This is a genomic window from Mycobacterium kubicae, assembly GCF_015689175.1.
Classification (GTDB): domain Bacteria; phylum Actinomycetota; class Actinomycetes; order Mycobacteriales; family Mycobacteriaceae; genus Mycobacterium; species Mycobacterium kubicae.
The window spans coordinates 3,898,022-3,955,692 of the sequence record NZ_CP065047.1 but is presented as its reverse complement, the minus strand read 5'-3'; the positions used below and the strand labels follow the sequence as shown (position 1 = coordinate 3,955,692).

The 57,671-nt window shown below is 66.3% G+C and carries 49 protein-coding genes, 4 tRNA genes and 1 pseudogene (2 of these 54 running past the window's edge); 37 read left to right on the top strand and 17 right to left on the bottom strand.

What is annotated here, in order from left to right; genetic code table 11:
• Positions 1-1,062 carry the 3' portion of a L,D-transpeptidase gene (locus tag I2456_RS18550; RefSeq protein ID WP_068032600.1) on the top strand. 138 nt of this gene lie to the left of the window's left edge, so the window shows 1,062 of its 1,200 coding nt (coding positions 139-1,200); the start codon falls outside the window, past its left edge; the stop codon is at positions 1,060-1,062.
• Positions 1,063-1,099: 37 nt separating this feature from the next.
• Here I2456_RS18550 and I2456_RS18545 read toward each other — a convergent pair.
• Positions 1,100-1,193, bottom strand: a pseudogene (locus I2456_RS18545) (mannan-binding protein); the annotation flags it as partial.
• Here I2456_RS18545 and I2456_RS18540 point away from each other — a divergent pair.
• Positions 1,174-1,446: a hypothetical protein gene (locus tag I2456_RS18540; RefSeq protein ID WP_139823232.1), complete on the top strand. Its 273-nt coding sequence runs from the start codon at positions 1,174-1,176 to the stop codon at positions 1,444-1,446. The pseudogene I2456_RS18545 and the gene I2456_RS18540 overlap by 20 nt on opposite strands.
• A gap of 4 nt (positions 1,447-1,450) precedes the next feature.
• On the opposite strand, the gene I2456_RS18535 is transcribed toward I2456_RS18540, so the two are convergent.
• The 3 genes from I2456_RS18535 to orn all read right to left on the bottom strand — a co-directional run bounded on the left by I2456_RS18535 (position 1,451) and on the right by orn (position 2,750).
• Entirely contained in the window at positions 1,451-1,789 is a 339-nt protein-coding gene (locus tag I2456_RS18535; protein ID WP_068032596.1) for a hypothetical protein, read from the bottom strand.
• Positions 1,790-1,977: 188 nt separating this feature from the next.
• Positions 1,978-2,053 (bottom strand) — tRNA-His (locus I2456_RS18530).
• 49 nt (positions 2,054-2,102) lie between these two features.
• Positions 2,103-2,750 (bottom strand): oligoribonuclease, encoded by a 648-nt coding sequence (gene orn, locus I2456_RS18525; RefSeq protein ID WP_085074759.1) that lies wholly within the window; start codon positions 2,748-2,750, stop codon positions 2,103-2,105.
• A 101-nt stretch (positions 2,751-2,851) separates the two neighbouring features.
• Here orn and I2456_RS18520 point away from each other — a divergent pair, with 101 nt between their 5' ends.
• Positions 2,852-4,447 (top strand): helicase HerA-like domain-containing protein, encoded by a 1,596-nt coding sequence (locus I2456_RS18520; protein ID WP_085074758.1) that lies wholly within the window; start codon positions 2,852-2,854, stop codon positions 4,445-4,447.
• Positions 4,448-4,454: 7 nt separating this feature from the next.
• Here I2456_RS18520 and cmrA read toward each other — a convergent pair whose 3' ends face one another.
• A complete protein-coding gene (gene cmrA, locus I2456_RS18515) occupies positions 4,455-5,261 on the bottom strand; it encodes a mycolate reductase (protein WP_085074757.1) in 807 nt (268 codons plus the stop codon).
• Between the two features lie 232 nt (positions 5,262-5,493).
• Between cmrA and I2456_RS18505 the strand changes: the two genes are divergently transcribed.
• Positions 5,494-6,918: an MFS transporter gene (locus I2456_RS18505; protein ID WP_371869955.1), complete on the top strand. Its 1,425-nt coding sequence runs from the start codon at positions 5,494-5,496 to the stop codon at positions 6,916-6,918.
• Here the strand turns inward: I2456_RS18505 and I2456_RS18500 are convergent.
• Positions 6,915-7,694 (bottom strand): MmpS family transport accessory protein, encoded by a 780-nt coding sequence (locus I2456_RS18500; RefSeq protein ID WP_068032911.1) that lies wholly within the window; start codon positions 7,692-7,694, stop codon positions 6,915-6,917. The genes I2456_RS18505 and I2456_RS18500 overlap by 4 nt on opposite strands.
• 154 nt (positions 7,695-7,848) lie before the next feature.
• A complete protein-coding gene (locus I2456_RS18495; RefSeq protein ID WP_068032587.1) occupies positions 7,849-8,475 on the bottom strand; it encodes an SACE_7040 family transcriptional regulator in 627 nt (208 codons plus the stop codon).
• Between the two features lie 151 nt (positions 8,476-8,626).
• Here I2456_RS18495 and I2456_RS18490 point away from each other — a divergent pair, with 151 nt between their 5' ends.
• From I2456_RS18490 to I2456_RS18455, 8 genes are read left to right on the top strand one after another with little or no spacing between them, the layout of a single operon-like run.
• Positions 8,627-9,373: a CoA transferase subunit A gene (locus tag I2456_RS18490; protein ID WP_068158608.1), complete on the top strand. Its 747-nt coding sequence runs from the start codon at positions 8,627-8,629 to the stop codon at positions 9,371-9,373.
• A complete protein-coding gene (locus tag I2456_RS18485) occupies positions 9,370-10,017 on the top strand; it encodes a CoA transferase subunit B (protein WP_068158611.1) in 648 nt (215 codons plus the stop codon). Before I2456_RS18490 ends, I2456_RS18485 begins: the two co-directional genes overlap by 4 nt.
• A complete protein-coding gene (locus tag I2456_RS18480; protein ID WP_085074755.1) occupies positions 10,014-11,591 on the top strand; it encodes a carboxyl transferase domain-containing protein in 1,578 nt (525 codons plus the stop codon). Before I2456_RS18485 ends, I2456_RS18480 begins: the two co-directional genes overlap by 4 nt.
• Before the next feature lie 4 nt (positions 11,592-11,595).
• Positions 11,596-13,602, top strand: a complete 2,007-nt coding sequence (locus tag I2456_RS18475) for an acetyl/propionyl/methylcrotonyl-CoA carboxylase subunit alpha (protein WP_085074754.1) — start codon at positions 11,596-11,598, stop codon at positions 13,600-13,602.
• A 2-nt stretch (positions 13,603-13,604) separates the two neighbouring features.
• Entirely contained in the window at positions 13,605-14,771 is a 1,167-nt protein-coding gene (locus I2456_RS18470) for an acyl-CoA dehydrogenase family protein (protein WP_085074753.1), read from the top strand.
• The gene (locus I2456_RS18465; protein ID WP_371869974.1) at positions 14,753-15,262 is read left to right on the top strand and encodes a MaoC family dehydratase; all 510 of its coding nucleotides are present in this window, start codon (positions 14,753-14,755) and stop codon (positions 15,260-15,262) included. The genes I2456_RS18470 and I2456_RS18465 overlap by 19 nt, the downstream gene beginning before the upstream one ends.
• A complete protein-coding gene (locus I2456_RS18460) occupies positions 15,259-16,098 on the top strand; it encodes an HpcH/HpaI aldolase/citrate lyase family protein (RefSeq protein WP_085074751.1) in 840 nt (279 codons plus the stop codon). Before I2456_RS18465 ends, I2456_RS18460 begins: the two co-directional genes overlap by 4 nt.
• A complete protein-coding gene (locus tag I2456_RS18455) occupies positions 16,095-16,913 on the top strand; it encodes an adenylate/guanylate cyclase domain-containing protein (RefSeq protein WP_085074750.1) in 819 nt (272 codons plus the stop codon). Before I2456_RS18460 ends, I2456_RS18455 begins: the two co-directional genes overlap by 4 nt.
• Positions 16,914-16,928: 15 nt before the next feature.
• Here I2456_RS18455 and I2456_RS18450 read toward each other — a convergent pair whose 3' ends face one another.
• Positions 16,929-17,699 (bottom strand): enoyl-CoA hydratase, encoded by a 771-nt coding sequence (locus tag I2456_RS18450; protein WP_085074749.1) that lies wholly within the window; start codon positions 17,697-17,699, stop codon positions 16,929-16,931.
• A gap of 128 nt (positions 17,700-17,827) precedes the next feature.
• Here I2456_RS18450 and I2456_RS18445 point away from each other — a divergent pair, with 128 nt between their 5' ends.
• Together I2456_RS18445 and I2456_RS18440 are read left to right on the top strand one after the other, a co-directional pair.
• On the top strand, positions 17,828-18,346 hold the full coding sequence (locus tag I2456_RS18445; RefSeq protein ID WP_163703919.1) for a nuclear transport factor 2 family protein: 519 nt from the start codon (positions 17,828-17,830) through the stop codon (positions 18,344-18,346).
• Between the two features lie 82 nt (positions 18,347-18,428).
• Positions 18,429-19,097, top strand: a complete 669-nt coding sequence (locus I2456_RS18440; protein WP_085074747.1) for a helix-turn-helix domain-containing protein — start codon at positions 18,429-18,431, stop codon at positions 19,095-19,097.
• Here I2456_RS18440 and I2456_RS18435 read toward each other — a convergent pair.
• The gene (locus I2456_RS18435; protein ID WP_085074746.1) at positions 19,086-19,889 is read right to left on the bottom strand and encodes an emopamil-binding protein; all 804 of its coding nucleotides are present in this window, start codon (positions 19,887-19,889) and stop codon (positions 19,086-19,088) included. The two genes, I2456_RS18440 and I2456_RS18435, sit on opposite strands and share 12 nt — an antisense overlap.
• A gap of 197 nt (positions 19,890-20,086) precedes the next feature.
• Between I2456_RS18435 and I2456_RS18430 the strand changes: the two genes are divergently transcribed.
• The 4 genes from I2456_RS18430 to I2456_RS18415 all read left to right on the top strand — a co-directional run bounded on the left by I2456_RS18430 (position 20,087) and on the right by I2456_RS18415 (position 27,539).
• On the top strand, positions 20,087-21,079 hold the full coding sequence (locus tag I2456_RS18430) for a TauD/TfdA family dioxygenase (RefSeq protein ID WP_085074745.1): 993 nt from the start codon (positions 20,087-20,089) through the stop codon (positions 21,077-21,079).
• 106 nt (positions 21,080-21,185) lie between these two features.
• Positions 21,186-24,479, top strand: coding sequence for an MMPL family transporter (locus I2456_RS18425; protein WP_085074744.1), 3,294 nt, complete (start codon positions 21,186-21,188; stop codon positions 24,477-24,479).
• Between the two features lie 146 nt (positions 24,480-24,625).
• Positions 24,626-26,389 carry an alpha/beta hydrolase domain-containing protein gene (locus tag I2456_RS18420; RefSeq protein WP_085074743.1) on the top strand — a complete coding sequence of 588 codons (1,764 nt, stop codon included), beginning with the start codon at positions 24,626-24,628 and terminating at the stop codon, positions 26,387-26,389.
• Positions 26,390-26,513: 124 nt separating this feature from the next.
• Positions 26,514-27,539: an AbrB family transcriptional regulator gene (locus I2456_RS18415; RefSeq protein WP_085074742.1), complete on the top strand. Its 1,026-nt coding sequence runs from the start codon at positions 26,514-26,516 to the stop codon at positions 27,537-27,539.
• Between the two features lie 192 nt (positions 27,540-27,731).
• On the opposite strand, the gene I2456_RS18410 is transcribed toward I2456_RS18415, so the two are convergent.
• A complete protein-coding gene (locus I2456_RS18410) occupies positions 27,732-28,211 on the bottom strand; it encodes a CAP domain-containing protein (protein WP_174814233.1) in 480 nt (159 codons plus the stop codon).
• Positions 28,212-28,441: 230 nt separating this feature from the next.
• Positions 28,442-28,515: transfer RNA gene (locus I2456_RS18405), tRNA-Arg, on the bottom strand.
• Between the two features lie 186 nt (positions 28,516-28,701).
• Here I2456_RS18405 and lipQ point away from each other — a divergent pair.
• The 10 genes from lipQ (at position 28,702) to I2456_RS18355 (ending at position 46,249) form a co-directional block, all read left to right on the top strand.
• Entirely contained in the window at positions 28,702-29,964 is a 1,263-nt protein-coding gene (lipQ, locus tag I2456_RS18400) for an esterase LipQ (RefSeq protein WP_068158634.1), read from the top strand.
• 188 nt (positions 29,965-30,152) lie between these two features.
• Positions 30,153-31,625: a WS/DGAT/MGAT family O-acyltransferase gene (locus tag I2456_RS18395; RefSeq protein ID WP_085074741.1), complete on the top strand. Its 1,473-nt coding sequence runs from the start codon at positions 30,153-30,155 to the stop codon at positions 31,623-31,625.
• A complete protein-coding gene (locus I2456_RS18390; RefSeq protein WP_085074740.1) occupies positions 31,622-33,445 on the top strand; it encodes an HAD-IB family hydrolase/lysophospholipid acyltransferase family protein in 1,824 nt (607 codons plus the stop codon). Before I2456_RS18395 ends, I2456_RS18390 begins: the two co-directional genes overlap by 4 nt.
• Complete coding sequence (locus I2456_RS18385) at positions 33,442-35,805, top strand: glycerol-3-phosphate 1-O-acyltransferase (protein WP_085074739.1); 2,364 nt, start codon at positions 33,442-33,444, stop codon at positions 35,803-35,805. The genes I2456_RS18390 and I2456_RS18385 overlap by 4 nt, the downstream gene beginning before the upstream one ends.
• Complete coding sequence (locus I2456_RS18380; protein WP_085074738.1) at positions 35,780-37,804, top strand: bifunctional copper resistance protein CopD/cytochrome c oxidase assembly protein; 2,025 nt, start codon at positions 35,780-35,782, stop codon at positions 37,802-37,804. Before I2456_RS18385 ends, I2456_RS18380 begins: the two co-directional genes overlap by 26 nt.
• Before the next feature lie 153 nt (positions 37,805-37,957).
• Positions 37,958-38,467 (top strand): single-stranded DNA-binding protein, encoded by a 510-nt coding sequence (locus I2456_RS18375; protein WP_068032546.1) that lies wholly within the window; start codon positions 37,958-37,960, stop codon positions 38,465-38,467.
• Between the two features lie 67 nt (positions 38,468-38,534).
• On the top strand, positions 38,535-40,211 hold the full coding sequence (gene ettA, locus I2456_RS18370) for an energy-dependent translational throttle protein EttA (RefSeq protein WP_068032543.1): 1,677 nt from the start codon (positions 38,535-38,537) through the stop codon (positions 40,209-40,211).
• A 127-nt stretch (positions 40,212-40,338) separates the two neighbouring features.
• Entirely contained in the window at positions 40,339-45,165 is a 4,827-nt protein-coding gene (locus I2456_RS18365; protein WP_085074737.1) for an NAD-glutamate dehydrogenase, read from the top strand.
• Positions 45,162-45,578 (top strand): acyl-CoA thioesterase, encoded by a 417-nt coding sequence (locus tag I2456_RS18360; protein WP_068032539.1) that lies wholly within the window; start codon positions 45,162-45,164, stop codon positions 45,576-45,578. Before I2456_RS18365 ends, I2456_RS18360 begins: the two co-directional genes overlap by 4 nt.
• Positions 45,575-46,249, top strand: a complete 675-nt coding sequence (locus I2456_RS18355; protein WP_068158664.1) for a DUF8010 domain-containing protein — start codon at positions 45,575-45,577, stop codon at positions 46,247-46,249. Before I2456_RS18360 ends, I2456_RS18355 begins: the two co-directional genes overlap by 4 nt.
• Positions 46,250-46,306: 57 nt before the next feature.
• Here I2456_RS18355 and I2456_RS18350 read toward each other — a convergent pair whose 3' ends face one another.
• The 3 genes from I2456_RS18350 to I2456_RS18340 all read right to left on the bottom strand — a co-directional run bounded on the left by I2456_RS18350 (position 46,307) and on the right by I2456_RS18340 (position 49,350).
• A complete protein-coding gene (locus I2456_RS18350; RefSeq protein ID WP_085074880.1) occupies positions 46,307-47,320 on the bottom strand; it encodes an FAD/NAD(P)-binding protein in 1,014 nt (337 codons plus the stop codon).
• Positions 47,321-47,392: 72 nt separating this feature from the next.
• Positions 47,393-48,964 carry a glycoside hydrolase family 13 protein gene (locus tag I2456_RS18345; RefSeq protein ID WP_085074736.1) on the bottom strand — a complete coding sequence of 524 codons (1,572 nt, stop codon included), beginning with the start codon at positions 48,962-48,964 and terminating at the stop codon, positions 47,393-47,395.
• Positions 48,964-49,350: a globin gene (locus tag I2456_RS18340; RefSeq protein ID WP_116645650.1), complete on the bottom strand. Its 387-nt coding sequence runs from the start codon at positions 49,348-49,350 to the stop codon at positions 48,964-48,966. The genes I2456_RS18345 and I2456_RS18340 overlap by 1 nt, the downstream gene beginning before the upstream one ends.
• A 139-nt stretch (positions 49,351-49,489) precedes the next feature.
• Here I2456_RS18340 and I2456_RS18335 point away from each other — a divergent pair, with 139 nt between their 5' ends.
• The 3 genes from I2456_RS18335 to I2456_RS18325 all read left to right on the top strand — a co-directional run bounded on the left by I2456_RS18335 (position 49,490) and on the right by I2456_RS18325 (position 50,896).
• Complete coding sequence (locus tag I2456_RS18335) at positions 49,490-50,137, top strand: HNH endonuclease (RefSeq protein WP_085074735.1); 648 nt, start codon at positions 49,490-49,492, stop codon at positions 50,135-50,137.
• A 68-nt stretch (positions 50,138-50,205) separates the two neighbouring features.
• The gene (ctaJ, locus tag I2456_RS18330) at positions 50,206-50,442 is read left to right on the top strand and encodes an aa3-type cytochrome oxidase subunit CtaJ (RefSeq protein ID WP_068032518.1); all 237 of its coding nucleotides are present in this window, start codon (positions 50,206-50,208) and stop codon (positions 50,440-50,442) included.
• Positions 50,429-50,896 (top strand): DUF5130 domain-containing protein, encoded by a 468-nt coding sequence (locus tag I2456_RS18325; protein ID WP_085074734.1) that lies wholly within the window; start codon positions 50,429-50,431, stop codon positions 50,894-50,896. Before ctaJ ends, I2456_RS18325 begins: the two co-directional genes overlap by 14 nt.
• Before the next feature lie 40 nt (positions 50,897-50,936).
• On the opposite strand, the gene pepN is transcribed toward I2456_RS18325, so the two are convergent.
• Positions 50,937-53,519, bottom strand: a complete 2,583-nt coding sequence (pepN, locus tag I2456_RS18320; protein WP_085074879.1) for an aminopeptidase N — start codon at positions 53,517-53,519, stop codon at positions 50,937-50,939.
• A 120-nt stretch (positions 53,520-53,639) separates the two neighbouring features.
• Here pepN and I2456_RS18315 point away from each other — a divergent pair, with 120 nt between their 5' ends.
• The 4 genes from I2456_RS18315 to I2456_RS18300 all read left to right on the top strand — a co-directional run bounded on the left by I2456_RS18315 (position 53,640) and on the right by I2456_RS18300 (position 56,037).
• Positions 53,640-54,251 (top strand): Rv2466c family mycothiol-dependent reductase, encoded by a 612-nt coding sequence (locus I2456_RS18315; protein ID WP_068032513.1) that lies wholly within the window; start codon positions 53,640-53,642, stop codon positions 54,249-54,251.
• A 51-nt stretch (positions 54,252-54,302) separates the two neighbouring features.
• A complete protein-coding gene (locus I2456_RS18310) occupies positions 54,303-54,782 on the top strand; it encodes a ribose-5-phosphate isomerase (protein ID WP_068032531.1) in 480 nt (159 codons plus the stop codon).
• A gap of 21 nt (positions 54,783-54,803) precedes the next feature.
• Positions 54,804-55,604, top strand: coding sequence for an Fpg/Nei family DNA glycosylase (locus tag I2456_RS18305; RefSeq protein ID WP_085074733.1), 801 nt, complete (start codon positions 54,804-54,806; stop codon positions 55,602-55,604).
• Positions 55,605-55,746: 142 nt separating this feature from the next.
• Positions 55,747-56,037, top strand: a complete 291-nt coding sequence (locus tag I2456_RS18300; protein ID WP_241007755.1) for an Mtp family mycobacterial-type pilin — start codon at positions 55,747-55,749, stop codon at positions 56,035-56,037.
• A gap of 51 nt (positions 56,038-56,088) precedes the next feature.
• On the opposite strand, the gene I2456_RS18295 is transcribed toward I2456_RS18300, so the two are convergent.
• Complete coding sequence (locus I2456_RS18295) at positions 56,089-57,276, bottom strand: serine hydrolase domain-containing protein (protein ID WP_085074732.1); 1,188 nt, start codon at positions 57,274-57,276, stop codon at positions 56,089-56,091.
• A 32-nt stretch (positions 57,277-57,308) separates the two neighbouring features.
• A tRNA-Gly gene (locus I2456_RS18290) sits at positions 57,309-57,379 on the bottom strand.
• Positions 57,380-57,511: 132 nt separating this feature from the next.
• Between I2456_RS18290 and I2456_RS18285 the strand changes: the two genes are divergently transcribed.
• Positions 57,512-57,588 (top strand) — tRNA-Pro (locus I2456_RS18285).
• 53 nt (positions 57,589-57,641) lie between these two features.
• Positions 57,642-57,671 carry the 5' end (the start) of a trigger factor gene (tig, locus tag I2456_RS18280; protein ID WP_085074731.1) on the top strand. 1,452 nt of this gene lie beyond the right edge of the window, so 30 of the gene's 1,482 nt are visible here — the first part of the coding sequence; the start codon lies at positions 57,642-57,644; its stop codon lies off the right edge, out of view.

The window sequence follows — 57,671 nt, the reverse complement described above, 5'->3', positions numbered from 1 at the left end:
GACCTGCTGGTTCCCAAGCTGACGGCCTCGGTGGCCGACGGCGCCGTCGGTGTCACTGTGGATGCACCGGTGACGGTGACGGTCGCCGACGGCGTCCTTGCCTCGGTCACCATGGTCAACGACAACGGCCGGTCAATCGGCGGCCAACTCAGCCCCGACGGCCTGCGTTGGCAGACCACCGAACAACTCGGCTACAACCGCCGCTACACCCTGAACGCGAAGGCGCTCGGACTCGGTGGTGCGGCGACTCGCCAGATGACCTTCCAGACCAGCTCGCCCGCGCACTTGACGATGCCTTATGTGGTGCCCGGTGACGGTGAGGTCGTCGGGGTCGGTCAACCGGTGGCGATCCGGTTCGACGAGAACATCGCCAACCGCCTGGCCGCCGAGAAGGCCGTCAAAATCACCACCAACCCGCCCGTCGAAGGCGCGTTCTACTGGCTGAACAACCGCGAAGTCCGTTGGCGCCCCGAGCATTTCTGGAAGCCGGGAACCAACATCGACGTCGCGGTCAACACCTACGGCGTCGACCTGGGCGACGGCATGTTCGGTGAGGACAACGTCAAGACCCACTTCACCATCGGCGACGAGGTGATCGCCACAGCCGACGACACCACCAAGATCCTGACCGTGCGGGTCAACGGTGAAGTCGTCAAGACGATGCCCACATCGATGGGCAAGGACAGCACCCCGACGGCCAACGGCATCTACACGGTGGGCGCGCGGTTCAAGCACATCATCATGGACTCGTCGACGTACGGGGTGCCGGTCAACTCACCCAACGGCTACCGCACCGACGTAGATTGGGCGACGCAGATCTCCTACAGCGGAGTCTTCGTGCACTCCGCGCCCTGGTCGGTGGGCGCGCAGGGGCACACCAACACCAGCCACGGTTGTCTGAACGTGAGCCCAAGCAATGCGCAGTGGTTCTACGACCACATCAAGCGCGGCGACATCGTCGAGATAATGAACACCGTGGGCGGCACGCTGCCCGGCACCGAGGGTCTGGGGGACTGGAACATCCCGTGGGACCAGTGGCGCGCGGGTAACGCCAACGACTGACCCATCAGAATCAGACGCGCAGCAGCGAGCTCAACGCCGGATAGTCGGGCATGTACAGAATAAATTCGTCGGGGCGTGAGCGCCCAGGCCCGGTAGGCGCCGGAATAGACCTTGTCGGACGTCCATCGGTCGGCGGCGCCTCATTTGCTGAGCAAGTCAACGCTGGTCGGTAAAGACGATCAGCTCAAGTTCATCGAGCACGTCGGCGCCCGCGTGGGCGTCGATCCGGCGACCGACATCCGTCCCGCGCTGATGGTCCATACCAGTTTGCCCACAGTAAAATTCGTGCTCGACCGCTGGCTGACCGCGCATTCCGACGAGAGTCGGCCGTTCCATGTGCAGATGGACGAAGCGTCGCGTATCACGCTCGTCGGGTTCGAGTGACGGGTTAGCTAACGCACCCCGGGCAGGGGCCGGGGTCACCCTCGATAAGCATGGCAGCGACTTGCCTGTTGACGCCGCCATTGCTGACCCACGCCGGTGAGTTGTCGTTCATCGTGCCGATCATGAAGTGGTGGCAGACGCCCATGTCCCAGTTGGGAGTGCCGAAAGCCGTCGGCAGCGGCATGCCCGGGCACCATTCGTAGCTACACGCCATGCCGTTGCAGACACCGATCGGATAGGTATAGGCCTGTGCGGCACCTGCGCCGAGTCCCACTGCGGCGGCCGCGACCCCGCCTGATAACAACGCCCCGGCGAGTGCGCGCTTGATCTTAGCGGTGGTCATACGTGTGCTGTCCTTCCCGTGTTGCCTTCTGGCCTGGTTCGGCGTGTTGGGCAACTAGACAGCGATGCGATCGCTACCGATCACAAGATTTTGCATTGAGATTGCCGCACGGGCCGTGGCAGCGGCGCCAAGTACTACCGCGGCGGCAATCTCGACGCGGACGACGACGAGGACGGGGCCTCATCGAGTGGGGTGAGTGACGGGACTCGAACCCGCGACATTCAGGATCACAACCTGACGCTCTACCAACTGAACTACACCCACCACGACCGCCAGCCGGCCCGGCGCGGGCTAACGAGCGGCGACGTCGATACTAACTGTTCGGACGCTCGTCGGCCGAATCGACATCACCCGAGACCCCCGCGCCTTCCTCAAGACCCTCGACCACCGCGGCGATTTCGCTGGTAGAGGGGCCGGGCGGGGCGACGAACGCGGTGCGCCGGTAGTACTGCAACTCGCGGATCGACTCGCGAATGTCAGCCAGCGCCCGGTGCGCGAGTCCCTTAGGTGGCTGGCCGAAGTAGATCCGCGGATACCAGCGCCGGCACAGCTCCTTGATGGAGCTGACGTCGATCATGCGGTAGTGCAGGAACGAGTCGAGTTGCGGCATGTCGCGGGCGATGAACGAACGGTCGGTGGCAATCGAATTGCCCGCCAGCGGCGCGGTCTTGGGTTGCTTGACGTGCTCACTGATGTAGTCGAGCACCATTTTCTCCGCGGTTGCCAGGTCTACCGTCGACGCCTTCACTTCCTCGATCAGCCCCGAGCGCGTATGCATCTCGGTGACGACGTCGATCATGTCGGATAGCGCTGCGTCTTCGGCATGGATCACCACGTCGACGCCGTCGCCCAGGATGTTCAGGTCGGCATCGGTGACCAGGGCAGCGATCTCGATCAGCTTGTCCGAGCCCAGGTTGAGCCCGGTCATCTCGCAGTCGATCCACACCAATTCATCGCGCACAGCGCTCAGCGTAAAGGCCGCGCGAGGATCGAGCGCCTTTCCCCCTGACAAGTAGGGTGAGGGTTGCCCTACTGGACGGCTCACAACCGGGGGAAGGCACGATGAGCACCGAATCGGCGGCGCAGCGAATCTCGGCGGGTTATGCCGTCGAAGGCCAGGCCTTGGAGTTGGGCACCGTCGTCATCGACGGTCAATCCGACACCGCCGCGCCGATCCGCATCCCGCTGGCCACGATCAACCGGCACGGACTGGTCGCCGGTGCCACTGGAACGGGCAAAACCAAGACACTGCAGCTGATCGCCGAACAGCTCAGCGCGGCCGGGGTGCCGGTGTTAATGGCCGACGTCAAAGGTGATCTGTCCGGTTTGGCGCGCCCGGGCCAAGGCGACGAGAAGATTCTGGCCCGTGCCAAGGACACGGGTGATGCCTGGGAGCCGACGGCCTACCCCGTGGAGTTCTTGTCGCTGGGCACCGACGGAGCCGGCGTCCCGGTGCGGGCCACCATTTCCAGCTTCGGGCCAATCCTGCTGTCAAAGGTGCTGGGCCTCAACGCCACTCAAGAGTCGACGCTCGGCTTGATCTTCCACTGGGCCGATCAGAACGGGTATGCGTTACTCGACTTGAAGGACTTGCGCGAGGTCATCAGTCACCTGCTCAGCGCCGAGGGCAAGGCTGAGCTGAAATCGCTTGGGGCAGTGTCACCGACGACCGCCGGCGTCATCCTACGGGCGTTGGTCAATCTCGAAGCCGAGGGCGCCGATACCTTCTTCGGGGAGCCCGAACTCGACCCGCAGGATCTGATGCGTGTCGACGGTGCCGGCCGCGGCGTCATCACGCTGCTTGAATTCGGCAGCCAGTCGTTGCGCCCGGTGATGTTCTCCACCTTCCTGATGTGGGTGCTCGCGGACCTGTTCACCTTCCTGCCCGAGGTGGGTGACGTGGACAAGCCCAAACTGGTTTTCTTCTTCGACGAGGCGCACCTACTGTTCACCGATGCCTCGAAAGCCTTCCTCGAGCAAGTGGAGCAGACGGTCAAGCTGATCCGATCCAAAGGCGTCGGGGTGTTTTTCTGTACCCAGCTGCCCACCGATCTGCCCAAGGAGGTGCTGTCGCAGCTGGGCGCGCGCATCCAGCATGCGCTGCGCGCGTTCACTCCCGACGACCAGAAGGCGCTCACTAGAACGGTCCGTACCTACCCGAAAACCGATGTGTACGACCTGGAGTCGGCCTTGACGTCGCTGGGCATCGGCGAGGCCGTCGTCACCGTGCTGTCGGAAAACGGTGCGCCGACACCGGTTGCCTGGACCCGCATCCGGGTGCCGCGGTCCCTGATGGCAGCCATCGGCACCGAGGCGATCGGTGCCGCCGCCCAAGCCAGCCCGCTACACGCGCGATACGGCCAGACCATCGACCGGCCGTCGGCCTACGAGATGCTGCACGAGAAGTACTCGCCTGCCCCGCAGGCTGAGCCGGACCAACCCGCGCCGGCACCGGAAGCGCCGATGCCGCGCGGCCAGTACGATCCACTGCCCGGTGACGATCTGCAACTGCCGCCCATGCCCGCGCCCGCGGAGCCGCAGGGCCCCCCGGTGTGGGAACAGGTGCTGAAGAACCCGACGGTGAAAAGCGCCATCAACACCGGCGTGCGCGAGATAACCCGCAGCATCTTCGGTACTGGGCGTCGCCGCCGTAGATGACGCGGGTCTAACCGCCGCCGAGTTTCTTGTAGAAGGCGCCGACGATCGGGGCAACGATGGCGCGCGGCGCGTAACCGCTTGCCACCGACATCGCCTTGGAAGTCAACCCCGGAACGACGCGCATCTTGTTGCGCTCCAACGCATCCAGCGATACTTGCGCGGTGTGCTCGGTGGAGATCCATAAGAACTCCGGCACGAGCTTTTCGACCAGCGACGCTTCGTCACCCTCGGGTATCTCGGTGCGCACGGGCCCGGGCGCCAGCAGCGTCACATGCACACCGGAATTCTTCAACTCACCACGCAACGATTCGCTGAAGGTGTTCGCGAAGGCCTTGGTCGCGGCATAGGTCGCGTTGTAGGGGATGGGTGAATTGCCCGCCGCCGAGCCCGATATCAAGATGCCGCCGGCTCCGCGCTTGACCATTCCGGGCAAGACCGCCAACGTAAGGTCGTGCACGCCAAGCGCATTCAGCTGCACCTGAGCCTTCTCGCCCGCCGGGTCGAGTCCGGACACCGGGCCGAACGTCGCGGTGCCGGCGTTGGCGCACAGGATGGAGATGGGCCGGGAGGCCAATTCCTCACACAGTTTGGCGCGGTCTGACGGATCGGCGAGGTCGGCCGGTCGAACGTCCACGGTGACGCGGTACTTGTCGGACAGGCGGCCGGCCAACTCGTTCAGCAGGTTTTCGCGCCGTGCGGTGATGATCAGGCTGTAGCCGCGCGCGGCGAGTTCGGTAGCGAGCGCTTCACCGATGTTCTGCGAAGCTCCGGTGACAACCGCGCGCGCGTCAGGACTGGGAGCGGGGATCGGCATGCGGCAATCGTAGCGATCGCAAGCGCGGCGCAGCCGGGTGCAGCGGGTCGCTACCAAACCGCATCGTAGCGATCGCAAGCGCGGCCGCGGCGATCGCAAGCGCGGCGAAGCCGGGCGCAGCGGGTCGCCGCCGATGCCGAAGCCGGGCGCAGCGGGTCGCTACCAAAGGGCATCGTAGCGATCGCAAGCGCGGCGCAGCCGGGCGCAGCGGGTCGCTACCAAACCGCATAAAGTGCCGGGCATGAGTCAGCCGGAGTCGGATTCAGCTGAACACCACGTCACCGAACCGGTAAATCAGCAGCAGAAGTTCGAGTACGGGGCTGCAAAATTACAGGCTGGGCGCGAGCCGGTCACTCTCAAGCGCTCGCGGGTAGCCGCCTGGGCGCTATGGGACTCCGGCTCGACCGGCCTCAACGCGATCGTGGCGACATTCGTCTTCTCGGTCTACCTGACCAGCAGCGTCGGGGAAGGCCTGCCCGGCGGTACCTCCCCGGCAAGTTGGCTGGGCCGGGCCGGTGCGGTCGCGGGGCTGACGATCGCGATCCTGGCGCCGGCCCTGGGAGTCTGGGTCGAGTCCCCGCACCGGCGACGGGTGGCCTTGAGCACACTGACCGGCCTCGCGGTTGCGCTGACCTGCGGCATGTTCTTCATTCGGGACAGCCCCGGCTATCTATGGGCGGGGCTGGCACTGCTGGCAGCGACGGCCGCCTGCGGCGATTTGTCCAGCGTTCCCTACAACGCGATGCTGCGTCAGCTCTCGACCCCCGACACCGCCGGCCGGATTTCCGGCCTGGGCTGGGCGGCGGGTTACCTGGGCAGCGTCTCGTTGCTGATCCTGGTGTACCTGGGCTTCATATCCGGCACCGGTGAGGTCCGCGGCCTGTTGCACATTCCCGTGCGCGACGGACTCAACGTTCGGGTCGCGATGCTGCTGGCCGCGGCGTGGCTCGCGATACTGGCCCTACCGCTGCTCTTCGTCGCCCATCGGCTGCCGAACACCGGTGAGTCGTCGCACCCGACCAGCATGCTGGGCGGCTACCGCAAGTTACGGGCGGACGTCGCCGCCGAATGGCGCCGCGACCGCAACCTCGTCTACTTCCTGTTGGCTAGCGCCATCTTCCGCGACGGGCTCTCGGCGATATTCTCCTTCGGCGCGGTGCTGGGCGTGAGTGTGTACGGCCTCAGCCAAGGCGACGTGCTGATGTTCGGCGTGGCAGCCAGCACCGTCGCCGCACTGGGCGCAGTGGCCGGCGGGTTCGTCGATCACCGCGTCGGCTCCAAGCCCGTCATCATCGCGTCGCTGGCCGCAATCCTCGCCGCGGCGTTCACCCTGATGACGCTGTCCGGCGCCCTGGCCTTCTGGGTGTGCGGATTGCTGCTGTGCCTGTTCATCGGGCCGTCGCAGTCATCGGCGCGCGCCCTGTTGCTGCGCATGGCGCAGCACGGCAAAGAAGGCATGGCCTTCGGCCTGTACACCATGACCGGCCGAGCGGTGGCGTTCCTCGGACCGTGGTTGTTCTCGGTGTTCGTCGACGTCTTCAACGCGGTACGCGCCGGCTTGGCCGGCATTTGCGTGGTGCTGTCGGTCGGCCTGCTGACAATGCTGGCCGTGCGCGTGCCGCGCCATGGCGATGCGGTGGTGACCGAACCGTCTTAGAGCGGGGCGTCGCAGATGGTCAGACCGACTCCGGTGCGCTGACGTACCTGCACGCCGCCCACGGTGACCGAGCAGGTGACGTTGTGGCCGATGTTGATGATGGTGACACTGGGCGGGCTGGTGGTCGACCTGGCCAGGCTGACCTCTTTACTCCAGGGCAATGCCACATTGAACTCGGTCTGGACGACGTTGCCCGAATCCATGTAGCTGACACTGATGGCGCGGCCGTCACCGGAGACGGTGTAGACAACGGTCTGCATGGCGCCCTGGCCGGTCGTGGCAGTGGGCGCGGGAACGCCCGATTCGGTGGTGGTGGTGGGCGACGGGGTGAGGCTGGGGCTGGTCGGCGAGGTCCTCTTCGTCGGCATCGGAGCGCTCGTGCTCGGCGTGGGCATCGGCGGCAGGGGCTCGACAGCGGTCTGGCTCTTGGTGGAGATGTTGGCGACGACCAGTGCGATCACCAGGGCAATGACCAACAGCACTGCTGCACCGGCGACGAACCACAACCACCGCGGCGTTCGAGGCCCTTCCGGTGGCGGTGCCCCGGCTTCGGGCGGTTCACCGGTGACGGCCTGTCCTTGCTGCCAATACGGGGGCAACTGCTGGGTGGAATTGGCTTCGTTCGGCGCCCAGGGTGAATAGCTGCCGCCGTAGGTGGCCGCATACGGTGCCTGGTCGGCATACGCCGGGTCGGTCGGCGGATACACCGGTCCTTGGGACCAGGTCGGTGCCGGCTGAGGCGGACCGTACCGCTCGTGGCCACGTGGATCGCTCATGTCCACCTCATGAATTGCAGGGTACCCGGGCAGCTCGCGGAAGCATTGCCGAGCATTTCGGATGTCGGGTGTAGTCGGACCGCCGTGCTTTGGGCTGTGCTTGCGATCGTCGTCGACAACCATCTTGCCAGCGCGACTGACGCGACTTCACGCGTCAGTGATCGGCGGCACTCAACGCGGCGATCGTCATCGCGCGCATGACGGCGCGCGATCGCTGCGGGTCGGCAGCCTTGACGCTGTGGGGCGTGGAGTTCAACAGGCCGAAGACGGCATGCGCCATCAGCCGGGCATCGCTCTCCGGTTGATCCGGGTGCAGCTCACCCAGCACACCCACCCAAACCTCGACGTATTGCCGCTGCGCTTTGCGTACCTGCCGCTTGGCGGGCGCGGGCAGGTGCGCGAGATCGCGATCTTGAATGCGGATGAGGTTCGGCTCGTTGAGGGCGAAGTCGAGGTGAAAGTCGATCAGCCCGTCGAGTGCGGTGGCCGAATCCGGACTCCGCGCTGTGACGGCACGAGCCCCGGCGAGAAGCCGAGCGCTGATGCCCACCAGTAACTCGACGAGCAGCGACTCTTTGTTCGGGAAGTGCCGGTAGATCGCCGGGCCACTGACGCCCGCGGCTGCGCCGATGTCCTCCAACCGCACCGCGAGGAACCCCCGATCGGCAAACAGCCGCTCGGCCGCCGCCAGAAGTTGTAGCCGGCGGTCAGACTTCAACTGGCTGCGGCGATTTGGCGTTTCGGGCTGGCTGGCCTGCCCGTCCGGGATGGACGCTGTCATGCCGCCTCCTGGACAGGTCGGTTAATGGCCACTAACTTAGCATGTTGGCGCTGCTGAGAGGGCTTTCGGCGCTGGACGCACCGTGCCCAGAATGGTATTCTCGGGCCCAGTTAATGAACATTAACTGAAATTGTCGAGAGGCGCTACTGTCATGGACAAAGTGGTGGCTACCGCTGCGGAGGCGGTCGCCGACATCGCCGACGGCGCGTCTTTGGCTGTCGGAGGGTTCGGGTTGTGCGGCATCCCGGAGGCCCTGATTGCGGCGGTGGCCGAAAGCGGCGTCACCGACTTGGAGACAGTGTCCAACAATTGCGGCGTCGACGGCATCGGACTCGGTGTCCTTCTGCAGCACAAGCGAATTCGCCGCACCGTATCCTCCTACGTCGGGGAGAACAAGGAATTCGCCCGCCAATTCCTGTCCGGTGAACTCGAGGTCGAACTCACCCCGCAGGGAACGCTGGCCGAGCGGTTACGCGCCGGCGGGATGGGCATTCCGGCGTTCTACACCCCGGCCGGAGTGGGGACGCAGATCGCTGACGGTGGATTGCCCTGGCGCTACGACGCGTCGGGCGGGGTCGCGATGATGTCGCCACCGAAGGAGACACGCGAGTTCGACGGCGTCACCTATGTGCTGGAGCGTGGCATCCGAACCGACTTCGCGCTGGTCCATGCCTGGAAGGGCGACCGGCACGGCAACCTGGTGTACCGCTATGCCGCCGGCAATTTCAACCCGGAATGCGCCCCGGCGGGAAGAATCACGATCGCCGAGGTCGAAGAGCTCGTCGAGCCCGGTGAAATCGATCCCGCGACGGTGCACACCCCTGGGGTTTTCGTCCAGCGGGTGGTGCATGTGCCCAATCCCACCAAGCGAATTGAGAAAGAGACGGTGCGGAGATGAGCTGGAGTCGCGATGACATGGCCGCGCGGGTGGCAACGGAGTTCGAGGACGGCCAATACGTCAACCTCGGCATTGGCATGCCCACCTTGATCCCCAACCACATTCCCGCCGGCGTCCACGTCGTTTTGCACTCGGAGAACGGCATCCTCGGTGTCGGGCCATACCCGCTTCCGGACAAAGTCGACGCCGACCTGATCAACGCGGGCAAGGAAACCGTCACGACGCTGCCCGGTGCGGCGTTCTTCGGCTCCTCGACGTCGTTCGGCATCATCCGCGGCGGGCACCTCGACGTGGCAGTGCTTGGCGCCATGCAGGTTTCGGTCACCGGGGACCTCGCCAACTGGATGATCCCGGGCAAGATGGTCAAGGGCATGGGCGGGGCCATGGATCTGGTGCACGGCGCCCGCAAGGTCATCGTGATGATGGAGCACGCCGCCAAAGACGGCAGCCCGAAGATCTTGGAGCGCTGCACGCTGCCGCTGACCGGTGTCGGTTGCGTCAACCGCATCGTCACCGAGCTTGCGGTGATCGACGTCTGCGACGACGGCCTGCACCTCATCGAAACCGCGCCGGACGTCTCGGTCGAGGAGGTCATCGCCAAAACCCAACCGCCGCTTGCCCTTGACGACCTGGTAAGCCGGTGACGACCATCGCGCCGTCGTTCGCCGACGAGCATCGCCGCCTGGTGGCGGAACTGAACGACAAGCTCGCCGTCGCCGCACAGGGCGGCAACCAGCGCGCGCGGGAGCGTCACGTCAGCCGCGGTAAGTTGCTGCCCCGGGAGCGGGTCAACCGCCTGCTCGATCCGGGTAGCCCCTTCCTGGAGTTGTCGCCGTTAGCTGCCGGCGGCATGTACGGCGACGAGTCACCGGGCGCGGGAATCATCACCGGCATCGGCCGGGTGTCCGGGCGCGAGTGCGTCGTGGTCGCCAACGACGCGACGGTCAAGGGCGGGACCTATTACCCGATGACGGTCAAGAAGCATCTGCGGGCCCAAGAGGTGGCGTTGCAGAACCTGCTGCCCTGCATCTACCTCGTCGACTCCGGCGGCGCGTTCTTGCCCCGCCAGGACGAGGTGTTCCCCGACCGCGAACACTTCGGGCGGATCTTCTACAACCAGGCGACCATGAGCGCCAAGGGAATTCCGCAAGTGGCCGCGGTCCTGGGCTCCTGCACCGCGGGTGGGGCGTACGTGCCGGCCATGAGCGACGAGGCCGTCATCGTCCGCGAACAGGGCACCATCTTCCTCGGCGGACCGCCGCTGGTGAAGGCGGCCACCGGCGAAATCGTGTCGGCCGAAGATCTCGGCGGCGGCGACCTGCATTCGCGGGTCTCCGGTGTCACCGACCACCTCGCCGATGACGACGAGCACGCCCTGCGGATCGTCCGCGACATCGCCGCCACCTTCGGCCCGCGCCCGCCCGCACAGTGGGAGGTGACACGATCGGTGGAGCCCACGCACGCGCAGACCGAGCTGTACGACGTCGTGCCGCCGGCTCCGCGCGTGCCCTACGACGTGCACGAGGTGATCGTGCGACTCGTCGACGGCGGCGAATTCAGCGAGTTCAAAGCCCTGTACGGCAAGACCCTGGTGACCGCGTTCGCGCGCATCCACGGTCATCCGGTCGGAATTGTCGCCAACAACGGCGTCCTCTTCGGCGAATCCGCGCTCAAGGGCGCACATTTCATCGAGCTGTGCGACAAACGCAATATCCCGCTGCTGTTCCTGCAGAACATCGCCGGATTCATGGTCGGCCGCGACTACGAGGCCGGCGGCATCGCCAAGCATGGCGCCAAAATGGTGACCGCCGTGGCGTGCGCGCGGGTGCCCAAACTGACCGTGGTGATCGGCGGATCCTACGGCGCGGGCAACTATTCGATGTGTGGGCGGGCCTACTCGCCGCGCTTTTTGTTCATGTGGCCCAACGCGCGGATCTCGGTGATGGGTGGGGAACAGGCGGCCTCGGTCTTGGCGACGGTGCGCGGCGAGCAGCTCAGCGCCGCCGGCACACCGTGGTCGGCCGAGGAGGAAGACGCGTTCAAGGCGCCGATCCGCGAGCAGTACGAGGACCAGGGCAACCCGTACTACTCCACCGCGCGGTTGTGGGACGACGGCATCATCGACCCTGCGGACACCAGGACGGTTGTCGGACTTGCACTTTCGGCGTGCGCGCATGCGCCGCTAGCGCCGGTCTCCTACGGCGTGTTCAGGATGTGAGGCCATGTTCGACACGGTATTAGTGGCCAACCGCGGCGAGATCGCTGTCCGCGTCATCCGCACGCTGCGCCGGCTGGGTATCCGGTCGGTGGCGGTCTACAGCGATGCCGACGCCGCCGCGCGCCATGTGGTCGAGGCCGACACCGCCGTGCGGCTGGGGCCGGCCGCGGCGCGCGACAGTTACCTCGCCATCGACAAGGTCGTCGACGCGGCGCTGCGCACCGGAGCGCAGGCGATCCACCCCGGTTATGGGTTCTTGTCGGAGAACGCCCATTTCGCCGCTGCGTGTGAGCGCGCGGGGGTGGTGTTCCTCGGTCCGCCCACCCGCGCCATCGAGGTGATGGGCGACAAGATCACCGCCAAGAACGCCGTCGCCGCCTTCGACGTGCCGGTGGTGCCTGGAGTCGCCAAATCCGGGCTGACCGACGACGACCTGGCCGCGGCCGCCGAAGAAATCGGTTACCCCGTGCTCATCAAACCCTCGGCCGGGGGCGGCGGTAAGGGCATGCGACTGGTGCACGATCCGGCCCGCCTGCGTGAGGCGCTGGTCAGCGCCCGGCGCGAAGCGGCCTCCTCATTCGGAGACGACACCCTGTTCCTGGAGCGATTCGTATTGCGCCCCAGACACATCGAGGTGCAGGTACTGGCCGATACACACGGCAACGTGGTCCATCTGGGCGAACGCGAGTGCAGTTTGCAGCGGCGCCACCAGAAAGTCATCGAGGAGGCGCCCTCACCGCTGCTGGATCCCCAGACCCGCGACCGGATAGGGCTGGCGGCGTGCAACACGGCCCGCAGCGTCGACTACGTCGGTGCCGGCACGGTGGAATTCATCGTCTCCGCCGAGCGGCCCGACGAATTCTTCTTCATGGAGATGAACACCCGGCTGCAGGTCGAACACCCGGTCACCGAAGCCGTGACCGGGCTGGACCTGGTGGAGTGGCAGCTGCGGGTGGCCGCCGGGGAGAAGCTGGGATTCGCGCAGGACGACGTCGAACTCACCGGTCACGCGATCGAGGCGCGGGTGTACGCCGAGGATCCGGGTCGGGGATTCCTCCCCACCGGCGGACGCGTTCTGCAGGTGCTCGAACCCACCGGTCCCGGTGTGCGGGTGGACTCCTCGCTGCTGGCGGGCACGACAGTCGGCAGTGACTACGACCCGATGCTGAGCAAGGTCATCGCACACGGCGTCGACCGCGAGCAGGCGTTGGCTCGGCTTGACCAGGCGCTGGCGCGAACCGCGGTGCTGGGCGTCCAGACCAACGTCGAGTTCTTGCGATTTCTGCTCGCCGATGCGCGGGTGCAAGCCGGGGATCTGGACACCGCGTTGCTGGACGAACGATTGGCCGACTTCGCGCCCCAGGCCGCGCCCGACGACGTGCTGGCCGCCGGGGCGCTCTACCGGCAATGGGCCCTGGCCCGCCGGGCCACTGACAACACCTGGGCCGACCCATGGGCAACGCCCAGCGGATGGCGGGTGGGTGGAGTCACCGCGCCGGTCCGCACCGCGATGCAGACGCCGCTGTGCGCCCAGACCGTGTCGGTGTGGGGACTTCCCGAAGCCGCGACAGTACAGGTCGGTGAGGGCGAAACGCTCTCTGCGAGCGTGCAAGTCGCGGCGGGACAGCTGACCGCAACGCTGAACGGCCTGCGTCGCGAATACCACTGCGCAGAAGATCACCGGCATTTGTGGATCGCCGACGAGCGCGGCACCTGGCACTTGCGTGAGGCCGAGGCGAACAGGATCCATCGCGCCGTGGGCACGCGGGAGGCCGAGGTCGTCAGCCCGATGCCCGGCAACGTCATAGCCGTACCAGCCGACTCCGGCGCGCAGGTCGCCGAGGGCGACGTCGTGGTGGTCGTCGAGGCCATGAAGATGGAACATTCGCTCACCGCACCGGTTTCGGGACACGTCGAAGTGCTGGTGTCCGTCGGTGATCAAGTGACGGTCGACCAGGTGCTGGCCCGGCTCACCCCGGCCGAAGACTCCGCAGCAGAAAGCAAGGACTGATCATGACGACAACCATCACGGCGGGCACGCTGCCCAAGGAATACGAAGATCTGCGCAACACCGTCGCTGAGTTCGCGCGCACCGTGGTCGCGCCGGTATCGGCCAAACACGATGAGGAGCACAGCTTCCCGTACGAGGTCGTGGCGAAGATGGGTGAAATGGGACTGTTCGGCCTGCCGTTCCCAGAGGAATACGGGGGCATGGGCGGCGACTACTTCGCGCTGTCGCTCGCGCTCGAGGAATTGGGCAAGGTGGACCAATCGGTGGCCATCACGCTCGAGGCCGGCGCCAGTCTCGGTGCGATGCCGATCTACCGGTTCGGCAGCGAGGAGCAGAAACAAAAGTGGCTACCGGATCTGGTGGCCGGGCGGGCCTTGGCCGGCTTCGGGCTCACCGAGCCGGGGGCAGGCTCGGATGCCGGCAGCACCCGCACCACCGCCCGCCTGGACAACGGCGAATGGGTGATCAACGGCAGCAAGCAATTCATCACCAACTCGGGCACCGACATCACCTCGCTGGTCACCGTCACCGCGGTCACCGGCACCATAGGTGATGGAAAGAAGGAGATCTCCACGATCATCGTGCCCAGCGGCACACCGGGATTCGTCGTGGAACCGGTCTACAACAAGGTCGGGTGGAACGCGTCTGACACCCACCCGCTGTCCTTCGACGATGCCCGCGTTCCCGAGGAGAATCTGCTCGGCGCGCGCGGCAGCGGCTATGGAAACTTCTTGTCCATCTTGGACGAGGGCCGCATCGCCATCGCGGCGCTGGCCACCGGCGCCGCGCAGGGCTGTGTGGACGAAAGTGTCAAGTACGCCAAGGAGCGCCAGTCGTTCGGCCAGCCGATCGGCCGCTACCAGGCGATCAGCTTCAAAATCGCACGCATGGAGGCCCGCGCCCACGTGGCCCGTACCGCCTATTACGAGGCCGCGGCCAAAATGTTGGCCGGCAAACCGTTCAAGAAGGAAGCCGCGATCGCGAAGATGATCGCATCGGAAGCGGCGATGGACAACGCGCGCGACGCCACCCAGATCCACGGCGGCTACGGCTTCATGAACGAGTATCCGGTGGCCCGTCACTACCGGGACAGCAAGATCCTCGAGATCGGGGAGGGGACCACCGAGGTGCAGCTCATGCTCATCGCGCGATCGCTGGGTCTGTCGTGACCGACAAGTCGATTGTCCAGCGCGGCTTGTGGTTTGAAGAATTCGAGGTCGGTACGACGTACTTGCACCGGCCCGGCCGCACCGTGACCGAGGCCGACAACGTGTTGTTCACGACGCTGACGATGAACACCCAATCGCTGCATCTCGACGCGGCCTGGGCCGCCGAGCAACCGGGCTTCCGCGGGGAGCGTTTGGTCAATTCGATGTTCACCCTGTCGACCTTGGTCGGGCTGTCGGTCGCGCAGTTGACGCTGGGGACCATTGTCGCCAACCTCGGTTTCTCGGAGGTGTCGTTCCCCAAGCCGGTGTTCCACGGCGACACGTTGTATGCCGAGACCGTCTGCACCGACAAGCGTGAATCGAAAAGCCGCCCGGGTGAAGGCATCGTCACCCTGCAACACACCGGCCGCAATCAGCATGGTGACGTGGTGGCGCGCGCGGTGCGCACGACGCTGGTGCAAAAGCGGCCCAGCCAGGAAGCGGTCCGATGAGTTTGCGTGGCGCCGGCCCGGGATGGCTGTTCTGTCCGGCCGACCGGCCCGAACGCTTCGCCAAGGCCGCGGCCGCCGCCGATGTGGTGATCCTCGATCTCGAAGACGGAGTGGCCCAAGCGGAGAAATCGGCTGCGCGGCAAGCACTTCAGGCAACCCCATTGGACCCTGCCCGCACCGTGGTGCGGATCAACGCCGCTGGCACGCCCGAGCACGCTCAAGATCTCGAGGCGTTTGCGCACACCGCCTACACGACGGTGATGCTGCCCAAGACGGAGTCAGCCGAGCAGGTGCGGGCGTTGGCGCCGCGCGACGTGATCGCTTTGGTGGAAACACCGCGCGGGGCGTTGTTCGCCACCGAGATTGCGGCCGCTGAGAACACCGTGGCGATGATGTGGGGCGCCGAAGATCTGGTCGCCACTTTGGGCGGCAGCTCCAGCCGCCGCGCCGACGGCACATACCGCGACGTGGCCCGCCACGTCCGATCGACGGTCCTGTTGGCAGCGTCCTCGTTCGGCCGGCTCGCTCTCGATGCCGTGCACTTGGACATCCGCGACATCGAAGGGTTGCAGGAAGAGGCGATCGACGCCGCGGCGGTGGGCTTCGACGTCACGGTGTGCATTCACCCCAGCCAAGTCGACTTGGTGCGCAAAGCCTATCGGCCCAGCGACGAGAAGCTCGCTTGGGCGCGAAGGGTTCTCGTTGCCGCTCGCAGTGAGCGCGGCGTCTTCGCCTTCGAAGGTCAGATGGTCGACTCGCCGGTGCTCAGGCACGCTGAGATGATGCTGCGGCGCGCCGGTGAATCGATTCCACCGGCGGCAACCACCAACCCGTGAGCGCGGCCGTCGTCTGGGCCCTCGTCGCCGCCGCCGAATTCGCCGGCCTGGTAGCCACCGGAATCGTGCTCATCGTGTCGCGGCGTCAACTGTCCGGTGCGCGAGTAACCATCGAGCGTCTGCGCCAGGACAAGCCTCGTCGGCGGCGCCGACCCGGGCCGGCCCCAGTTGCGCTTCGAACCGTTTGGCGCACCGCGGATTCCCTGCTCAACAAGGGCATCGGCGCGACGGTGCGTAACTCGATCGAAGACCTCGCCGGCTGGGCTCAGGTCGAACGTCCCAACCTCGCGCGGCTGACCGCGGACGGCGACGTCGTGATCGTCTTTTCCGACATCGAAGGTTCCACCGAACTCAACGAAGAGCTGGGCGACCGGGGCTGGGTGAAGTTGCTCGAGCGGCACAACAAATTGATCAACAAGCACGTCGAGGCTCACGGCGGGCACGTGGTGAAGACCCAGGGCGACGGCTTCATGATCGCCTTCGCCGACCCGGGGCGAGCCGTGCGCTGCGGCATCGCCGTACAACGTGCGCTGCTGGAAGATCCCGAGCGGTGGAACGGTATTCGGGTACGCATCGGACTGCACATGGGGAGCTCGGTCAGGCGAGGAGACGATCTGTTCGGGCGCAACGTCGCGATGGCCGCGCGGGTGGCCGCACAGGCAGACGGGGGCGAGATTCTGGTCAGCGAGCCCGTTCGCGAAGCGGTCGACGGGGCACCTGACATGACGCTGGGCCCGCCGCGCGAAGTGGAGCTCAAAGGGCTGCGCGGTATCCATCGGATTTATCCGGTCGGGTGGCCCCAGTCCGAGGACTGACTCGAGCGCGCGGCACTACCTACGTTGAGCCGCGGCCAATCGGGCCGCGAATTCCGGAGATTGGATCGAAGTGGCCTGCGGCCCGAGTTCGGTGTTCTTCGCAAACTCGTGCTGCTCGTTGTCCAGGGCGCCCGGGCTGGCGGTGGCGCGCATGGTCGCCTTGGTGGCCAACACCACTTCGCGGGGCGCGGCCGCGGGGCCGGCCGCCAGTTCCAGGGCCGCGGCCACGGGATCGTCGGCAACCTGCAATGCCAACCCATGTCGCACAGCGGCTTCGGCATCGAAGCGCATCCCGAACAGCAGTGCGGCCCTTGCGACTTGCGGTCCGACCCCGCGCTGCAGCATCCAGGTGGCACCCCCACCGGGGTGAATGCCCAACTTCTGGAACCGCGCGTCGAACATCGCCGCGGGCCCGGCGATCCGCACGTCGGCGGCCAACGCCAGATTCAGACCGGCGCCGACGGCCGCGCCGTTGACCGCGGCGATGGTTGGCAAAGTGCAGTTACCGACCGCCATGAACCCGTCGTACAGCCGCTGCAACCCCGATTCCGCGCCACCGCCACCGGCAGCCCCCAAGGCGCTGAGGTCGGCGCCGGCGCAGAAAGCCTTACCCGCTCCGGTGATCACGACGGCGTGCACGCCGGGATCATCTTGTGCCTGCTGCACGGCGGCGCGCAATTGTTCCGACATCACGTCGGTGACCGCGTTGCGCCGGTCTGGGTCATTGACGGTGATGAGTGCGACGCGGTCAGCTGTGCGGTAGAGGACGAAGTCGGTGTGCGCCATCGGACAAGTATCCAGAACGCGTTGACGGCCCATCGCGTTAGCCGCCGATCGGCCCCGTGCGGGACGATTGTTCACTCACCGAACATCGGTTGGTGATGCCGCCACCGGTCTTTCTACCGTTCGGTTACATGACCGAAGTCAGCACACCTGCGATGGACCACGACGCGATGGTCGCTATGTGGGAGCGGCACACCAGCTACGAATTCGAACTCCGAGACGCCGACCTCACGGTCTCGACGATGGTTCCCGACGCACGCGTCATGCATCTTCCGACGATGAGCGGAGCGTCGGGCCGTGATGCGTTGCGCGACTACTACGCCGAGGTCTTCATTCCAGCTCAACCGCGCGACATCGCCCTCGAGTTCGTGGCGCGATCACTCGGCGACGACGTCTTGGTCGACGAGTGCATCATGCGGCTCACCCACGACCGCGAGATGCCGCACCTTCTTCCTGGCGTGCCACCGACGGGCGCGCTACTGGAGGTTCCGTTCGTCGTGGTGGTGAAGTTTCGCGGCGCCCTGATGGCCAGCGAAACGCTCTACTGGGACCAGGCCCAAGTCCTGGGACAAGCAGGCTTGCTCTCGGCAAACGGCGTAGCGCTGCCCGAGCTGTCCGAAGTCTGCGGGTACCTACGGCAGGCCCACTGAAAATCGATGCGGCGCAAGGGCGAACACCTCGGAGACTACTGTCGAACCCGTAGCTCGCCATCGGGAAAGGCAGGCCAGGGTCATGACCTTCAAGGAGCCCGATCGTAGCGCCGCGCCCGGAAAGGCCCGGAGTGTCATCGAGAGTGCGTTCATTCTTCTCGACCTTGTCGCCGAACTGCAGCCGGTACGGCTGGTAGACCTCAGCGCGGCCTCGGCCATTCCCCACCCCACGGTGCATCGCCTGCTGCGGCAGCTGGTCGAGACCGGAGCGGTTCGGCGCGAAGGATCGCGCTATGCGTTGGGCACGAGCTTGTTACGCCTCGGCGCCTCGGTAACCCCCGCGTCGAGGCTGCGCATTGCGGCCCGCAGACCGATGGCCGAGCTGGCCACCATCACCGGAGCCGCGGTGAGTCTGTCCGCGGACCTCGGTGACGGCCCTGTCTATCTCGACACCGTCGATGCCCGCTCGCCGGCCCGATTCGTCGCGAAGGCCGGCGCTCATGTTCCGCCGGAAACGGCGCAACGGCGCGCGCACGACCATCTCGCGACAACGGTGCCCCTAGTGGATGCCGGTCAAGTGGCCGTCGACCACAGCTGTGTGGCGATGGGCATCCCGTTCGGGTCGTCGTCGGGCATTGCGGTCGTCGCGACGTTGATCCCCGCCCCACGTCCGCCGAACCAAATGCTTGCCGCCACTCGCTGGGCGGCCGAACGGATCGCCGAGTCGCTGCGCGAGTACCTAAGCCGGTAGCGGCTCGGCCGGTCGGGGAGTGGCGGCACTGGCGGCCGCCGACCCGGCTTGGGCACCGGCCCGTCGAGTCAGGAAGTCCACTTGCAGATATATGGCGTAGAGGACGAAGAACGGCAAGATCATGTACGGCACGTTCTCTCCGACGAACTTGAACCACAGCCCGTAAGCGCCTTGCTCGACGTCGCCGAACAAGGCGCGGATCTCCGACACGTAGTAGACGACGGTGCCGGCCAACAGCACCGTGATGCCGAAGAATGTCAGCCACAGGCACTTGATGCGCGACTCGTCGGGCAGGTCTTTGCGGAGCAGACGCAGCCACACGACGCCCAGCACCAGCCCAACCACTACCGCTCCGAATTCCAGGCCGAATATCCAGTTGTTGTCGCTGCGATAGCGGGTGTCGGCCAGGCCGTACTGCCACCACAACCATCGCCATCCCGGGTCGCTGGTCGGCTCCCAGAGATGGAACGGGTGACCGATGAGGAAAGGCAATTCGTACGTCAGCTGGCTGCCGATGGTCAGCGGCACGTAGATCAAGGTGAGCTCGGCGGCCAACGCCAGCCGTGAGCGTTGCTCGCCGCGGGCCTTCCAGAACAAGATGAGCGGCAGCACAATCACCGGAACGCCGAAGATGACGTTCGCCGCCACGTCGACCGTGCGGGTGGGCGGCAACAATCCGGTGGCCTCGGCGATCGTCATGAACACGAACACCGCCCCGACGATCGACAGAAGCCAGACATACGTGCGTTGGCGGTGCGGTGCGAAGGGGCGGGCTAGCTCTGGCGAATACACGGCTCACCTCGTTCGACGTCGAATATCAGGTACTTGACATTATGGCCACGGCCAGGTGCCGTCAAGACCGCCGTCGCACCTCCCATGAGCGCGCTTCGCAACCTCGCCAAACCCCCTGTCATGACGCCAAGAACTTTCCAAGACCTGGCATTGAAACTTCATAGAAATCAAGCCACGTCGAGAGGGGATGAGCACAAATGTCCACTTCGGTCAAGAAAGCGACGCACACGATGCCGGCTGCCCAGCGGCAGTCAATGGCCGGACCCACTGTCTGGGACAGCGCCAGCCTGGGCGAATACGACTACATGATCGCGGTAGAGCCGCAACAGGCCGCCGCTTGCCTGCGGATCCGCGACCGGCTGCGCCGCCGCGGCCGGCGGCTCGACACCATCGAGGCCTCCGACTTCCAAGAGCCCGCACTCACCGAGATCGCCCGCGGCATCCGCCACTGCCTGGGCCTGGGTCCCGGCTTCTGCGTGCTGCGCGGCCTGCCCTTGCAGGACTGGACCGACGAGGAAGCGTCGATGCTGTACTGGGGCCTGGGCACATACCTCGGTGCCCCGCAGCCGCAGAACCGGCAGGGCGATCGCGTCTACCTCGTCCAGGACACCGGCCAGTCGGTCGCGGAGGCCCGCGGCTCGAAGACCAACTCCGAACTGATCTTTCACACCGACTCGGCGTGCGCCTACGCCGGCAGCCTTCCCGACGTCCTGGGCCTGCTGTGCCTGCGCAAGTCGGTATCCGGCGGGGAATCGGTGATGATCAGCGGCCACACCGCGTACAACACGCTGCTGCAGGCACACCCCGATTTGGTCGACGAGCTCTACGGCGAGTTCTGCTTCGACCGCTCGCACGAGACCGAACTGGGCGAGGACCCCATCACCGTCGGCTCGATCTTCACCGACACCAACGAGGGCGTGAAGATCCGCTACAACCGCCTGCACATCGAACTGGGCCACTACCGCGGCGGCAAACCGCTCACCGACCGGCAGCGACAGGCACTCGACGCGTTCGACCGTGCCCTCAACGACCCGGCCAACTTCGTCGAGTTCACGCTGACGCCCGGTGACGTCTTGTTCGCCGACAACCACGTGACGCTGCACAACCGGCGTGGGTTCGTCGACGCCACCGAGGTGGCGCAGCGGCGCTGCCTGGTACGCCTGTGGCTGGCCGGTGAGCCGCTGAACTGAGCTCCTCACCCGGACCCTCGCCGCCGCCCGACGGCGTTTAGAAAGCGTCAAGCCCTTCCCGACACACTCCTGAGGTGCGACGATCACCGGGGGAAAGGCAGCTGACATGTTGAGGCGTTTGGCCGAAAACTCCGTGCGTCGCCCCAAGTTGGTGCTGGCGGCGGTTCTGGTCCTGCTCGGCATCAGCGTCGTGCTCGGCGGCTCCGTGTCCGACAAGCTCGGGACGGGCGGCAACACCGATCCGAAGTCGGAATCGTCGCAGGCCGACGAATTCCTGGACCAGCATTTCGGCACGACCTCCAACTTGGTCATTCAGTTGCTCCCCCGCGAGGGCACCGTCGACAGCAACGAGGCCGCAGCGGTCCGGGACCAGGTACTGCGGGCCATCGCGGCCGAACCGAAAGCCAAGGTCACCAGGACCTTCGGCGACGAGGGCGCCGGGGACTTACGCAGCAAGGACGGCCGCTCGGGCCTGGTGCTCGTGCACGTCGGCGGAACCGCGGACGAGGCCGCAGACACGGCCAAGCGGATCATCGCCAGCCTGCCGCACGACACCAATGTCACCGTGCGCGCCGGCGGCGCCCTCGGCGTTCAGCAGGAGATCCGGGACAAGGTCAAACAGGACCTCAAGACCAGCGAGAGCATCGCGGTGCCCATCTCCCTTGCCGTCCTGGTCATCGTCTTCGGAGGCCTCGTCGCCGCGGTGCTACCGGTGGTGGTGGGCGTCGTCTCGATCGTCTCCACCCTGTCGGTGTTGCTGCTCATGACGACCATCACCGACGTCTCTGTGCACGCCCTGACGGTGACGACCGCGTTCGGTCTCGGCTTGTCCATCGACTTCGGCCTGCTGATGGTGTCGCGATTCCGCGAGGAGTTGACCAACGGCAGAGATCACCAGCAGGCCATCGTCGCCACCGTCATCACCGCCGGCCGCACCATTCTGTTCAGCGCGGCGACTGTCACGCTCGCGATGACCAGCCTCCTGGTGTTCCCCACCTACTTCCTGCGGTCGGTCGGGCTGGCCGCGACCGCCACCGTCCTGCTGTCGGCGTTCAGCGCGATCGTCGTCCTGCCCGCACTGCTGGCTCTGCTCGGCAAGCGCGTCGACTCCCTGTCCATCATCCGCCGAAAGGTCGCGCCCTCAGCCGATTCCATGTTCTGGCGACGTTTCGCCGAGGTGGTCACACGTCGTCCCACGCTGTTCGCGCTGCCGGTGGTGGCGATGCTGTTGGGGCTCGGGATTCCGTTCCTCAAAGTCGAATTCGCCACGCCCGACGAGCGCGCGCTGCCGACGGACTCCAGTGCGCGTCTGGTGGCCGAATCGCTGCAACGGGACTTCACGCTGGACCCCTCCCAAGCCATCACGCTGGTCACCCGCAACGACGCCGGCGCGCTGCAGACCCTGGCGCCGGAGGTGTCGCGCATGGACGGCGTCGTGCTGGTCACCGGCCCCGTCGGCCGCTACCAGCATGGCCAGGCGGAAGGACAGCCGCCGGCAGTGTCGGGGGCCAGCTATGCGGTCGTCTACCTGTCGGTTCAGGCGGACTCGGACACTGCCCAACACCTGGTGCGTGACATCCGGGCGAAGATCACCAACCACCAGATCGAAGTCGGCGGACCGACCGCCACGCTGCTGGACAGTCGCGCCGCGATCGCCGAGAAGCTGCCGTTGGCGATCGGCCTGATCGCGGTTTCCACGTTCATTTTGCTGTTCCTGTTCACCGGCAGCGTCGTGGTACCGGTGAAGGCGCTGCTGCTGAATCTCCTTGTCCTGAGCGCGGTTCTGGGCATCATGGTCTGGATCTTCCAGGAAGGGCATCTGGCCTCGGTCCTGGGAATCACTCCTGCGCCGCTGAACCTGTCCATGGTCGTGCTGCTCTGCGCCATCGCATTCAGCCTGTCGGTGGACTACGAGATATTCCTGCTCAGCCGGATCAAGGAAGCCCGCGACTCGGGTTTGTCGAACACCGCGTCGACCGTCATCGGGTTGGGCCGGGTCGGGCGGATCGTCACCAGCGCCGCGCTGCTGTTGACCATCACGTTCATCTCCTTCGCCAACGGCCTGTCGTTCATGAAGATGTTCGGCATCGGGACGGCGCTGGCCGTCGTCATCGACGCGACGATCATTCGCGGCGTCGTGGTACCGGCGTTTCTGCGCCTGGCCGGCGACCTCAACTGGTGGGCCCCGCGCCCACTGCGCTGGTTGCACTCGCGCATCGGCATCAGCGAAGCACCCGAGGCCCAGGCGGAGGCGGCCCGCGAGGCCGAGGTGCCGGCCCCAGTCGAGGAACCGCTGCCCAGCGGTCCGGTGCCGGTCCTGCCTCCGCGCGAGATCGAGGTCATCCCCGGTCAGCACCTGGTGTCCAACGTCAACGGTGCGGTCATCGTCGTCGCGCACCGCGAGCGTTCGCCGCTGACCGCCCAATCCGTCGCCGCACAGCAGATGGCGGCGCTGACCGAAATGGTGCGGCGCACCGACGCCCAGCAAATGGTCAGCGCATTCTTGCAAGTCGCTCGGGAAACAACCTGGACGCGCACCCTGGTCGACGTCGGCATCATCATCCCCACCGCGGCCGGTCTCGAGGTCTTGCTGTGCGGCAGTGTCACCGTCGCGTTCGACGACGGCGTCCGGCAAACGGTGTTGCACGGCCGCGGCCGCCTGTTGCACCGATCCGTGCCCGTACCCGCGGTGGCGGCGGTCATCACCGTCGACGAAGTGGGTCAGCGGGCGCAGCCCCCGGCTGTTGAGAGCGGCGTGTACAAGCTCGCCGAAGGAACCGTGCCGGGGCACGGCGCCGTCGTGTGGTCGACGCAGGCCACGTCGGCACCGCGGCAGGCGCCGGCCGTTCCCGTCGCGCCGGTGTCGCCTGCGGGTGACGACAACTTCTCCACCGCAAAGACGGTCGAGAAGTCACTGCCCAAGCGATGGGTTGTGCTAGACGACAGTTCTCGATTCGAACTCGACCGAGACTGCGTGATCGGCCGTGATCCGCACGGATCGGATGCCGCCAAACGCGGACTTCGCCCGATCCGCATCGATGACCACACGGGCGAAATGTCCCGCGCCCACGTAGAAGTCCGGATCGTCGACGGAGCGGTCGTGGTCGTCGACCGCAATTCCACCAACGGCGTCTTCCTGCGCGAAACCGCGCAGCAGGGCTGGACCAGACTCGCCCCCTGGGAGCCTGTGACATGGCGGCCCGGCGCCTTCGTCCAACTCGGCGGTCGGATCCTGCGGCTACACCTGTCCGTCGGCGACGAGCCGCACTCCAGCCCACGAGCCGATGTGCGGTACCAGTCACCGCGGCGGGTGCCGGCGGCCCGCGTTTACGGCGCGCCATCGCGAAACAACCTCGCACACGCGATTTGCGTCAACGCATTGCGTCAGCAACACGGCTGAGCGCCGGGCCTGCGGCCGCCGCGGCGGGTCCTCCAAGAATCCGCCAAGAATGCGTCAAGGATGCCTTGAGGCGGTCACGAAAACCTTGAGCGAGTTACCGAACAGGTCGACACCGGCCGACACTCACCGCCAAGGGGGACCGACAAATGACCGTCGAGTCAGTTCACACGCACAAGGTGTATTCGCACACTGACAGCCGCTACGAGTGGGTAGAGGCGACCGTCAACTTCGCCGTCGACCCCGACAGTCCCGCGAACAACCGCATCGTCGACCTCGAGCACGCGCCTCGCGACGCCGACGGGCTCGTTCGCTACGACGCTGACCTGCGTCTGCTTCGCCCGGTCGGTGGCGGCAACGGCAAACTGCTGTTCGTCGTCCCCAACCGTGGCGTCCCCACTTATGCGCCGTGGTTCAAGAACGGCTTCTTGCTCGAGCGTGGGTGGACGATCGCCTCGTGCGGCTGGCAGTGGGACGTGCAACGCGGACCGGCGACCCTGGGGTTGACCGCCCCCCAGGCCGACGTGCCGGCCGGCTTCCTGCGCCTGGAATGGCGCTCGGACAGCGCCAATGAGGTTCACGCGCTGAGCTTTTCGGCTCCCGAAATCGAGTCCGTGCCCGGCGCCCAGGCGCTGTTCACGTTCACCGACTACCCGACGGTTGACGTCAACGACGCCGAGGCCGTCCTGACGGTGCGCACCTCTCCGGACGCTGAGCCCACCACGATTCCCCGGGAATCCTGGCGGTTCACCGACCAGACGCACGTCACGGTCGACGGCGGGTTCCAGCCCTTCCACACCTATGAGCTGGTGTACCGGACCTCGCTGGCACCCGTTGTCGGCTGCGGCTTGCTCGCGATCCGCGACATCGTCTCGCATCTGCGGGCTGACGGCATCGACCACACCTTCGCCTACGGCGTCTCCCAGTCGGGTCGCCTGCTGCGCCACTTCCTCTACGAGGGTTTGAATGTCGACGAGTCCGGCATGCCGGTTTTTGACGGGGTGTTCAGCGACTTCGCCGGTGCCGCGACCGGCGAGTTCAACCACCGCTACGCACAGCCGTCGGTCACCCAGACCAACGGCTTCGGCAATCTCGCCCCGTTCGGGCACGCGGACCTGCTGGCCCGGCAGCGCGAACTCGGCGGTGTGCCCAAGACGATCTTCACCAACAGCGCGTCCGAGTACTGGCATGGCGACGGTGCACTGCTGCACGTAGACCCTGACACCGGCCAAGACCTGCCCGAAGACCCCGACGTCCGCACCTACCTGATCGCGGGCGCCGACCACTTCGGCAGCAGCCCCATCAAAGACGCGCTGCCGGCCGCCAACCCGGTGCACCGCCTGGACGTCACGCCCGTGAACCGGGCCCTGCTGATCGCGCTCGACCAGTGGGTCAGCGACGGCGTCGAACCGCCGGCCAGCCAGGTCCCGCGGACCGGCAACGGCACCGCCGTCTCCCGCAAGGAGGTGCTGTCGGCTTTCGCCCACGCCGCGGCGCCGGACCCCGCGTCGCTGCGCTACGCGCGCCGTGTCGACCTTGGCCCCGACGCCGACCGCGGCATCGGTCGCTGGCCGGTCCAACTCGGCGAAACCTACGTCGACCTGGTTTCGGCGGTCGACGCGGACGGCAACGAAGTGGCCGGCATTCGCCTGCCCGCCATCGCCGCGCCGCTGGCCACCTACACCGGGTGGAACTCCAGGAAGCACGTCGACGAGTTGCCCGACGTCCTTTACGAGCGGATCGGCAGCAAGTTGGCTTTCCCGCCGGGGCGGCCGTCGGTCACCGAAAGATGGTCGACACGCGAGGACTACGCCGTTGCGGTTCGCGCGGCCGCCGAATCACTTGCCGCCAACGGGTTCCTGCTTGCCGAAGAAATCGACGCCGTGGTGGCCAAGGCGGCCGCGGGCTACTGAGGCGCTTACCAAGGATTCGCCAAGGCGGCTGTTGGACGCTCTAGTGCATGCAGCGCCCGAGCCCTAGGCCAATCACCGCCGAACCCGCGATCGCGGCCGGCGCCATCAGAACAGGGACCACACCATGAACGCGTACCAGCTCATCGTCATCGCCCTTGCCTGCGGTGTTCTCACCTGGTCGTTGGCCCGGTTTGCGCCGAAGACGGTGTCGACAGCAGGGCTGGCGGCCCAGGGTGTGATCGGCGTCTACACCGGGCTGATGGCGCGCGAGATCTCCTTCGGCGCGCTGGGCTCCAACTGGCCGATCGTCATCGCGGTCGCCGTCGGGACCCTGATCATCAGCGTGGCGGGCGGCGCGCTGCTCGGCATGCACCGCGACGTCACCCCATTGACCGGGGGACTGGCGCTGGTGGCCGGCGGCTCGACCGGGCTGGTCGCCATCGCGCGCGACCTGGGCGCCGACGACCGTGTCGTCGCCGCGGTGCAATACCTGCGCGTCGCGCTGGTCACGGCGGCCATGCCAGTGGTTGCGACAGTCGTCTACCACGGCACCCAGGGCAGTGGATCGCAGGTCGGCGAAACCCGTTCGCAGACCTCCTATTCCGGGCTGCTGCTGCTTGCGGCCATTGTGGTGGTCGGCGCGGCGGTCGGCCGCTATGTGCGACTGCCCGGAGCAGGGCTGCTGATCCCGATGGCGATCACGATCATGCTGGAATTCTCCGGGCTGGCGGGCAACCTGACGGTTCCGATGGTGCTGGTTCAAGCCGGGATCGTGATGATCGTCTGGCAGACGGTGTTCGCGTTCGATCGCGAGTCGCTGCGTGCTGTGCGACGGATCCTGCCCGGCGCGTTCGCGCTGATCATGGTGATCAATGTCGCGGCGGCCGGTCTCGGTGTGGTCCTGGCCAAGGTGGCCGGGCTGAGCATGCTCGACGGCTACCTGTCGACCAGCCCGGGCGGCATCTACGCGGTCCTCGGCACCGCCGCGGGGTCGGGCTCCAACGTGACGTTCGTGATGGCGTCCCAGGTGATCCGGGTAGTGGTAATGCTGTTCGCCGCGCCGTTCGTGGCGCGGCTGTTCACCCGGTTCACCCCGCGGATCGCGATGCCGAGGTTGGTGAGCAGAAGGCTGGTCCCACTTCCCGCGTGAGTTGCGGACCGGCGCCGGCTCTGCACCTCAGGTCACTTGAGCCACAGGAGTCTCTGCCCGGAGGGGTTGTAAGTTGCCCGCCTCCGAGCGACAACCGAAAGTGTCGCTCGGAGGCGGGCAAAATAAATGTCACCGGGCTGATGACTTCTGCGGAGGGCGGTGGTGAGGGGACAGCTTGGCCCGGCGTGGGTTTTAAGGACCCCCGAAGTCAACGACGGCGGTCATCTTGTTGCCGTCCCTGGCGGTGGCAAAGCCGCCTGCGGTGAACACGCAGTTCAACATGATCGTTCGGTGTGGTGGACTTCCCATCCACGCGTCGAGGGCTGCGCTCGGAGTTGCGGCGGATCCAGTGCCCCAGTAGACGATCTCACCTGTGTGGCCAGTCCTGGTGTAGCCCGCATCCGCGATACGCGCCTGCGGTGACGAGCCGTCCGAACCGATATGGCCGTCCACACCGTTCTTCAGCATGTCGTTGGCGTGCCGTTGCGCTGCTTCTGTCAAACGCGGGTCGTCGCCGAGAAGGCCGCACGACTGGCGGAGCCGGTTGACGCCGCTGTACAACGCGCTCCCCGAATCGTCTGCGCGCGCGGAAAATCCAGCGACTGTGCCGAGAACCGTTGTCGAAACAGCGCAGACAGAGAAGGCGGCGAAGATTGTCACCTTCATCGTCATGTTGCCTCTTGCCACGCGCTCACCTTGCTGTATTCAGCAAACAAATCCTATCCACTTTCGACCATGGAAGATCGAGAATCGCCAATCCGGTTGCGACGTGACACCCGCACCTCGCGGACCGCTCCGCCGTGTCAGCTCGGTGGGCAAGCCCGACCAGCTCGTCGGAGGTTGGCGATGATCACCCGAAGCAGAAATGTCAGACATCAACCGAAGTCATACACCCACCAAAGTGCCCCCGGCACGACTCGAACGTGCGACCTAGGGATTAGAAGGCCCTTGCTCTATCCACCTGAGCTACGGAGGCAATGTGCAGGTCAGTGTATCCAACGCCGCAGGAAGTTCGGTTCAGCCGGCGCAACGCGCGCGAAAAGTGTTTGACCGCCTCAAGAATGGGTTATGGTGTGAGCCTCGACACACGTGCAACACCGGCCGGCAATCGGCCGTTTACCGCAACGATGCGTGTGCCTGACGTCGAGGGGTGGGCTTTCGAATGTGCATGGCCAGTGTGACTTCGCGGTGCTCGCGGGCGGGCGCCGAAGCCCTCCGGCAGGGGGCGCAGCTCGCCGCTGACGTCAAAGACACCTACCGGGCCGGCGCCCTGCTGCTACGAGGCTCGCCGTTTGCCGTCGGCTGGGTCGCAGGCTGGCTGGCCACCGAGTTCCCTCCGCACGTGGTGACCGGGCATGCGTTGACCCGGGTGTCACCGGCGGCGATCAACAAGGTCGGTACCACCTGGGCAGCTCAGCGCGCAGACCAGGCGCTCAGCGCCGCCCTCACGCAATCCTTCGGCGCCGACTTCCGCGACCAGGTGATGCACCCGACCGCCAACCCGGCTGTGCGGGCACGCCGCGGCGGTCTGCTTCCCAAGCCCAAGCCCGGGCCGCATCGCCGCTACGCGGCCAAGACGTCCGACATCTCCTACGGCCCGGCCGGCCGCGACAACCTGCTGGACATCTGGCGCCGTCCCGACTTGTCACCCGGAAGCCGAGCTCCGGTCCTCATCCAGGTACCCGGTGGCGCGTGGGCGGTCAACGGCAAGCGCCCGCAGGCCTACACACTGATGAGCAAGATGGTCGAACTCGGCTGGATCTGCGTCTCGATCAACTACAGCAAGAGTCCGCGCTGCGCGTTCCCGGCGCACCTGATCGACGTCAAGCGGGCCATCGCCTGGGTGCGCGAGAACATCGCTGACTACGGCGGTGACCCGGATTTCGTCGCAATCACCGGCGGCTCGGCGGGAGCGCACCTCGCGTCCCTGGCCGCGCTGACACCCAACGACCCCGCCTTCCAGCCCGGCTTCGAGCGCGCTGACACCACAGTGCAGGCCGTCGCGCCCTATTACGGGGTCTACGACTTCACCGACTTCGACAACATGCACGAGATGATGTTGCCGTTCCTGGAGCACTTCGTGATGAAAGCCCGCTACGCCGACCAGCCCGAGCGGTTCGCGGCGGCATCCCCGATCTCGTATGTGCACCGCGACGCGCCACCGTTCTTCGTTCTGCACGGCGAGAAGGACGAATTGGTTCCCAGCGGTCAGTCCCGATCCTTCTGTGCGGCGCTCAAGGACGCCGGCGCAGCGACGGTGGCCTACGCCGAACTGGCCAATGCCCACCACGCGTTCGACATCACGCCGACGGTCCGGTCCCGGCTGGCCGCCGACGCGGTGTCGGACTTCCTGGGGGTCGTCTACGGCCGGCGCGAACATGCGCTGCTGGAATCGCTGGCACTGTCGGCATCACCGGCCAGCTAATTCCACTACCCCTGCAACCGCGACACCCGCAACAGCGTGGCGGGTGACTCAGGCGACTACTGCTTTCACCACTGCACTAACCGGACTAGCGTTGTGTTGGCAATCGGGTGGCGGGCTGAAGCAGGAGGCTTGATCGACGGTGGAAGGGTTGGCGTGTCGAGTTACCCGGCTCACGGGAGGACGGTCTGATGGCTGAGCCCGCCGAGGCCGCAGGGCTGTCCGACGAACTGGGCCCCGTCGACTATCTGATGCACCGGGGCGAGGCGAATCCGCGGACCCGGTCGGGGATTATGGCGCTGGAAGTCCTCGACAGCACACCGGATTGGGACCGCTTCCGGACCCGATTCGAAAACGCCTCGCGGCGGGTGCTGCGGCTGCGGCAGAAGGTGGTCGTGCCGACGCTGCCGACGGCCGCGCCGCGCTGGGTGGTCGACCCCGACTTCAATCTGGATTTCCATGTGCGCCGGCTGCGCGTCTCCGGAGCGGGCACGCTGCGCGAGGTATTCGACCTCGCCGAAGTGATTCTGCAGTCGCCGCTGGACATCTCGCGCCCGCTGTGGACGGCCACGCTGGTCGAGGGTCTGGAAGACGGCAAGGCGGCGACGTTGTTGCACGTGAGCCACGCGGTGACCGACGGCGTCGGTGGCGTCGAGATGTTCGCCGAAATCTACGACTTGGAGCGCGATCCGCCCGCCAAACCTGTTGCTCCGCAACCTATTCCGCGGGATCTAACTCCCAACGACTTGATGCGCCAGGGCCTCAACCGGTTGCCCGTCGCGCTCGTCAACAGCGCGCTGGGGGCACTGTCGGGGGCGGTAACCGTTGCCGGACGTGCGGTGTTGGAGCCGGCATCCACGGTGTCGGGGTTGGTGGGATACGCGATGTCGAGTGTGCGGGTGATGAACCGGGCCGCCGAGCCGTCGCCGCTTCTTCGTCGGCGCAGTTTGACCAGCCGCACCGAGGCCATCGACATCCGGCTCTCCGAACTACACAAGGCCGCGAAGGCCGGGGGCGGGTCCATCAACGATGCCTACTTGGCCGGGTTGTGCGGCGCGCTGCGCCGCTACCACGAGGCGCTCGGCGTGCCGATCAGCACACTGCCCATGGCGGTGCCGGTGAACCTGCGGGCCGATGCCGACGGGGCCGGCGGAAACCGTTTCACCGGAGTCAATCTCGCCGCCCCGGTAGGCACCATCGACCCCGTGTCGCGCATGAAGAAAATCCGCGCGCAGATGACACAGCGTCGTGACGAACCTGCCATGAACGTGGTCGGTGCCATGGCGCCGGTGCTCAGCGTGTTGCCCACCGCGGTGTTGGAAGGGATCAGCGGCTCGGTGATCGGTTCGGATGTGCAGGCCAGCAATGTCCCGGTCTATCCGGGCGACACTTACATCGCGGGCGCAAAGATATTGCGCCAATACGGGATTGGACCATTACCGGGTGTGGCGATGATGGTGGTGCTGATATCGCGCGGCGGTTGGTGCACCATCACCGTGCGCTACGACCGGGCCTCGGTACGCAACGACGAATTGTTCGCCCGGTGCCTGCTCGAGGGATTCGACGAAATCCTTGCGCTCGCCGGGGAACCGGCGCCCCGAGCGGTGCCCGCCTCCTTCGCCGCCCCCACCGGTTCGGCGTCGCGATCGGTGTCGGGCTCATGAGCGTTTCCCACGACGAGCGCGGAACACCACCGGCGCGGGACCTGCGGCTGCCCGGCTCAGTGGCTGAGATCATGGCCAGTCCCGAAGGCCCGAAAATCGGCGCATTTTTCGACCTCGACGGCACGTTGGTCGCCGGATTTACCGCCGTCATCCTCACGCAGGAACGGCTGCGCCGCCGCGACATCGGCGTCGGCGAGTTGCTCAGCATGGTGCAGGCGGGGCTCAACCACACGCTGGGGCGCATCGAATTCGAAGACCTCATCGGTAAAGCCGCCCATGCCCTGCGCGGAAGGCAACTCACCGACTTGCAGGAGATCGGCGAGCGCTTGTTCGCCCAGCGCATCGAGTCGCGGATCTACCCGGAGATGCGCGAGCTGGTGCGTGCGCACGTCGCTCGCGGCCACACCGTGGTGCTCAGCTCGTCAGCGCTGACCATCCAGGTCGAACCGGTAGCCCGTTTCCTGGGCATCGACAACATGCTCACCAACAAGTTCGAGGTCAACGAGGACGGTCTGCTCACCGGTGCGGTGGTCAAACCCATCCTGTGGGGACCGGGCAAAGCCGCTGCGGTGCAACGGTTTGCGGCCGAACATGACATCGACCTCAAAGACAGCTACTTCTACGCCGATGGTGACGAGGACGTCGCGTTGATGTATCTGGTCGGCAACCCGCGGCCGACCAACCCAGAAGGCAAGATGGCCGCAGTGGCCCGACGCCGCGGCTGGCCGATATTGAAGTTCAACAGCCGCGGCGGGGTAGGCCTGCAGCGGCAGCTGCGGACACTTGCCGGCTTCGGTTCCATGTTCCCGGTCGGGGCGGGCGCGGTGGGCATCGGCCTGCTGACCCGCAATCGCCGCCGCGGGGTGAACTTCTTCACCTCGACCTTCTCGCAGTTGGTGCTCGCGACCAGCGGTGTGCAGCTCAACGTCATCGGCCGGGAGAACCTCACCGCGCAGCGCCCTGCGGTGTTCATCTTCAACCACCGCAACCAGGTTGACCCGATCATCGCGGGTTCGCTGATCCGCGACAACTGGGTGGCTGTGGCCAAGAAGGAACTGGAACGCGACCCGATCATGGGTCCGCTCGGCAAGTTGCTCGACGGCGTATTCATCGACCGTGACGACCCGGTCGCGGCGGTGGAGACGCTGCACACCGTCGAAGAGCGCGCCAAGAACGGCTTATCGATCATGATGGCCCCCGAAGGCACGCGGTTGGACACCACCGAGGTGGGCCCCTTCAAGAAGGGGCCGTTCCGCATCGCAATGGCGGTGGGTATACCCATTGTTCCCATCGTGATTCGCAACGCCGAGTTCGTCGCCTCCCGCAACTCGACCACCATCAATCCCGGCCGGGTCGACGTGGCCGTTTTCCCGCCGATTTCCGTCGAGGACTGGACCCTGGACACCCTGCCGGACCGCATCGCCGAAGTGCGCCAACTATATCTGGACACCTTGCGGCACTGGCCCGTCGACGAACTGCCCGAGGTTAGCCTGTACGCGCAGAAGAAGGCCGCCAAGAGGGCCAAGAGCGGCAGCGACAAGCCTGCGGCGAAGAAGACGGCTGCCAAGGCGCCCGCAAAAAAGGCGCAGCCGAGCACCACCACCACCACCACCAAGGCCGCTGCCAAAAGTCCGGCCAAGAAGGCGGCGAAGAAAGCCGCCGCCAAGAAGGCCCCAGCCAAGAAAGCGCCAGCCAAAAAGGCCGCCGCAACGGCGAATCCGAACGCGTCCAAGATTTCTCTGCGTGACGGCGAGGCGCACCACCCCAAGGAGGACCCGCCCGCCGCGACGGAAGCGTCGAGGCCCAGAGGGCGGCCGTGACCAAGCCGGCCGCCGACGCCAGCGCAGTCCTGATCGCCGAAGACACGTTGGTACTGGCCAGCATGGGAACACCGGTCGAGTCGGAATTGATTCGAGAATGGCTGGGGGAGCAGCGCTCGCGACACCCCGAGATCCAATTTGATCTGTTGGAGCTGCCGGCCCGCGATGCGCCGTCTGCGGCCCTGACCGAGCTCGTGGAGCAGCTCGAGATCGGTTCCGATGCCGCCGAAGACCGCTCCGTGGTTCCGGTGCAAGTGTTCTGGTTGCCGTCTGCGGATCGCGGCAAGGTAGCGAAGGTGACCGCCCTGTTGCCCGGACGCGATCCGTATCATCCCAATCACCGCCAGCAACAACGCATTTTGCGCACCGAGCCGTGGCGCGCTCGGGTCTTGGCCGGCGAGTCAGCCAAGGTGTCCGAATTGCGCAAGCAGTGGCGCGACACCACCGTGGGCGACGAACAGGTCGACTTCGCGCAATTCGTGATCCGCCGAGCAGTGCTCGCGCTGGCACGCTCGGAGTACCGAATCCTGGGTCCGCAATACAAGTCGCCGCGCTTGGTGAAGCCGGAGATCATGGCGTCGGCCCGATTTCGTGCCGGACTGAAGAAGATTCCCGGCGCGACGGTCGAGGAAGCCGGCAAGATGCTCGACGAGTTGGCGACGGGCTGGAGCCAGGCCTCAGTGGACGTCATCTCCGTCCTGGGCAAACTGGTCAGCCGCGGATTTGATCCCCAGATCGACTACGACGAGTACCAGATCGCCGCCATGCGGACCGCGCTCGAAGCGCATCCGGCTGTCCTGTTGTTCTCCCACCGGTCCTATATCGACGGGGCGGTCGTGCCGGTGGCAATGCAGGAGAACCGGTTACCGCCGGTACACATGTTCGGCGGCATCAACCTGTCCTTCGGCGTGATGGGACCGCTGTTGCGGCGGTCCGGCATGATCTTCATCCGGCGCAATATCGGCGACGACCCGGTCTACAAGTACGTGCTCAAAGAGTACGTCGGCTACGTCGTGGAGAAGCGGTTCAACCTCAGCTGGTCCATCGAGGGCACCCGGTCGCGCACCGGAAAGATGTTGCCCCCCAAGCTCGGATTGATGAGCTACGTGGCCGACGCCTATCTGGACGGCCGCAGTGACGACATCCTGCTGCAAGGCGTCGCCATCTGCTTTGACCAACTGCACGAGATCGCCGAATACGCGGCCTACGCGCGCGGTGCCGAAAAAACCCCCGAGGGTTTCGGCTGGCTCTACAACTTCATCAAAGCGCAGGGAGAGCGCAACTACGGCAAGATCTATGTCCGCTTCCCCGAAGCGGTGTCCATGCGCCAGTATCTGGGGCCACCGCAAGGCCCGCTGGCGCAGGATCAAGATGCCAAACGTCTTGCCCTGCAGAAGATGTCCTTCGAGGTGGCGTGGCGGATCTTGCAAGCCACGCCGATCACGGCGACGGGTCTGGTGTCGGCGTTGTTGCTGACCACTCGTGGACTGGCGTTGACGCTGGACCAGTTGCACCACACGCTGCAGGATTCGCTGGACTATCTGGATCGCAAGCAGACGCCGATGTCGACCAGCGCGCTGCGGCTACGCTCACGCGACGGGGTGCGCGCCGCCGTCGATGCGTTGTCCAACGGACACCCAGTCACGTGCGTCGATAGCGGTCGAGAGCCCGTGTGGTACATCGCACCCGAGCACGAACATGCCGCGGCGTTCTACCGGAACTCGGTGATCCATGCGTTCCTGGAGACCTCCATCGTGGAACTGGCGCTCGCCCACGCCCGCCACAGCGAGGGGGACCGCGTCGCGGCGTTCTGGGATCAGGCGATGCGACTGCGCGATCTGCTCAAGTTCGACTTCTATTTCGCCGACTCGGCCGCATTCCGGGCCCACATCGCCGAAGAGATGGAATGGCAACACGATTGGGAATCTCACGTGGCCGCCGGCGGCGAGGAGATCGACGCGCTGCTGTACGCCAAGCGACCGCTGATGTCGGATGCAATGTTGCGGGTCTTCTTCGAAGCCTACGAAATCGTCGCCGACGTATTGCGTGATGCGCCCGCCGACGTCGACCAGAAGGAGCTCACGAATTCGGCGCTCGGTGTCGGACGTCAATACGTGGCCCAAGGCAGGGTTCGCAGCAGTGAGTCGGTGTCGACCCTACTGTTCGCGACCGCCCGCCAGGTAGTGGCCGATCAGGATCTGATCGCACCGGCCGCCGATCTGGTCGAGCGCCGAATTGCCTTCCGCCGCGAGTTGCGCAGCATCCTGCGCGACTGCACCTACGTCGAACAGATCGCGCGCAACCAGTTCTTCGCCCGCGAGTCCCAGGCGCGACATGCGAGACAAGCCGCAGCCCGGTAGCGTGCCCAACCGCCCCGCCGTCGCAATACCGGCGTTGCTCGTCGGCGTCGCGGTGCTGGCCGGATGCACCGCCGCCGGGATCGCCGCGCTGTCGCTCGCCGAGACGCTCACCGCCACCGGGCTACCGAATCCGGGCCCGGCGACCACCCTGGGATTGCCGTTTGTGCGTGCGGTGGGTGAGATTGCCGCGGTACTGGCCGTCGGCTCCTTTCTGTTCGCAGCGTTCATGGTGCCGCCGCAGCCCAACGGGGTCCTCGACGCCGACGGGTACCGCGCGCTTCGACTGGGCACCATGGCGTCGTTGACGTGGACCGTCTGCGCCGCACTGCTTGTGCCGCTGACCATTTCGGACGTGTCGGGTCGACCGCTGGCTCAACAGCTCAACCCGATCACACTGTGGTCGTTGACCGGCTTGGTCAGCACCGCGGACGCCTGGCGCTGGACCGCTGTGCTGGCCGGGCTGGTGACGCTGGCGAGCTGGCCGGTGCTGCGCTGGTCGTGGACACCGCTGCTGCTGGCCGGCTCCCTGATCACGCTGATCCCATTGGGCCTGACCGGTCACTCGTCGGCCGGTGGTGCTCACGACCTGGCCACCAACAGCCTGCTGATCCACCTCGTCGCCGCCAGCCTGTGGGCCGGTGGCCTGTTGGCTCTCCTGGGCCACGCAATGCGCGGCGGCGCGCATACCGGCCTTGCCGCACAGCGTTTTTCCGCCCTGGCCCTGTGGTGCTGGCTGGCGATGGCGCTCAGCGGTGTCGTCAACGGGGCGGTGCGTGTGCTGCCAGCGCAGCTGGTGACTACCGGATACGGGCGCCTGGTTCTGGCCAAGGTGCTCGCGCTGGGCGTGCTCGGTGTGTTGGGCTGGCGGCAACGGCGCGCGGGTGTCGCTGCGCTGCAAGCGGATCCGGGTTCGCGCCGCGCGTTGGTTCGTCTGGCCGTTGCCGAGGCTGCCGCCTTCGGCCTCACCTTCGGGGTCGCGGTCGGTTTGGGCCGCACCGCGCCGCCGCCACCCCCGACCCGCCTTCCTTCGATCGCGGAGGCCGAGATCGGCTACGACTTCGACGGACCGCCCACGGTGACGCGCGTGCTGTTCGACTGGCGGTTCGATCTGATCTTCGGCACTACGGCCATTGTCGCCGCCGCGCTGTATGTGGCGGCGGTACGGCGGTTGCGTCGCCGCGGCGACAGCTGGCCGCCGGGCCGCACGTTGGCTTGGCTGCTGGGCTGTACGAGCTTGCTGTTCGTGACCTCTTCGGGCGTCGGGCGATACATGCCGGCCATGTTCAGCATGCACATGGTTGCCCATATGGGCTTGTCGATGCTGATCCCGATCCTGCTGGTGTTGGGCGCGCCAGTCACCCTGGCGCTACGGGCGCTGCCCGCCGCCGGACGCGGCGAGCCGCCGGGCATGCGGGAATGGCTGTTGGCCGCACTGCACAGCCGGGTCTCACGTGTCCTGACCAACCCGATCGTGGCCACCATCCTGTTCGTCGGCGGTTTCTACGGGCTTTATCTCGGCGGAATCTTCGACGCCGCCGCGGGCAGCCACGCCGGACACCTGGCCATGAACCTGCACTTCCTGCTCAGCGGCTACCTGTTCTACTGGGTCATCATCGGGGCCGACCCCACCCCGCGGCCCATCCCGCCGCTAGCCAAGGTCGCGGTGGTGTTCGCGTCGTTGCCGCTGCACGCCTTCTTCGGCGTGCTGCTGATGGGCACCCGAACCGTGTTAGGCGCCAATTACTACCGCTCCTTGGGCCTGGGATGGCACACCGATCTACTCGGCGATCAACGATTGGGCGGCGGCATCGCCTGGGCGGCTGGTGAAGTGCCGCTGGTAATCGTGATTCTGGCGCTGTTGGTGCAATGGGCGCGCAGCGACCAGCGCACTGCGCGGCGTTTGGACCGCGCGGCCGACCGCGACGACGACAGTGACCTCGCCGCCTACAACGCGATGCTGGCCGAACTGGCGCGCCGCGAAACGCCGCGCCGCTCCTAGGGCAGCCGCCCGGCCCTTCTCTCCACAGTCACGACCTTTTCCACAAATGCCACCCCTAGCCGTCCCTCGTCGGCGCGGTGTGTCGGCGCTGCGGGGCTCAATGGCCCTCAACACGAGCGCTAACTGACACATCTGGGAAAGGACCGTGAATCAATGTTCGAAACACCGCTGACCGTGGTCGGTCACATCGTCAACGACTTGCAACGCCGGCAGGTCGGTGACCAAGAGGTCGTCAAGTTTCGGGTGGCCAGCAATTCGCGCCGGCGAACCAGCGACGGCGGGTGGGAACCGGGCAACTCGTTGTTCGTCACCGTCAACTGCTGGGGCCGGCTGGTCAGCGGCGTGGGCGCCGCCCTGGGCAAGGGCTCACCGGTAATCGTGGTCGGTCACGTCTACACCAGCGAGTACGAGGACCGCGACGGCAACCGCCGGTCCTCGCTGGAGATGCGAGCGACCGCCGTGGGACCCGATGTGTCGCGCGTCTTCGTGCGGATCGTCGACAAGCCGACACACACCGGTCCCAACGCCGACGAGGCCGCCGCCACAGTGGTCGCCGGCGCCGTTATCGGTGACGAGTACGCGGTCACCGCGCCGGACGCCGCCGCAGACGCCGACACCGGCGGGGCCGCTGCTGGCGTGGGTGGGCTGCCTTTATCGGCTTGACGCTGCTGGCGGTGCCTAGGATGGTCGGCGAGATAATTCCGAAAGACCAGAAAGGCACTACTGCGGCATGGCTGAGTTCATCTACACGATGAAGAAGGTCCGCAAGGCGCACGGCGACAAGGTGATCCTCGACGATGTCACGTTGAGCTTTTACCCCGGCGCCAAAATCGGTGTCGTCGGCCCAAACGGGGCGGGCAAGTCGAGCGTCTTGCGGATCATGGCCGGGCTGGACAAGCCCAACAATGGCGATGCGTTCCTGGCCACCGGGGCCACGGTCGGCATTCTCCAACAGGAGCCTCCGCTCAACGAGGAGAAAACCGTCCGCGGCAACGTGGAAGAAGGCCTGGGCGAGATCAAAGTCAAGCTCGACCGCTTCAACGAGGTCGCCGAGTTGATGGCCACCGACTACTCCGACGAGCTGATGGAGGAGATGGGCCGGCTGCAAGAGGACTTGGACCACGCCGACGCCTGGGATCTGGACTCCCAGCTGGAGCAGGCCATGGACGCGCTGCGCTGCCCGCCGCCCGACGAGCCGGTCACCAACCTGTCCGGTGGCGAACGTCGCCGGGTCGCGCTGTGCAAACTGTTGCTGTCCAAACCCGACCTGCTGCTGTTGGACGAGCCGACCAACCACCTCGACGCCGAAAGCGTCCAGTGGCTCGAGCAGCACCTGGCCAGCTACGCCGGCGCCATCCTGGCGGTCACCCACGACCGGTACTTCCTGGACAACGTCGCCCAGTGGATCCTGGAACTTGACCGCGGCCGCGCCTACCCCTACGAAGGCAACTACTCCACCTACCTGGAGAAGAAGGCCGAACGCATCGCGGTGCAGGGTCGCAAGGACGCCAAGCTGCAAAAGCGGTTGCAAGACGAGCTGGCCTGGGTCCGGTCCGGCGCGAAAGCGCGCCAGGCCAAGAGCAAGGCCCGGCTGCAGCGCTACGAGGAGATGGCGGCCGAAGCGGAGAAGAGTCGCAAGCTCGACTTCGAGGAGATCCAGATTCCGGTGGGACCGCGGCTGGGCTCGGTGGTGGTCGAGGTCGAGCACCTCGACAAGGGCTTCGACGGGCGCACGCTGATCAAGGACCTGTCCTTCACCCTGCCCCGCAACGGCATCGTCGGTGTCATCGGCCCCAACGGCGTGGGCAAGACGACGCTGTTCAAGACCATCGTCGGTCTCGAGGAGCCCGACAGCGGCACCGTCAAGGTCGGTGAAACCGTCAAACTCAGCTACGTCGACCAGACCCGGTCCGGCATCGACCCCAAGAAGACCGTGTGGGAAGTGGTCTCCGACGGCCTGGACTACATCGAGGTAGGTCAGACCGAAGTGCCGTCGCGCGCCTACGTGTCGGCGTTCGGGTTCAAGGGACCCGACCAGCAGAAGCCCGCAGGTGTGCTGTCCGGCGGTGAACGCAACCGGTTGAACCTGGCGCTCACCCTCAAGCAGGGCGGCAACCTGATCCTGCTGGACGAACCGACCAACGACCTCGACGTCGAGACGCTGAGCTCGCTGGAAAACGCCCTGGTCAACTTCCCCGGCTGTGCGGTGGTGATCTCGCACGACCGCTGGTTCCTCGACCGCACCTGCACGCACATCTTGGCGTGGGAGGGCGACGACGACAACGAAGCCAAGTGGTTCTGGTTCGAAGGCAACTTCGGTGCTTACGAGGAGAACAAAGTGCAACGGCTCGGTATCGAAGCCGCCCGTCCGCATCGAGTGACCCACCGCAGGCTGACTCGCGACTAATGTCAGCTCTGCCCCCGCTTCCCGAGCGGGGCGAATTGGACCCGCTCCGCAATGACGCGGCCGGAACGGCCGCGCAGGAGCGGAACCGATCCGGCCTACTATCTGTCGCGAGTTGGGAGCGAACGGCATGACGATCGATCCCGGGGCCAAACAAGAGGTCAACGCGTGGACCACCGAGAACTCCGATATCCCGGAGTGGGTCTCGAAGGCCTATTTCGACAGCTATCGAGGACCGCAGAACGACCAGGAAGCTGACTCCGGGGCGCCCGCCTCACTGGTGACACCGGCCTTGTTGTCCGCGCACTATCGGCTCGGTCAGCACCGACCGGCCGGAGAAAGCGCTGTGGCCGTCTACCTGGCCGACGACCCGGGCGGGTTCGGGCCGGCGCTCCAGGTGGTCACGGAGCACGGCGGCATGCTGATGGACTCGGTCACGGTCCTGCTGCACCGACTCGGCGTGGCCTACACCGCGATCATGACGCCCGTCTTCGAGGTCCGTCGCGATCGCGCGGGCGACCTGATCAGCATCGGCCCGAAACCCGACGACACGTCCCCCTACGTCGGTGAGGCCTGGATCCACGTCCAACTGTCCGCGTCGGTCGACCGCAAGGCGCTGGCCGAGGTCGAACGACTGCTGCCCAAGGTCCTCGCCGACGTCGAGCGGGTGGCCACCGACGCGACAGCGCTGATCGCCACCCTGGCCGAAGTGGCCGCCGACGTCGACACCAACGCCGACGGCCACTACGCCGCCCCGGATCGGGAAGAGGTGGCCGCGCTGCTGCGCTGGCTGGGCAACGGCAACTTCCTGCTGCTGGGCTACCAGCGCTGCCGGGTGCATGACGGCCAGGTCTCCGGCGACGGGTCCACCGGCTTCGGCGTGCTGCGGGCCCGCTCGGGCACCCGCCCCCGGCTGACCGACGACAACAAGCTGCTGGTGTTGGCCCAGGCCGCGGTTGGCAGCTACCTGCGCTACGGCGCCTACCCGTATGCCATCGCCGTGCGCGAGAACGTCGACGACGGCGTGTTCGAGCACCGCTTCGTCGGGCTGTTCACCGTCGCGGCCATGAACGCCGACGTCCTGGAAATCCCCACCATTTCCCAACGGGTTCGTCAGGCGCTCACCATGGCCGGCAGCGACCCCAGCCACCCCGGCCAGCTCCTGCTCGACGTCATCCAAACCATGCCGCGCCCCGAGCTGTTCACGCTCAGCGCCGAGCGACTGCTGACGATGGCCAAAGCCGTCGTGGATATGGGATCGCAACGACGCGCTCTGCTGTTCCTGCGCGCCGACCGGCTGCAGTTCTTCGTCTCGTGTCTGGTCTACCTGCCACGCGATCGTTACACCACCGCGGTGCGCCTGCAAATCGAGGACATCCTGGTCCGCGAATTCGGCGGCACGCGACTGGAATTCACCGCCCGGGTCAGCGAATCACCCTGGGCGCTCATGCATTTCATGGTGCGGCTGCCCACCGATGATACGGCCGCTGCGCCCGGCGCGGTCGACGTCTCCGAAGCCAACCGGCTACGCATCCAGGCGCTGCTCAGTGAAGCGGCGCGCACCTGGGCCGACCGGCTGATCGGTGAAGCTGCAAGCGCTTCGATCACGCACGCCGACGCCGAGCACTACGCCGCGGCCTTCCCTGAGGCCTACAAGCAGGTGGTCAGCCCGGCCGACGCCATCGACGACATCAAGATCATCGAAGAGCTCAGCGACGACTCGGTCAAGCTGGTGTTCTCCGACGGTGGTGCAGAACGCGCCGCCCAACTCACCTGGTTCCTGGGGGGACGCACCGCCTCCCTGAGCCAACTGCTGCCGATGCTGCAGAGCATGGGCGTCGTGGTGCTCGAAGAGAGACCGTTCACCGTGACGCGGCCCGACGGGTTGCCGGTGTGGATCTACCAGTTCAAGATCTCGCCACATCCCACCATGCCGCTGGCCCAGACCACAGCCGAAAGGGAAGCCACCGCAAAACGATTCGCCGATGCGGTCACCGCGATCTGGCAGGGCCGCGTCGAGATCGACCGGTTCAACGAACTGGTCATGCGGGCCGGGTTGAACTGGCAGCAGGTGGTGTTGCTGCGCGCCTACGCGAAATATCTGCGGCAGGCCAACTTCCCCTACAGCCAGTCCCACATCGAGTCGGTGCTCAACGAGCATCCCTCCACCGCCTGCTCCCTGGTCACGTTGTTCGAAGCGCTGTTCGACCCGCGACCGTCGGGATCCCCGGCGAGCCGCGACGCCCAGGCGGCCGCCGCAGCGGTGGCCGCCGACATCGACGCGGTGGTGGGCCTGGACACCGACCGCATCCTGCGTGCGTTCGCCTCACTGGTACAGGCCACCCTGCGGACCAACTACTTCGTGACGCGCGCGGGTTCGGCTCGCAGTCGAGATGTGTTGGCCGTCAAACTCAATGCGCAGCTGATCGACGAACTGCCGCTGCCCCGGCCGAAATTCGAGATCTTCGTGTATTCGCCCCGCGTCGAAGGGGTGCATCTGCGGTTCGGCCACGTCGCCCGCGGTGGGTTGCGGTGGTCGGACCGCCGCGACGATTTCCGCACCGAGATCCTCGGTTTGGTCAAGGCGCAGGCGGTCAAGAACGCGGTCATCGTTCCGGTCGGAGCAAAAGGCGGATTCGTCGTCAAGCGTCCGCCGCTGCCCACCGGTGACGCCGCCGTCGACCGCGACGCCACCCGCGCCGAAGGCGTCGCGTGCTACCAGCTGTTCATCTCGGGCCTACTCGACGTGACCGACAACGTCGACCACGCCACCCGAAACGTCAGCGCGCCGCCGGAAGTGGTGCGCCGCGACGGTGACGACGCGTACCTGGTGGTGGCCGCCGACAAGGGCACCGCCACCTTCTCCGACATCGCCAACGACGTCGCCAAGTCCTACGGATTCTGGCTCGGCGACGCTTTCGCCTCCGGCGGATCGGTGGGCTACGACCACAAGGCCATGGGCATCACCGCCCGCGGCGCGTGGGAAGCGGTCAAGCGCCACTTCCGGGAAATCGGTGTCGACACCCAAAGCCAAGATTTCACCGTGGTCGGAGTCGGTGACATGAGCGGCGACGTCTTCGGCAACGGGATGCTGCTGAGCAAGCACATCAGGCTGATCGCCGCCTTCGACCATCGGCACATCTTCCTCGACCCCGATCCCGATCCGGCGTCGTCCTGGGCTGAGCGCCGGCGCATGTTCGACCTGCCCCGCTCCAGCTGGGACGACTATGACAAGTCGCTGATCAGCCAGGGCGGCGGCGTCTACAGCCGTGAGCAGAAAACCGTTCCGGTCAGTGCGGAAGTCCGCGCCGCGCTGGGCATCGACAGTGACGTCACCGAAATGGCCCCACCCAACCTGATCAAGGCCATCCTGCTGGCGCCGGTGGACCTGCTGTTCAACGGCGGCATCGGCACCTACATCAAGGCCGAATCCGAATCCGACGCCGACGTGGGTGACCGCGCCAACGACCCGGTGCGGGTGAACGCGAATCAGTTGCGCGTCAAGGTGATCGGTGAGGGCGGCAACCTCGGGGTGACGGCGCGGGGCCGCGTCGAATTCGACTTGTCGGGCGGACGGATCAACACCGACGCGCTGGACAACTCCGCCGGCGTCGACTGCTCCGACCACGAAGTCAACATCAAGATCCTCATCGACTCGCTGGTCACCGCCGGCAAGGTCGATCCCGAGGAGCGCAGCGCGCTGCTGGAGTCGATGACCGACGAAGTGGCCCATCTGGTCCTCACCGACAACGAGGACCAGAACGACTTGATGGGTACCAGCCGCGCCAACGCGCCAAGCCTGTTGCCGGTGCACGCCAGGCAAATTGACTACCTGGTGTCCGAGCGGGGCGTCAACCGCGAATTGGAGGCGCTGCCGTCGGAGAAGGAAATCGAGCGGCGTTGTGACATCGGCCTCGGTCTCACCTCACCCGAACTGGCCACCCTGATGGCGCACGTGAAGCTGGCGCTCAAAGACGATGTGTTGCGCACCGAGCTGCCCGACCAAGACGTCTTCGCCGCGCGGCTGCCGCGCTATTTCCCGGCGCCGCTGCGGGAACGGTTCACCCCGGAAATCCGCTCACACCAACTGCGCCGGGAAATCGTGACCACCATGCTGATCAACGATCTGGTGGATACCGCGGGCATCAGCTATGCGTTCCGGATCACCGAAGACGTCGGCGTCAGCGCGGTCGACGCGGTCCGCACCTACGCCGCAACCGACGCCATCTTCGGCGTCGGGCACATCTGGCGGCGCGTCCGGGCCGCGAATCTGCCTGTGGCACTGTCGGATCGGTTGACCTTGGACACTCGTCGGCTGATCGACCGCGCCGGGCGATGGCTGCTCAACTACCGTCCTCAGCCGCTGGCTGTCGGCGCCGAGATCAACCGGTTCGCCGCCAAAGTGAAGGCGTTGACACCGCGGATGGGGGAGTGGTTGCGCGGTGACGACAAAGCCATCGTGGAAAGGGAAGTCGCGGAGTTCACCTCGCTGGGTGCCCCGCACGACCTGGCCTACCGGGTGGCGAGCGGGCTCTACCGCTACAGCCTGCTGGACATCATCGACATCGCCGACATCACCGACACCGACACCGCCGAAGTCGCCGACACCTATTTCGCGCTGATGGACCGGCTCGGCACCGACGCGCTGCTGACTGCGGTATCCGAACTGCCCCGCAACGACCGGTGGCATTCGTTGGCGCGGTTGGCGATTCGCGACGACATCTACGCCTCGCTGCGGTCGTTGTGCTTCGATGTGCTGGCCGTGGGCGAGCCTGACGAGAGCGGCGAAGAAAAGATCGCAGAGTGGGAGCACATCAGCGCATCCCGTGTCGACCGGGCTCGCCGCACCCTGAGCGAAATACGGGAAAGCGGTGCCATGGACTTGGCGACGCTGTCGGTCGCGGCGCGGCAGATCCGCCGAATGACGCGTACTAGTGGACGGGGATCCTCCGGGTGAGCACAGGTTTCGTCGCGCAGGTGCCGGTGCGCTGGTCGGACATCGACATGTACCAGCACGTCAACCACGCCACCATGGTCACCATCCTGGAAGAGGCTCGGGTGCCGTTCCTCAAGGACGCGTTCGCCTCGGACATCATCACCATCGGGCTGCTGATCGCCGACGTCAGAGTCACCTATAAAGGCCAACTGCGCCTGATGGATTCGCCGCTGCAGGTCACCATCTGGGTGAAACGCCTGCGGGCGGTGGACTTCACCCTCGGGTACGAGGTCCGGTCAGTCAACGCCGCGCCCGACTCCAAGCCTGCGGTCATCGCCGAGTCCCAACTGGCCGCCTTCCACATCGACGAGCAGCGGCTGGTGCGGTTGGCCCCACACCACCGGGAATACTTGCAACGGTGGCTGCGGGAATAGCGGGGGCGACCGAGCGCGGACTGTGGCTGGGCCCGGACGCGCCGGCAGCTCACCGCGCGGACCTGGCCGCATTCGTCGATCGTGCCTTAAGGCTCGACGACGCCGCGGTGATCCGGTTGCGGTCTCGCTCATCTGGGCTGCTGAGCGCTTGGGTGGCAACGGGTTTCGATGTGCTGGCCAGCCGGGTGGTCTCCGGCACAATGCAGCCCGCCGATATGTCGGTCGGCGCGGACGCATTGGCGCGCGGACTGGCCGCCATGGACACCGCATCGGGCTACGTCGATCCCGGCTATTCGATGGACTCGGCCTGGCGGGGCGCTCTGCCGCCGGAATCGGGGTTCACCCACCTCGACGACGTCCCCGCCCGGGTGATCCTGGAGCTGTCGCAGACCGGTGCGCAACTGGCCAAGCAGCACAGCGGCGCGCACGGTCCGCCGGTCTCCCTGCTGGACCAGGAGGTCATTCAGGTCAGCTCGGCCGACTTCACCGTCGGGTTGCCGATGCGCTGCGTATTCGCTCTGACGGCCATGGGCTTTCTGCCGCAGTCACCGGAGGCGATCGGCGCCGAGGAGATGATCCGGGTCCGGATCCTGCCGGCGTGGCTGCGCATCGACGCCAAGTTCGGCTCGGTATACCGCCGACGCGGTGATCCGGCGCTGGTGCTGCGCTGACGAGCGCTACTCGTCAACGAATCAGGTTGATTTTATGGCGGCGGCAGCCGAAGCCGATCAGGTGCCGTAGACGAGCCACAGCGGCAGAACCGAATCCAGGTAGTTGATGAATTTCTTCAGCCCGACTCGGTATTGCCCGTAGCCATAAGGGTCTTCGGCATATTCCGGGAATGCGATGCCGAGCCCGAAGAGCCCGGGAGCGATGATGCCGTTCTGTTGGTTGTAATCCAGCGGGCCCCACTGCGGCGTCTCGGGCAGCTTCCTGCGCTCGAAGCCGACGGTGTAGACCACGCGATCGCATGTTCGCAGTTGCTCTTCGAACTCGGGACTGGAAACCGAATACCGTTCCAGCTTCTTCGGATACACCCCGTCGATGTTCTCCCGCGCCCACACCGCCGCTCGGCCCTTCAGGCCGGTGTCGTCGAAAAGTATCCAATCATCGAGGTAGATGGCATATTTCAACGGGCTGCGGTAGAAGTTGATCACCTTCTCGACGGGGTGACGCAGCAAGTGCGGCAAAGCGATCATCGACGAATGCGACGAGCCGAAGACCGCGACCGTCGCCCCTTCCAACGGCTCCTGGGCAAGCTTCTCGGGATCGAGCGCGACTTCGACCGGGATTTCCTGCAACGGATAGTCGAGCTTCTTCGGCACGGCGCCGACGGCGAGAATCACATTGTCCGAGACGATTTCTGGACCTGTGGTCTCGATATGCCATTGCCGTCTGGTCAGGCGCAGCGCGGTTGCCGTCGCCTCAAAGGCCGGTACCCGCTCCCGTAGATGCTCGGTGATCCACACCAGCGGTTCGGCTACCAGGGCAAGGGCACACGTCTCCTCGGGATCGACTTCGCGCAACGCCAACGGAGGAGCCTCGGAAAACCGGAATGCTTTGGAGGCGTTGAGGTATTCCAGAAACGTGCCGACGATGGTGTTGCTGGAGACTAATCGCCACTTCTGCCCCAGATCACCCGCCGCGAACGCCGGATCAACCCAGGCGATGGCCTCGTCCGGGACGCCGTGATCGAGCAGCCGGCCCACCGCCGCGATTCCGGCGGGCCCGGCTCCGATCACTGTCCACGCGTAGGGTGCCATGTACCACGTATAGAGCACCGCGCGGCGCAATGCATGTCGTCGCGCGCCCGGCTAGACCAACCACGCCGCGGCATCGGGCGGCAACTGGCCATCGCGCAGCGGGGCGCTGCACAGGATGAGCTCGCCCGGTGGCAGCGGCACCGGGACGCCGCTGGCATTCAGTGCGCACACCAGCCCGCCGCCGCGGCGCCGGAAGATCAGGACGTCGGCGGGTGCAGCGAGCCAATCGATCTGGGTGCCGTCGAATTCGTTGCGGTCACTGCGTATCTCGATCATCCGGCGGAAGAACGACAAGGTCGATTCGGGGTCGGCGCGTTGCTTTTCCACCGTCAGACCCGCCCAGTCCGCAGGCATCGGCAACCACGTGTCGGCGTTGGTGGAGAAGCCGAACGGGGGAGTGTCGCCCGACCAGGGGATCGGAACCCGGCACCGATCGCGCCCGCGGTCGGTGTGCCCGGAGCGCTCCCAGGTGGGGTCTTGCAGCACTTCGTCGGGCAGGTCCATATCGGGCAATCCGAGTTCCTCGCCGTTGTAGATGAACACCGCGCCCGGCAGGGCCAGCATCAGCATCGCCATGGCGCGGGCCCGGCTTAGCCCGACCTCGCCGCCGCCGTAGCGGGTCACCTCCCGGCCCACGTCGTGGTTGGACAGCGTCCAGGTCGGCGTGGCGTCTTCCAGAGCGGCGGCTTCGAGCGAGTTCTGCACCGCGTCGCGGATTTCGCCGACCTCGAAATCGGTGCGTGTGAGCCGGAAGTTGAAGCCGAGATGCAGTTCGTCGGGCCGCACGTATTCGGCCCACTGGGCGTTGTCGCGAACCCATACCTCGCCGACGGTGACCGCCTCGGGATAGTCGTCCATGACCGTCCGTATGTCGCGATGGATCGCGTGCACGTGGGGGCGGTTGAAGCGCGGGTCGTCGTCGCTGTGGTGCAACACCGAAATGTCTGATTCCGGCGCGTCCGGCAGCCCCTCGGGCTTGGCCATGCCGTGGGCTACGTCGATGCGGAAGCCGTCCACGCCGCGTTCCAGCCAGAACCGCAGCGTCTTCTCGAAGTCGTCGAAAACCTCGGGGTTGTCCCAGTTGAGGTCGGGCTGTTCGCTGTCGAACAGGTGCAGGTACCACTGGCCCGGGTTGCCGTCCGGTTCCACGACCCGCGTCCAGGCCGGCCCGCCGAACACCGACTTCCAGTTGTTGGGCGGCAACTCGCCGCGCTCGCCGCGCCCGTCGCGGAAGAAGTAGCGCTGCCGGGCATCGGTGCCGGCGCCGGCGGCCAGTGCCGCCTGAAACCACGGATGCGCCGAACTGGTGTGGTTGGGCACCACGTCCATGGTGACTTTGATGCCGCGCTGGTGTGCCGCGGCGATCAGCCGTTCGAAGGCGGCCATCCCGCCGAACAGCGGGTCGATATCGCGGGGATCGGCGACGTCGTAGCCATGGTCGGCCATCGGCGAGACGGTGACGGGGTTGATCCAGATGGCGTCGACCCCGAGGTCGACCAGATGGTCCAGCCGGTCCGCCAGACCGTCCAGGTCGCCGACGCCGTCACCGTTGCTGTCGGCGAACGAGCGCGGATACACCTGGTAGAAGACCGCGTGCGACCACCAGGGTGCCTCGGCCGCCATCAGAAAGCCGAGTTGACGAGGGAGTGCGCGGCCATCTCCAGGTACTGCAGCAACTGGCGCCGGCGCTCGTCGTCGAGGGTGTCGGAGTCCACGGACGCCACCGCGGTGTGCATGCACCGCAGCCAGGCGTCGCGCTCGATGGGCGTGATCCGGAACGGCACGTGCCGCATCCGCAGGCGCGGATGGCCGCGCCGCTCGGAGTAGGTTCGCGGGCCGCCCCAATACTGCTCGAGGAACATCCGCAGGCGTTCCTCGGCGCCCGACAGCTCCTCCTCGGGATACAACGGGCGCAAAATCTCGTCGTGCGCGACCTCTTGGTAGAAACGCGACACGATCGCGTCGAACGTCTTGGCGCCGCCGACCGCATCGTAGAAAGACTCTGTCATCTGATCCATCCCCTCCATTGTGGGCCATTTGCGACCCGGGGCGTTGTGAGCGCCTGCTGTTCACCGGTTCGACACGGCGTGGCGGACAATTAGGCGTGCAGTCGGCCGCGAATCATGGTGGACTGTCGGCGGAGGATTTATGGCGCACGGCAAGAAACGCCGCAGCCACCGCAGTACCGGTGCCGCGGCAGGCGGGATGGGGCCCCCGACCACGTCATGCCTGCATAGCGTCGAAACACATCCCCCCAACCGCCACGACGGCGCATCAATCTGGAACCGGCGCCGCGTGCTGCTGCTCAACTCCACCTATGAGCCGCTGACCGCGCTGCCGATGCGGCGCGCCATCGTCATGCTGATCTGCGGCAAGGCCGACGTGGTGCACCACGACCCGACCGGTCCGATCATCCACTCGGCGACCAGTTCCATCGCGGTGCCCTCGGTGATCCAGCTGCGGTCTTATGTCCGGGTGCCCTATCGCGCCCGCGTACCGATGACCCGGGCGGCGCTCATGCACCGAGACCGGTTCTGTTGCGCCTATTGCGGAGCCAAGGCCGACACCGTCGACCACGTGGTGCCCCGCAGTCGCGGCGGTGACCACTCGTGGGAGAACTGTGTGGCCTGCTGCTCGACCTGCAATCACCGCAAGGGCGACAAGCTGCTCACCGAACTGGGCTGGACCTTGCGCCGCACGCCGCTGCCGCCAACGGGGCAGCACTGGCGGTTGCTGTCGACCGTCAAGGATCTCGACCCGTCATGGGCGCAATACCTCGGTGAAGGCGCGGCCTGAGAGGGCTTGCGGTGTCCTAGGTGCGCCGGTTGATCCCCCGGTGGGATACGGTTTGCGTCGTGAGCTTAATGGAGATCCACCTCTTCTTCATCGGAGTCCCGTTGCTGCTGGTGGTTGTCCTCGCGGCGCTCATCTGGTCGCGCAAGGGCCCCCACCCGGCAACCTACAAACTGTCCGAGCAGTGGACGCACCCACCGATCCTGTGGGCCGCTACGGACGAGGATGTCGGCCACGCCCACGGACACGGACACGGGCATGGGGCATCGAACTTCACAGTGGGAGGTGGCGCCAGTGGCACGTGGTGAAGTCGCGACGATTGAACCGACCGAGCTGCCCAGGGGATGGGTGCTCACCACCAGCGGACGGCTGTCCGGGGTCACCGAGCCCGGGGACGTCTCGGTGCGCTACCCGTTTCCGATCAAAGACCTGGTCGCCATCGACGACGCCCTGAAGTACGGCTCGCGGACATCCCAGGCCCGCTTCGCCATCTACCTGGGCGACCTGGGCGAGGACACCGCGTCACGGGCCCGGGAAATCCTGGCCAAGGTGCCGACTCCCGACAACGCCGTGTTGCTGGCCGTGTCCCCCAACCAGAGCGCCATCGAGGTGGTCTACGGCTCGCAGGTGCGCGGCCGGGGTGCCGAGTCGGCGGCTCCGCTCGGGGTAGCCGCGGCTTCCTCGGCCTTCGAGCAGGGCAACCTGGTCGACGGCCTGGTCAGCGCGATCCGCGTGCTGAGCTCCGGGATCTCGCCCGCCTAGTCGCAGGCTCGCTCTGGTCGCGGGCTCGCCCCGCCGCGCGCTACCCGGCGCGGTCGAACTGTTGGGCCCTGAACGACCGCTTCACCGCGGCCTGGCCCTCCAACACCAGTCGGCGCAGCGCCGCGGGCACTTCGGACTCCGGCGCGCTGAGGAACCGGTCGGCGGCCGCGATGGCCTCCTCGCTGATGTCCCAGTGCGGATAAAGGCCGATCACCACCGACTGCGCGACCTCGCTGGACCGCCGCGCCCACACGCCCGGGATCGCTTCGAAATAGCGTGCGGTGAACGGCTTGAGCAGCTCACCCTGCCCCGGCGCCGCGATGCCCGCGATCATCGCGCGGCTCAGCGCATTGGCCAGGGTGTCGTCCTCCACCACCGTGGTGAACGCCTCCTCCTTGACCGCGATTTGCGGGCGCGCCGCCGCCGCCTGGGCGCTGTGCCGCTTGCCGGCCGCCGTGCGGTCACGCTGCGCTTCGGCATCGATGCGCGGGGTCTGCGGCCCGTCGGCATCGATGGCTCCCGCGGTAGCCAGCGCCGTGATGACGCGCCAACGCAGGTCGGTGTCGACTTCCAGGCCGGCCAACCCGACGTCGGCGGGGTCCCCGTCGAGTAGCGCGGTGAGGGTTTGCACATGCTGGGCCGACAGCACCGACGAGCACAGCGAGTTGACGAAGGCCAACTGGTGATCCGAGCCGGGCTCGGCGTTGCGCGCCAGCTCCAGCAGCCGGTCGGCGAACGCCGGCCAGCCGTGCGCGCGCGCCCAGGCCGGCTCGGCGTAGGAACCCAGCGCCGTCTGCGCCTGCAGCAGCAATCGCTGCAACACCGCGATCTCGGTTTCAGCGTGAACACCCCTGGACACCAGCGCCACGAAGTCGCGGGCGCGCAGTTCTGCTTCGCGGGTCATCTCCCACGCTGCCGACCACACCAGCGACCGCGGCAGCGCCTCGGTGATGTCGGCGATCCGGTCGAACGCGGTCTGCAGCGACTCGGGGTCCAACCGCAGGGCGCAGTACGTCAAGTCGTCGTCGTTGACCAAGACGAGCTTGCCGCGCGAAAGGCCAACCAGCCCGGGCACTTCCGTCGTCTCACCCTCGACGTCAAGTTCCTCCCGATGGATGCGCACCAGCTTGCCGGATCCGTCGTCGTCGTAGATGCCTACCGCCAGGCGGTGTACCCGTGTCTCTCCCGCGCCCGGCGCGGCGCCGCTCTGGATGATCGTGAACCTGGTGAACCTGCCGGAGCTGTCGACGTCGAAGTCGGCCCGCAAGGTGTTGAGCCCGGTGGTTTTCAGCCACTGCTGTCCCCAGTCGGACAGGTCGCGTCCCGAGGCTTTCTCCAGCGCGGCGACCAGATCGTCGAAGGTGGCGTTGGCGAAAGCGTGCGCCTGGAAGTAGTCACGCAGGCCGGCCAGGAAGTGCTCCAGGCCCACGTAGGCAACCAGTTGCTTGAGCACCGATGCGCCTTTGGCGTAGGTGATGCCGTCGAAGTTGACCTCCACCGCGTGCAGGTCGGGGATGTCTGCGGCAACCGGGTGGGTGGACGGCAACTGGTCCTGGCGGTATGCCCACGACTTCTCGACGGTGGCGAAAGTGGTCCAGGCTTCGGTGAATTCAGTGGCCTCGGCCTGGCACAACACCGACGCGAAAGTGGCGAAGGATTCGTTGAGCCACAGGTCGTCCCACCAGGTCATGGTGACCAGGTCGCCGAACCACATGTGCGCCATCTCGTGCAGCACCGTCTCGGCCCGTCGTTCATAGGACGCCCGGGTCACCTTGCTGCGGAACACGTAGTCCTCGAGGAAGGTCACCGCGCCGGCGTTTTCCATTGCCCCGGCGTTGAATTCGGGCACGAACAGCTGGTCGTACTTGCCGAATGCGTAGGGCGTGCCGAAGTTGTTGTGGTAGAAGCCGAATCCCTGCTTCGTCTGAGTGAACAGCCGCTCGGCGTCCATGTGCTCGGCCAGCGAGGCCCGGCAGTAGATGCCCAGCGGTATCTCGCCGTGTTCGTCGCGGTAGACGTCCTCCCACAACGCGTAGGGGCCGGCGATCAACGCCACCAGGTAGGTGCTCATCCGCGGAGTCGTCGCGAAGGTGTGCACGCCGTCGGAGACCGAAGTGGCGGCGGCGTTGGACACCACCTTCCAGTGTGTGGGCGCTTTGACCCGCACATCGAAGGTGGCCTTGAGATCGGGTTGGTCGAAGCAGGCGAACATCCGCTTGGCGTCGGCCGTTTCGAATTGCGAGTACAGGTAGGTTTCGTCATCCACCGGGTCGACGAAGCGGTGCAGGCCCTCACCGGTATTCGAATAGCGGCAATCGGCGTCGACCAACACGGTGTTGTGCTCGGCCAATCCGCGCAGCGCGATCCCGACGGACTCGTCGTAGCCGGACACGTCGAGCTCGTGACCGTTCAGTGTGGCGCTGCGGACCCGGTCTGCCGCGATGTCGATGACGGTGTCGGCGCCGGGCAATGCGTCGAACACCACCGTGGTGGTGGACCGGAAAGTGCGTTCGCCCGGCGCTCCGTTGCCGTCGGTCACATCGAGGTCGATCTGATAGCTGTCCACGGTGATCAGTCCGGCGCGTTCGACCGCCTGATTCCGGGTGAGATTGGGAAGAGCCACGGGCTCCAACATAGGCGTACTGACGGCGCCGGGCAGGACAGCGTCTCGGCGGGGAACAGTTACCGCGCGGCTACGGTTGTGTTGAGCGGCTATCCCTGACTCGCTAGAGAGGACCGCACTATGCCCGAGAAAGCTGTCGCCGGTTTCTGGTTCGACCCGCTGTGCCCGTGGTGCTGGATCACCTCGCGCTGGATTCTCGAGGTCGAGAAGGTGCGCGACATCGAAGTGCAATTCCACGTGATGAGCCTTGCGGTGCTCAACGAACACCGAGAAGACCTGCCGGAGCAGTACCGCGAGAACCTGGCCAAGGCCTGGGGTCCGGTGCGGGTCGCAATCGCCGCCGAACAACAGCACGGCGCCAAAGTGCTCGACCCGCTCTACACCGCGATGGGCACCCGGATCCACAACCAGGGCAACAAGGACCTCGAGGACGTCATCAAGGGATCCCTCGCCGACGCGGGCCTGCCGGCCGAATTGGCCGAGGCCGCCACCAGCGACGCCTACGACGCGGCCCTGCGGGAAAGCCACCACGCCGGGATGGACGCGGTCGGCGACGACGTCGGAACCCCGACCATCCACATCAACGGTGTGGCGTTCTTCGGGCCGGTCCTCTCCCGCATCCCGCGCGGTGAAGAGGCGGGCAAGCTGTGGGACGCTTCGGTGACGTTCGCGTCCTATCCGCACTTCTTCGAACTCAAGCGAACCCGCACCGAGGGCCCGCAATTCGACTAGCCGCACCGGCGCCCGCGGGCGTCGCGGCCGGCATCGTGCAGAATGTCGGGCATGCGCGTCTATCTGGGGTCTGACCATGCCGGTTTCGAACTCAAGCAGCAGATCATCGCGCACCTAGAGCAAGGCGGCCACGAGCCGATCGATTGCGGCGCGTTCGGCTACGACGCCGAGGATGACTACCCGGCGTTCTGCATCGCCGCCGCGACGCGCACGGTGGCCGATCCCGACAGCCTGGGCATCGTGCTGGGCGGCTCGGGCAATGGCGAGCAGATCGCCGCCAACAAAGTGCCTGGCGCGCGGTGCGCCCTGGCGTGGAGTGTGGAGACCGCCTCGCTGGCGCGCCAGCACAATAACGCTCAGCTGATCGGGATCGGCGGACGCATGCACACCCTTGAAGAGGCGCTGGCCATCGTCGACGCCTTCTTGACCACCCCGTGGTCGAATGTCGAACGCCACCAACGGCGTATCGACATTCTCGCCGAATACGAACGCACCCACCAAGCACCGCCGGTGCCCGGCGTCCCCGGCTGAGCCCAGAAACGAGAACCCTCCGTGCCCGAAGGGCATACGCTGCATCGGCTGGCCAGGCTGCACCAGCGCCGGTACGCCGGCAAACCTGTCGCCGTGTCCAGTCCGCAGGGCAGGTTTGACGCCGACGTGGTCAACGGCAGCGTCCTGAAACGCACCAGCGCCTGGGGCAAGCATCTGTTCCATCACTACGCCGGCGGTCCGATCGTGCATGTGCATCTGGGGCTCTACGGCGCCTTCACCGAATGGGAACACGTTGCGGGCCAACCCCTTCCAGAACCGGTCGGACAGGTCCGGATGCGCATGGTCGGCGCCGGATACGGCACCGACTTGCGCGGCCCGACGGTGTGTGAAGTGCTCGACGAAAGCCAGGTCGACGCCGTGCTGGCCCGGCTGGGCCCTGATCCGCTGCGCGCCGATGCCGACCCGGCCTGGCCTTGGACGCGAATCAGGAAGTCGCGCAGACCCATTGGTGCCCTCCTGATGGACCAGACGGTCATCGCCGGCGTCGGCAACGTCTACCGCAACGAGTTGCTGTTCCGCCACCGCATCGACCCGTACCGCGCCGGTCAACACATCTCCGAAGCGGAGTTCGACGCCGCATGGACCGATCTGGTGGCGCTGATGAAAGTCGGCTTGCGTCGCGGCAAGATCATCGTCGTCGCTCCCGAACACGACCACGGCGCTCCGTCGTACGCGCCGGGACGGCCCCGCACCTACGTATACCGCCGGGCTGGGGAGGCGTGCCGGATCTGCGGCGAAACCATCCGCACCAACGTGCTGGACGGCCGCAACGTGTTCTGGTGCCCGGTCTGCCAACGTTGACACCCGTTTTCTCCGGCGGTCCCAGCGTTCTGACAGCACATTGGCAGGAACACTTGCTCCGTCTTCAGTTTGAGCTCAGGCTCGCCCGGTACATCTAAGACCTATGAAAATTTCATCGCGTTTGGCTGCATCGACTTTCGCCATGATCGTCGGACTGGGACTGGCAGGCCTGGGGGTCGCGACTGAGGCGCAGGCCCAGCCGGGACCTTTCCCGCAGTGGTGCCCCGGTGACTTCTGGGACCCGGGCTGGGGCGACAACTGGGACTGGAACGGGTGCCACGACAACTGGCGCGGCGGAGGACCCAACCCGCATCCCGAATTCGGCCGCGGCCCAGGCGGACCGGGCGGACCGGGATGGGGGCCGGGCGGGCCCGGCGGACCTGGCGGCCCCGGGGGACCGGGTGGCCCCGGCTGGCATGACGACCACCGCTGATCCATAGGGGGAACGACTCTCGCCCTGCCGCGGGTCGGCGGGGCGAGAGCGTCAGCGTGAAACGTCGACGCCGAGGGCCGCGTAGACCTCGTTGCTGAGCGCGACACTGCGCGGGTCGGCGTTGGCCTTGCTGGCGTCGAATCGGTTCATCACGTAGCCGTAGCCGATCCGGTGCTCGAGGTCGACGAACCCGAACGAGCCGCCGAGCCCGCCGTGGCCGAAGATGCGCCGGTTGGGGCCGTTGGTGCCGCGCTGGTTGAGCATGTAGCCCAGCCCCCAACCGTGGTCGGCAACTCGCGGCCCGAGCACCAGGTCGGTGTCGAAGCCGCCCTGCGAGACGCGGACCAGGTCCATGTGCTCGGGGCTGAGCAACTTCTCCTGAGCCAAGGCGTTGTAGAACGTCGCCAGACCCAGCGCCGACACCTGCCCGTTGGTCCCGGGGAACTCCAGCTCCCGCCACAACTGCAGGTCGTGTGAGCCGAGTTCGTCGTCGGGGGCGAATCCCATCGAAATGGACAGCGCCGCCTTGGGGTGTTCGTCGATGCGGGTGGGGTAGCCGGGAGCTTGGACCTCGGCCAGCAGGTCACGGGCATGCGGCTTGTTCACCCGCTCCGCACAGCGGCGTTGTTCGGACCGGGACAGCCCGATGTGGACGTCGGCGCCGATCGGTTCGGCGATCTCGGTGCGCAGATACTGGCCGACGGTGCGGCCGGTGACGCGGCGGAACACCTCGCCGAGGATGAAGCCGAAGGTGGTCATGTGGTAGCCCTGGGCGGTACCCGGCTTCCACCACGGTTCGGCGATCGCCAGTTGGTCGCAGACGTAGTCCCAGTCGGCGACCTGCTGCCAGGTCATCCGCTTGTTCGGCCCGATGACACCCGAGCGGTGGCTCATCACCATGCCGATGGTGATGTCCTGCTTGCCGGCCTGGCCGAATTCGGGCCAATACCGCGACACCGGGGCATTCAGATCTAGCTCACCGCGGTCGACCAACTGATGCACGCAGGTGGCGGTCAGGCCCTTGGTGCCGGAGAGGACGGTGGTCAGCGTGTTTTCCCGCCATGACCGGGTGCCGGCCGCGTCAGCGGATCCACCCCACAGATTGACGACGAGATCGCCGTCGACCCATACCGCGACAGCCGCGCCGACCTCGTTGCGCAGCGCAAAATTGCGCTCGAACGCGTCGCGGACTCTGGCGAAGCGCGAAGCGCATGAGCCGTGTATTTCGACGTCGCTCATGGCGCCTTTCCTGGGGAGCAATCGTGAGCTCGAGCGGGCGACGGGAATCGAACCCGCGTAGCTAGTTTGGAAGACTAGGGCTCTACCATTGAGCTACGCCCGCCTGTGTTCGTCGAGCGAGACTGTACGTGGTGGCGCAGATCAAATCTAATCGACGCAACCCCGTGACCGCTCCGTGAGGTCCTAGGTCGGTGCGACGCTGGCGGCACCGGGCCGTAGGATCGCGAGGTCAGCGCGGGGTGTAGCGCAGCTTGGTAGCGCATCCGCTTTGGGAGCGGAAGGCCGCAGGTTCAAATCCTGTCACCCCGACCAGCCCGACCAAATCAGCGCCGGACACCGCAACGATCACATCGAGGAGCACACCCGTGAAGAGCACCGTCAAACAGTTGAGCCCG

Excerpts from the sequence above, each read along its gene's own strand:
- I2456_RS18535 (WP_068032596.1), bottom strand. The coding sequence starts at position 1,789 with ATGACCACCGCTAAGATCAAGCGCGCACTCGCCGGGGCGTTGTTATCA.
- I2456_RS18520 (WP_085074758.1), top strand. The coding sequence starts at position 2,852 with ATGAGCACCGAATCGGCGGCGCAGCGAATCTCGGCGGGTTATGCCGTC.
- cmrA (WP_085074757.1), bottom strand. The coding sequence starts at position 5,261 with ATGCCGATCCCCGCTCCCAGTCCTGACGCGCGCGCGGTTGTCACCGGA.
- I2456_RS18500 (WP_068032911.1), bottom strand. The coding sequence starts at position 7,694 with ATGAGCGATCCACGTGGCCACGAGCGGTACGGTCCGCCTCAGCCGGCA.
- I2456_RS18495 (WP_068032587.1), bottom strand. The coding sequence starts at position 8,475 with ATGACAGCGTCCATCCCGGACGGGCAGGCCAGCCAGCCCGAAACGCCA.
- I2456_RS18490 (WP_068158608.1), top strand. The coding sequence starts at position 8,627 with ATGGACAAAGTGGTGGCTACCGCTGCGGAGGCGGTCGCCGACATCGCC.
- I2456_RS18485 (WP_068158611.1), top strand. The coding sequence starts at position 9,370 with ATGAGCTGGAGTCGCGATGACATGGCCGCGCGGGTGGCAACGGAGTTC.
- I2456_RS18475 (WP_085074754.1), top strand. The coding sequence starts at position 11,596 with ATGTTCGACACGGTATTAGTGGCCAACCGCGGCGAGATCGCTGTCCGC.
- I2456_RS18470 (WP_085074753.1), top strand. The coding sequence starts at position 13,605 with ATGACGACAACCATCACGGCGGGCACGCTGCCCAAGGAATACGAAGAT.
- I2456_RS18460 (WP_085074751.1), top strand. The coding sequence starts at position 15,259 with ATGAGTTTGCGTGGCGCCGGCCCGGGATGGCTGTTCTGTCCGGCCGAC.
- I2456_RS18450 (WP_085074749.1), bottom strand. The coding sequence starts at position 17,699 with ATGGCGCACACCGACTTCGTCCTCTACCGCACAGCTGACCGCGTCGCA.
- I2456_RS18445 (WP_163703919.1), top strand. The coding sequence starts at position 17,828 with ATGACCGAAGTCAGCACACCTGCGATGGACCACGACGCGATGGTCGCT.
- I2456_RS18440 (WP_085074747.1), top strand. The coding sequence starts at position 18,429 with ATGACCTTCAAGGAGCCCGATCGTAGCGCCGCGCCCGGAAAGGCCCGG.
- I2456_RS18430 (WP_085074745.1), top strand. The coding sequence starts at position 20,087 with ATGTCCACTTCGGTCAAGAAAGCGACGCACACGATGCCGGCTGCCCAG.
- I2456_RS18425 (WP_085074744.1), top strand. The coding sequence starts at position 21,186 with ATGTTGAGGCGTTTGGCCGAAAACTCCGTGCGTCGCCCCAAGTTGGTG.
- I2456_RS18420 (WP_085074743.1), top strand. The coding sequence starts at position 24,626 with ATGACCGTCGAGTCAGTTCACACGCACAAGGTGTATTCGCACACTGAC.
- I2456_RS18415 (WP_085074742.1), top strand. The coding sequence starts at position 26,514 with ATGAACGCGTACCAGCTCATCGTCATCGCCCTTGCCTGCGGTGTTCTC.
- I2456_RS18410 (WP_174814233.1), bottom strand. The coding sequence starts at position 28,211 with ATGACGATGAAGGTGACAATCTTCGCCGCCTTCTCTGTCTGCGCTGTT.
- lipQ (WP_068158634.1), top strand. The coding sequence starts at position 28,702 with ATGTGCATGGCCAGTGTGACTTCGCGGTGCTCGCGGGCGGGCGCCGAA.
- I2456_RS18395 (WP_085074741.1), top strand. The coding sequence starts at position 30,153 with ATGGCTGAGCCCGCCGAGGCCGCAGGGCTGTCCGACGAACTGGGCCCC.
- I2456_RS18390 (WP_085074740.1), top strand. The coding sequence starts at position 31,622 with ATGAGCGTTTCCCACGACGAGCGCGGAACACCACCGGCGCGGGACCTG.
- I2456_RS18380 (WP_085074738.1), top strand. The coding sequence starts at position 35,780 with ATGCGAGACAAGCCGCAGCCCGGTAGCGTGCCCAACCGCCCCGCCGTC.
- I2456_RS18375 (WP_068032546.1), top strand. The coding sequence starts at position 37,958 with ATGTTCGAAACACCGCTGACCGTGGTCGGTCACATCGTCAACGACTTG.
- ettA (WP_068032543.1), top strand. The coding sequence starts at position 38,535 with ATGGCTGAGTTCATCTACACGATGAAGAAGGTCCGCAAGGCGCACGGC.
- I2456_RS18365 (WP_085074737.1), top strand. The coding sequence starts at position 40,339 with ATGACGATCGATCCCGGGGCCAAACAAGAGGTCAACGCGTGGACCACC.
- I2456_RS18345 (WP_085074736.1), bottom strand. The coding sequence starts at position 48,964 with ATGGCGGCCGAGGCACCCTGGTGGTCGCACGCGGTCTTCTACCAGGTG.
- I2456_RS18340 (WP_116645650.1), bottom strand. The coding sequence starts at position 49,350 with ATGACAGAGTCTTTCTACGATGCGGTCGGCGGCGCCAAGACGTTCGAC.
- I2456_RS18335 (WP_085074735.1), top strand. The coding sequence starts at position 49,490 with ATGGCGCACGGCAAGAAACGCCGCAGCCACCGCAGTACCGGTGCCGCG.
- ctaJ (WP_068032518.1), top strand. The coding sequence starts at position 50,206 with ATGGAGATCCACCTCTTCTTCATCGGAGTCCCGTTGCTGCTGGTGGTT.
- I2456_RS18315 (WP_068032513.1), top strand. The coding sequence starts at position 53,640 with ATGCCCGAGAAAGCTGTCGCCGGTTTCTGGTTCGACCCGCTGTGCCCG.
- I2456_RS18310 (WP_068032531.1), top strand. The coding sequence starts at position 54,303 with ATGCGCGTCTATCTGGGGTCTGACCATGCCGGTTTCGAACTCAAGCAG.
- I2456_RS18300 (WP_241007755.1), top strand. The coding sequence starts at position 55,747 with ATGATCGTCGGACTGGGACTGGCAGGCCTGGGGGTCGCGACTGAGGCG.
- I2456_RS18295 (WP_085074732.1), bottom strand. The coding sequence starts at position 57,276 with ATGAGCGACGTCGAAATACACGGCTCATGCGCTTCGCGCTTCGCCAGA.